The 53,961-nt window shown below is 66.1% G+C and carries 57 protein-coding genes, 2 tRNA genes and 1 pseudogene (1 of these 60 cut by a window edge); 29 read left to right on the top strand and 31 right to left on the bottom strand.

Annotated elements, in window-relative coordinates:
- The first annotated feature begins 26 nt into the window (after positions 1-26).
- From ASD34_RS23960 to ASD34_RS23935, 6 genes are all read left to right on the top strand, one after another.
- Positions 27-1,820 carry a PhoH family protein gene (locus ASD34_RS23960; protein WP_056583125.1) on the top strand — a complete coding sequence of 598 codons (1,794 nt, stop codon included), beginning with the start codon at positions 27-29 and terminating at the stop codon, positions 1,818-1,820.
- Between the two features lie 155 nt (positions 1,821-1,975).
- Complete coding sequence (locus ASD34_RS23955) at positions 1,976-2,350, top strand: VOC family protein (RefSeq protein ID WP_414929891.1); 375 nt, start codon at positions 1,976-1,978, stop codon at positions 2,348-2,350.
- 6 nt (positions 2,351-2,356) lie between these two features.
- On the top strand, positions 2,357-2,806 hold the full coding sequence (locus ASD34_RS23950) for an EVE domain-containing protein (protein WP_056583123.1): 450 nt from the start codon (positions 2,357-2,359) through the stop codon (positions 2,804-2,806).
- Between the two features lie 44 nt (positions 2,807-2,850).
- Complete coding sequence (locus ASD34_RS23945; RefSeq protein WP_056583122.1) at positions 2,851-3,300, top strand: GyrI-like domain-containing protein; 450 nt, start codon at positions 2,851-2,853, stop codon at positions 3,298-3,300.
- A complete protein-coding gene (locus tag ASD34_RS23940; RefSeq protein WP_056583119.1) occupies positions 3,297-3,491 on the top strand; it encodes a hypothetical protein in 195 nt (64 codons plus the stop codon). The genes ASD34_RS23945 and ASD34_RS23940 overlap by 4 nt, the downstream gene beginning before the upstream one ends.
- Entirely contained in the window at positions 3,491-4,240 is a 750-nt protein-coding gene (locus ASD34_RS23935) for a helix-turn-helix transcriptional regulator (protein WP_056583117.1), read from the top strand. The genes ASD34_RS23940 and ASD34_RS23935 overlap by 1 nt, the downstream gene beginning before the upstream one ends.
- An 18-nt stretch (positions 4,241-4,258) precedes the next feature.
- Here ASD34_RS23935 and dnaB read toward each other — a convergent pair whose 3' ends face one another.
- The 7 genes from dnaB to ppsA form a co-directional block, all read right to left on the bottom strand.
- Positions 4,259-5,665, bottom strand: a complete 1,407-nt coding sequence (gene dnaB, locus ASD34_RS23930) for a replicative DNA helicase (protein ID WP_056583115.1) — start codon at positions 5,663-5,665, stop codon at positions 4,259-4,261.
- 172 nt (positions 5,666-5,837) lie between these two features.
- Positions 5,838-6,290 (bottom strand): 50S ribosomal protein L9, encoded by a 453-nt coding sequence (rplI, locus tag ASD34_RS23925; RefSeq protein ID WP_056583114.1) that lies wholly within the window; start codon positions 6,288-6,290, stop codon positions 5,838-5,840.
- A gap of 15 nt (positions 6,291-6,305) precedes the next feature.
- Entirely contained in the window at positions 6,306-6,587 is a 282-nt protein-coding gene (gene rpsR / locus ASD34_RS23920) for a 30S ribosomal protein S18 (RefSeq protein WP_007830781.1), read from the bottom strand.
- Positions 6,588-6,608: 21 nt separating this feature from the next.
- Entirely contained in the window at positions 6,609-6,923 is a 315-nt protein-coding gene (gene priB, locus ASD34_RS23915) for a primosomal replication protein N (protein WP_056583112.1), read from the bottom strand.
- Positions 6,924-6,927: 4 nt separating this feature from the next.
- Entirely contained in the window at positions 6,928-7,302 is a 375-nt protein-coding gene (gene rpsF / locus ASD34_RS23910) for a 30S ribosomal protein S6 (protein ID WP_056583110.1), read from the bottom strand.
- Positions 7,303-7,418: 116 nt separating this feature from the next.
- The gene (locus ASD34_RS23905) at positions 7,419-7,874 is read right to left on the bottom strand and encodes a hypothetical protein (RefSeq protein ID WP_056583108.1); all 456 of its coding nucleotides are present in this window, start codon (positions 7,872-7,874) and stop codon (positions 7,419-7,421) included.
- A 214-nt stretch (positions 7,875-8,088) separates the two neighbouring features.
- Complete coding sequence (gene ppsA, locus ASD34_RS23900; RefSeq protein WP_056583106.1) at positions 8,089-10,485, bottom strand: phosphoenolpyruvate synthase; 2,397 nt, start codon at positions 10,483-10,485, stop codon at positions 8,089-8,091.
- 193 nt (positions 10,486-10,678) lie between these two features.
- Between ppsA and ASD34_RS23895 the strand changes: the two genes are divergently transcribed.
- Positions 10,679-11,500 (top strand): pyruvate, water dikinase regulatory protein, encoded by an 822-nt coding sequence (locus ASD34_RS23895; RefSeq protein ID WP_056583104.1) that lies wholly within the window; start codon positions 10,679-10,681, stop codon positions 11,498-11,500.
- Between the two features lie 79 nt (positions 11,501-11,579).
- On the opposite strand, the gene ahpF is transcribed toward ASD34_RS23895, so the two are convergent.
- Positions 11,580-13,148, bottom strand: a complete 1,569-nt coding sequence (ahpF, locus tag ASD34_RS23890) for an alkyl hydroperoxide reductase subunit F (RefSeq protein ID WP_056583102.1) — start codon at positions 13,146-13,148, stop codon at positions 11,580-11,582.
- 89 nt (positions 13,149-13,237) lie between these two features.
- Positions 13,238-13,801, bottom strand: a complete 564-nt coding sequence (ahpC, locus tag ASD34_RS23885) for an alkyl hydroperoxide reductase subunit C (RefSeq protein ID WP_056583100.1) — start codon at positions 13,799-13,801, stop codon at positions 13,238-13,240.
- A gap of 262 nt (positions 13,802-14,063) precedes the next feature.
- Here ahpC and bfr point away from each other — a divergent pair, with 262 nt between their 5' ends.
- The 13 genes from bfr to hemP all read left to right on the top strand — a co-directional run bounded on the left by bfr (position 14,064) and on the right by hemP (position 25,219).
- Positions 14,064-14,540, top strand: coding sequence for a bacterioferritin (gene bfr, locus ASD34_RS23880; protein ID WP_056583098.1), 477 nt, complete (start codon positions 14,064-14,066; stop codon positions 14,538-14,540).
- 133 nt (positions 14,541-14,673) lie between these two features.
- A complete protein-coding gene (locus tag ASD34_RS23875; RefSeq protein WP_056583096.1) occupies positions 14,674-15,321 on the top strand; it encodes a PepSY-associated TM helix domain-containing protein in 648 nt (215 codons plus the stop codon).
- A 65-nt stretch (positions 15,322-15,386) separates the two neighbouring features.
- Complete coding sequence (locus tag ASD34_RS23870) at positions 15,387-15,920, top strand: DUF2271 domain-containing protein (RefSeq protein ID WP_056583094.1); 534 nt, start codon at positions 15,387-15,389, stop codon at positions 15,918-15,920.
- 41 nt (positions 15,921-15,961) lie between these two features.
- On the top strand, positions 15,962-16,771 hold the full coding sequence (locus ASD34_RS23865) for a DUF4198 domain-containing protein (protein ID WP_056583093.1): 810 nt from the start codon (positions 15,962-15,964) through the stop codon (positions 16,769-16,771).
- Between the two features lie 14 nt (positions 16,772-16,785).
- Positions 16,786-17,796 (top strand): FAD:protein FMN transferase, encoded by a 1,011-nt coding sequence (locus tag ASD34_RS23860; protein ID WP_056583091.1) that lies wholly within the window; start codon positions 16,786-16,788, stop codon positions 17,794-17,796.
- Positions 17,793-19,157 (top strand): sulfite reductase subunit alpha, encoded by a 1,365-nt coding sequence (locus ASD34_RS23855; protein WP_056583089.1) that lies wholly within the window; start codon positions 17,793-17,795, stop codon positions 19,155-19,157. The genes ASD34_RS23860 and ASD34_RS23855 overlap by 4 nt, the downstream gene beginning before the upstream one ends.
- Before the next feature lie 238 nt (positions 19,158-19,395).
- Positions 19,396-21,777 carry a catecholate siderophore receptor Fiu gene (locus ASD34_RS23850; RefSeq protein WP_056583087.1) on the top strand — a complete coding sequence of 794 codons (2,382 nt, stop codon included), beginning with the start codon at positions 19,396-19,398 and terminating at the stop codon, positions 21,775-21,777.
- A 106-nt stretch (positions 21,778-21,883) separates the two neighbouring features.
- Positions 21,884-22,564: a Fe2+-dependent dioxygenase gene (locus ASD34_RS23845; RefSeq protein ID WP_056583467.1), complete on the top strand. Its 681-nt coding sequence runs from the start codon at positions 21,884-21,886 to the stop codon at positions 22,562-22,564.
- A gap of 111 nt (positions 22,565-22,675) precedes the next feature.
- Positions 22,676-22,948, top strand: coding sequence for a bacterioferritin-associated ferredoxin (locus ASD34_RS27290; protein WP_062473051.1), 273 nt, complete (start codon positions 22,676-22,678; stop codon positions 22,946-22,948).
- Positions 22,949-23,052: 104 nt separating this feature from the next.
- Positions 23,053-23,742 carry an energy transducer TonB gene (locus ASD34_RS23840; RefSeq protein ID WP_056583464.1) on the top strand — a complete coding sequence of 230 codons (690 nt, stop codon included), beginning with the start codon at positions 23,053-23,055 and terminating at the stop codon, positions 23,740-23,742.
- Positions 23,743-23,764: 22 nt separating this feature from the next.
- Positions 23,765-24,481 carry a MotA/TolQ/ExbB proton channel family protein gene (locus tag ASD34_RS23835; protein WP_056583085.1) on the top strand — a complete coding sequence of 239 codons (717 nt, stop codon included), beginning with the start codon at positions 23,765-23,767 and terminating at the stop codon, positions 24,479-24,481.
- 8 nt (positions 24,482-24,489) lie between these two features.
- Positions 24,490-24,903, top strand: coding sequence for an ExbD/TolR family protein (locus tag ASD34_RS23830; protein ID WP_056583083.1), 414 nt, complete (start codon positions 24,490-24,492; stop codon positions 24,901-24,903).
- Between the two features lie 103 nt (positions 24,904-25,006).
- Positions 25,007-25,219, top strand: a complete 213-nt coding sequence (gene hemP, locus ASD34_RS23825) for a hemin uptake protein HemP (RefSeq protein ID WP_056583081.1) — start codon at positions 25,007-25,009, stop codon at positions 25,217-25,219.
- Positions 25,220-25,403: 184 nt separating this feature from the next.
- Here hemP and ASD34_RS23820 read toward each other — a convergent pair whose 3' ends face one another.
- On the bottom strand, positions 25,404-25,811 hold the full coding sequence (locus ASD34_RS23820; RefSeq protein WP_056583078.1) for a GlcG/HbpS family heme-binding protein: 408 nt from the start codon (positions 25,809-25,811) through the stop codon (positions 25,404-25,406).
- Positions 25,812-25,982: 171 nt separating this feature from the next.
- On the opposite strand from ASD34_RS23820, the gene ASD34_RS23815 reads away from it, so the two are divergent.
- Positions 25,983-26,684, top strand: coding sequence for a Bax inhibitor-1/YccA family protein (locus ASD34_RS23815; RefSeq protein ID WP_056583076.1), 702 nt, complete (start codon positions 25,983-25,985; stop codon positions 26,682-26,684).
- A 48-nt stretch (positions 26,685-26,732) separates the two neighbouring features.
- Here ASD34_RS23815 and rlmD read toward each other — a convergent pair whose 3' ends face one another.
- From rlmD to surE, 5 genes are all read right to left on the bottom strand, one after another.
- Positions 26,733-28,169 (bottom strand): 23S rRNA (uracil(1939)-C(5))-methyltransferase RlmD, encoded by a 1,437-nt coding sequence (gene rlmD, locus ASD34_RS23810; RefSeq protein ID WP_056583074.1) that lies wholly within the window; start codon positions 28,167-28,169, stop codon positions 26,733-26,735.
- 67 nt (positions 28,170-28,236) lie between these two features.
- The gene (locus ASD34_RS23805; protein ID WP_082549048.1) at positions 28,237-29,313 is read right to left on the bottom strand and encodes a sigma-70 family RNA polymerase sigma factor; all 1,077 of its coding nucleotides are present in this window, start codon (positions 29,311-29,313) and stop codon (positions 28,237-28,239) included.
- A 4-nt stretch (positions 29,314-29,317) separates the two neighbouring features.
- A complete protein-coding gene (locus ASD34_RS23800) occupies positions 29,318-30,226 on the bottom strand; it encodes a peptidoglycan DD-metalloendopeptidase family protein (protein WP_056583072.1) in 909 nt (302 codons plus the stop codon).
- An 11-nt stretch (positions 30,227-30,237) separates the two neighbouring features.
- Positions 30,238-31,014, bottom strand: coding sequence for a protein-L-isoaspartate(D-aspartate) O-methyltransferase (locus tag ASD34_RS23795; RefSeq protein ID WP_056583071.1), 777 nt, complete (start codon positions 31,012-31,014; stop codon positions 30,238-30,240).
- A 4-nt stretch (positions 31,015-31,018) separates the two neighbouring features.
- Positions 31,019-31,777 carry a 5'/3'-nucleotidase SurE gene (surE, locus tag ASD34_RS23790; RefSeq protein WP_013540493.1) on the bottom strand — a complete coding sequence of 253 codons (759 nt, stop codon included), beginning with the start codon at positions 31,775-31,777 and terminating at the stop codon, positions 31,019-31,021.
- Between the two features lie 128 nt (positions 31,778-31,905).
- On the opposite strand from surE, the gene ASD34_RS23785 reads away from it, so the two are divergent.
- Entirely contained in the window at positions 31,906-32,892 is a 987-nt protein-coding gene (locus ASD34_RS23785) for an NADPH:quinone oxidoreductase family protein (RefSeq protein ID WP_056583069.1), read from the top strand.
- A 97-nt stretch (positions 32,893-32,989) separates the two neighbouring features.
- On the opposite strand, the gene ASD34_RS23780 is transcribed toward ASD34_RS23785, so the two are convergent.
- Both ASD34_RS23780 and ASD34_RS23775 read right to left on the bottom strand, forming a co-directional pair.
- Positions 32,990-33,337, bottom strand: a complete 348-nt coding sequence (locus tag ASD34_RS23780; RefSeq protein WP_056583066.1) for an H-NS family nucleoid-associated regulatory protein — start codon at positions 33,335-33,337, stop codon at positions 32,990-32,992.
- A gap of 285 nt (positions 33,338-33,622) precedes the next feature.
- A tRNA-His gene (locus ASD34_RS23775) sits at positions 33,623-33,698 on the bottom strand.
- A gap of 277 nt (positions 33,699-33,975) precedes the next feature.
- Between ASD34_RS23775 and ASD34_RS23770 the strand changes: the two genes are divergently transcribed.
- Positions 33,976-34,224: a GlsB/YeaQ/YmgE family stress response membrane protein gene (locus tag ASD34_RS23770; protein WP_056583065.1), complete on the top strand. Its 249-nt coding sequence runs from the start codon at positions 33,976-33,978 to the stop codon at positions 34,222-34,224.
- A 94-nt stretch (positions 34,225-34,318) separates the two neighbouring features.
- Positions 34,319-34,651, top strand: coding sequence for a hypothetical protein (locus ASD34_RS23765; protein ID WP_056583458.1), 333 nt, complete (start codon positions 34,319-34,321; stop codon positions 34,649-34,651).
- Between the two features lie 6 nt (positions 34,652-34,657).
- Here the strand turns inward: ASD34_RS23765 and ASD34_RS23760 are convergent, their stop codons facing one another.
- The 6 genes from ASD34_RS23760 to ASD34_RS23735 form a co-directional block, all read right to left on the bottom strand.
- Positions 34,658-35,332, bottom strand: a complete 675-nt coding sequence (locus ASD34_RS23760; RefSeq protein ID WP_056583063.1) for a histidine phosphatase family protein — start codon at positions 35,330-35,332, stop codon at positions 34,658-34,660.
- Between the two features lie 109 nt (positions 35,333-35,441).
- A complete protein-coding gene (locus ASD34_RS23755; RefSeq protein WP_056583061.1) occupies positions 35,442-37,361 on the bottom strand; it encodes a SurA N-terminal domain-containing protein in 1,920 nt (639 codons plus the stop codon).
- A gap of 75 nt (positions 37,362-37,436) precedes the next feature.
- Positions 37,437-37,512: transfer RNA gene (locus ASD34_RS23750), tRNA-Val, on the bottom strand.
- Positions 37,513-37,541: 29 nt separating this feature from the next.
- The gene (locus ASD34_RS23745; protein WP_007830705.1) at positions 37,542-37,814 is read right to left on the bottom strand and encodes an HU family DNA-binding protein; all 273 of its coding nucleotides are present in this window, start codon (positions 37,812-37,814) and stop codon (positions 37,542-37,544) included.
- Between the two features lie 212 nt (positions 37,815-38,026).
- The gene (locus tag ASD34_RS23740) at positions 38,027-39,112 is read right to left on the bottom strand and encodes a tartrate dehydrogenase (RefSeq protein WP_056583059.1); all 1,086 of its coding nucleotides are present in this window, start codon (positions 39,110-39,112) and stop codon (positions 38,027-38,029) included.
- Positions 39,109-40,020, bottom strand: coding sequence for an alpha/beta fold hydrolase (locus tag ASD34_RS23735; protein ID WP_056583057.1), 912 nt, complete (start codon positions 40,018-40,020; stop codon positions 39,109-39,111). The genes ASD34_RS23740 and ASD34_RS23735 overlap by 4 nt, the downstream gene beginning before the upstream one ends.
- Positions 40,021-40,090: 70 nt before the next feature.
- On the opposite strand from ASD34_RS23735, the gene ASD34_RS23730 reads away from it, so the two are divergent.
- On the top strand, positions 40,091-41,053 hold the full coding sequence (locus ASD34_RS23730) for a LysR substrate-binding domain-containing protein (protein WP_082549045.1): 963 nt from the start codon (positions 40,091-40,093) through the stop codon (positions 41,051-41,053).
- Positions 41,054-41,070: 17 nt separating this feature from the next.
- Here ASD34_RS23730 and ASD34_RS23725 read toward each other — a convergent pair whose 3' ends face one another.
- From ASD34_RS23725 to uvrC, 3 genes are read right to left on the bottom strand one after another with little or no spacing between them, the layout of a single operon-like run.
- On the bottom strand, positions 41,071-41,958 hold the full coding sequence (locus ASD34_RS23725; RefSeq protein ID WP_056583053.1) for a DMT family transporter: 888 nt from the start codon (positions 41,956-41,958) through the stop codon (positions 41,071-41,073).
- Positions 41,955-42,521 carry a CDP-diacylglycerol--glycerol-3-phosphate 3-phosphatidyltransferase gene (pgsA, locus tag ASD34_RS23720; RefSeq protein WP_056583051.1) on the bottom strand — a complete coding sequence of 189 codons (567 nt, stop codon included), beginning with the start codon at positions 42,519-42,521 and terminating at the stop codon, positions 41,955-41,957. Before pgsA ends, ASD34_RS23725 begins: the two co-directional genes overlap by 4 nt.
- A gap of 57 nt (positions 42,522-42,578) precedes the next feature.
- Positions 42,579-44,552 carry an excinuclease ABC subunit UvrC gene (gene uvrC / locus ASD34_RS23715; RefSeq protein WP_056583049.1) on the bottom strand — a complete coding sequence of 658 codons (1,974 nt, stop codon included), beginning with the start codon at positions 44,550-44,552 and terminating at the stop codon, positions 42,579-42,581.
- Between the two features lie 151 nt (positions 44,553-44,703).
- Between uvrC and ASD34_RS23710 the strand changes: the two genes are divergently transcribed.
- A complete protein-coding gene (locus tag ASD34_RS23710) occupies positions 44,704-46,755 on the top strand; it encodes a gamma-glutamyltransferase family protein (RefSeq protein ID WP_056583047.1) in 2,052 nt (683 codons plus the stop codon).
- Between the two features lie 62 nt (positions 46,756-46,817).
- On the opposite strand, the pseudogene ASD34_RS23705 reads toward ASD34_RS23710, so the two are convergent.
- Together ASD34_RS23705 and ASD34_RS28610 are read right to left on the bottom strand one after the other, a co-directional pair.
- Positions 46,818-48,149, bottom strand: a pseudogene (locus ASD34_RS23705) (M20/M25/M40 family metallo-hydrolase); the annotation flags it as partial.
- Positions 48,095-48,256: a hypothetical protein gene (locus ASD34_RS28610; protein WP_162248710.1), complete on the bottom strand. Its 162-nt coding sequence runs from the start codon at positions 48,254-48,256 to the stop codon at positions 48,095-48,097. The pseudogene ASD34_RS23705 and the gene ASD34_RS28610, both read right to left, overlap by 55 nt.
- A 103-nt stretch (positions 48,257-48,359) precedes the next feature.
- Here ASD34_RS28610 and earP point away from each other — a divergent pair, with 103 nt between their 5' ends.
- The 3 genes from earP to ASD34_RS23690 all read left to right on the top strand — a co-directional run bounded on the left by earP (position 48,360) and on the right by ASD34_RS23690 (position 51,159).
- Complete coding sequence (gene earP, locus ASD34_RS23700) at positions 48,360-49,460, top strand: elongation factor P maturation arginine rhamnosyltransferase EarP (protein ID WP_056583045.1); 1,101 nt, start codon at positions 48,360-48,362, stop codon at positions 49,458-49,460.
- Between the two features lie 153 nt (positions 49,461-49,613).
- A complete protein-coding gene (gene efp, locus ASD34_RS23695; RefSeq protein ID WP_056583043.1) occupies positions 49,614-50,168 on the top strand; it encodes an elongation factor P in 555 nt (184 codons plus the stop codon).
- Positions 50,169-50,295: 127 nt separating this feature from the next.
- Entirely contained in the window at positions 50,296-51,159 is an 864-nt protein-coding gene (locus ASD34_RS23690) for a TIGR00730 family Rossman fold protein (RefSeq protein WP_056583041.1), read from the top strand.
- A 189-nt stretch (positions 51,160-51,348) separates the two neighbouring features.
- Here the strand turns inward: ASD34_RS23690 and ASD34_RS23685 are convergent, their stop codons facing one another.
- The 3 genes in view from ASD34_RS23685 to ASD34_RS23675 are tightly spaced (at most 42 nt apart) and all read right to left on the bottom strand, a layout consistent with a single transcriptional unit that may run on beyond the window.
- Positions 51,349-52,512, bottom strand: coding sequence for an MFS transporter (locus ASD34_RS23685; protein WP_056583039.1), 1,164 nt, complete (start codon positions 52,510-52,512; stop codon positions 51,349-51,351).
- Positions 52,509-53,885, bottom strand: coding sequence for a DNA recombination protein RmuC (locus tag ASD34_RS23680; protein WP_056583456.1), 1,377 nt, complete (start codon positions 53,883-53,885; stop codon positions 52,509-52,511). The genes ASD34_RS23685 and ASD34_RS23680 overlap by 4 nt, the downstream gene beginning before the upstream one ends.
- A 42-nt stretch (positions 53,886-53,927) precedes the next feature.
- A protein-coding gene (locus ASD34_RS23675; protein ID WP_056583038.1) for a 2-hydroxyacid dehydrogenase crosses the window boundary here: on the bottom strand, positions 53,928-53,961 show its end. Its footprint extends 959 nt past the window's final position; 34 of the gene's 993 nt are visible here — the last part of the coding sequence; its start codon lies beyond the right edge, outside the window; its stop codon occupies positions 53,928-53,930.

Raw genomic sequence — 53,961 nt, 5'->3', positions numbered from 1 at the left:
TTTCTTCCTTGCGAGCGACCTGACCCATGCCATTGCCTCCCGCCCCCACGAAACGCGCCGCATTGCTCTCGCCGGACGCGATCGACGCACCCGCCCGCCCCTCGCACAGAAACTCGCGCCGTTCCGGCGATTCGCGCGACGATGCCCCCGCCAAGAGCGGACCGCAGCCGCTGGAGCTGTTCGACAACCTCGGCACGGAAGGCGGCGGCGACGCGCCGGCCGCGCGTCCGGCACGTCGCTCGAAAACCAAGGCCACGCCCCGCCCGACGCCCACGTCGGCACCGATGAGCGCGCCGCCGCAGCAACAACCCGCAATGGTGCAGGTTGAGACGCGCGTGCCCACGCCCGCCCCGGTCACGCCTGCCGCGGCACCCCAGCCTCCGGTGCGCCCGAAGCGCAAGTCCACCGGCCCGGCCAAGCTGTTCGTACTCGACACGAATGTCCTGCTGCACGACCCGATGTGCCTGTTTCGCTTCGAGGAGCACGACATCTTCCTGCCGATGATCGTGCTGGAAGAGCTCGACGGCCACAAAAAGGGCACGACCGAAGTCGCCCGCAATGGCCGCCAGACCAGCCGCACACTCGATGCCTTGGCTGCCGCACAGGATGCCGACATCGACAAGGGCCTGAAACTGGACACCACCGGCCACCGTGAAGCCGGCGGACGCCTCTTCTTCCAGACCGCCCCGCTCGACTACTCGCTGCCGATCAGCCTGCCCCAGGGCAAGGCCGACAACCAGATCCTTGGCGTCGTGCATGCGCTGCGCGACGAGTACGCCAAGGACCGTCCGGGCAAGCCGAAGCAGGAAGTGGTGCTGGTGTCCAAGGACATCAACATGCGCGTCAAGGCGCGCGCCCTGGGCCTGGCTGCCGATGACTACCAGAACGACAAGACGCTGGAAGACGGCGACCTGCTCTACGCCGGCTCGCTGGCGCTTCCGCCCGATTTCTGGACCCGCCAGAGCAAGACGGTCGAAAGCTGGCAGAGCGGCAGCAACACCTTCTACCGGATCAGCGGCCCGCTGGTGCCCAACCTGTACATCAACCAGTTCGTCTTCTTCGAGGCGCCCGGCGAGCCGAGCATGTATGCGCGCGTCACCGAGATCCGCGACAAGACCGCGGTGCTCAAGACGCTCAAGGACTACAGCTCGGGCAAGAACGCCGTGTGGGGCGTGAACACGCGCAACCGCGAGCAGAACTTCGCGATGAACCTGCTCATGGACCCGGAGATCGACTTCGTCACGCTCACCGGCACGGCCGGCACCGGCAAGACCCTGATGGCGCTGGCCTCGGGCCTCACGCAGGTGCTCGACGACCGCCGCTACACCGAGATCATCATGACCCGCGCCACGGTGAGCGTGGGTGAAGACATCGGCTTCCTGCCCGGTACCGAGGAAGAAAAGATGGGCCCCTGGATGGGTGCGCTCGACGACAACCTCGAGTTCCTGGCCAAGGGCGACGGCGGCGGTGCCGGCGAGTGGGGCCGCGCGGCCACCAACGAGCTGATCCGCAGCCGCATCAAGGTCAAGAGCATGAACTTCATGCGCGGTCGCACCTTCCTGAACAAGTACGTGATCATCGACGAGGCGCAGAACCTCACGCCCAAGCAGATGAAGACGCTGATCACCCGCGCCGGCCCCGGCACGAAGATCATCTGCATGGGCAACCTCGCGCAGATCGACACGCCCTACCTCACCGAAGGCTCGTCGGGCCTGACCTTCGCGGTCGACAAGTTCAAGGGCTGGCCGCATGGCGGGCACATCACGCTGGCGCGCGGCGAACGTTCGCGTCTGGCCGACTTCGCAAGCGACGTGCTCTAGATTCATCGGCACCGGCCGACACACGCCCGCGCATGCTCCCGGAGCATCGCGGGCTTTTTTTCGCCCGCCATGACGGACTACTGACAAGACGTTGTCAGGAGGCGGCTCGCACTATGCAGGCTCCCTCCAACGCAATGAACGAAAGAGAGCTCTTCATGATCACCCATGCCATCACCTGGTTCGAGATTCCGGTCGCCAACCTGGACCGCGCCCAGGCCTTCTACGAAACCGTGCTCGCGCGCAAGCTGCGCCGCGAAGACTTCGGGGGCAATCCCCTGGCCGTGTTTCCCTACGACGACCCCGCCACCGGCGGCGCACTGAAGCCCGGAGCCAACACCAGCGCGCAGGCGGGCAGCGGCATCCGCGTCTACCTCGACTGCATGCCGAGCATCGATGCCGTGCTCTCGCGCGTCGAAGCAGCAGGCGGACAGATCGTCGCCCCCAAGTCAGCACTGCCACCGGGCATGGGCTTCATCGCCCACCTGCGCGACACCGAAGGCAACGAAGTCGGCCTGCACGCACCGGCCTGAGACGCCATGGCACAACGCAACTGGATTGCGGTCGCCAGCGCCGAGCACGCCCGGCGCGGGCGGGACCATCGGCCGGTCGGGTTCATGCAACTGGGCCATGGCAAACTCGCGCCGCTCAAGCGCATGTCGGCGGGCGACCGCGTGGCCTGCTATTCGCCAGCCACGGTGTTCGGCGGCACGGACAAGCTGCAGAGCTTCGTGTCGCTGGGCATCGTGCAGCCGGGCGATCCGTACGAGTTCGACATGGGCAACGGCTTCGTCCCGTGGCGCCGCGACGTGGCCTACGCCGGCGCGCACGAGACGCCCATCGCCCCGCTGATCGAGCGCCTTGCCTTCATCGAAAGCCCCAAGCAATGGGGCTACAAATTCCGCTTTGGCCTGTTCGACATCACCGACTTCGACATGCAACTGATCGCCCAGGCAATGAAGGCCGAACCGAAAGCGCTCCTGTTTTGAGCACCCTCGCCTTCCCTCATCCGACATTTCAGAAACGGCCACCCATGGAACCCCTGCGCCAGCATCACGACGCCTTTCGCGTTTCGGGCCTCACGGTGCGTACCACCAACCGCGAAGAGAACGACCCCGCCACCGCACGCATCGGCGCACTGTGGAACCGCTTCTTCGGCGAGCAGACCTATGGAGTGACGCTGCACCGCACCAGCGACACGCGCATCTTCAGCGTCTACTCGGCCTACGAATCGGACGCGCACGGCGCCTTCGACGTGACGGCGGGCGTGGCCGTCTCGGAAGGCGCGGACAGCATCGCCATTGAAGCAGGCGATTACCTCGTATTCACCGGCCGCGGCGAGATGCCGCAGATGGTGATCGCCACGTGGCAGCGCATCTGGCAGTATTTCGAGGCGCATCCGGAAATCGTGCGCCGCTACCGCAGCGATTTCGAAGCCTACGCGGGACCGGACGCCGTGGCGATCCATATCGGAGTCTCATGAGCACACGCAAGGGCTGGCGCGACAGGCTGGCCGGCCACCCGAACCTGCCGAACGTGAAGGTCAATCCCCCGGCCATGCGCGGTCTCCAGGTCCAGATGTCGCGCCTCACGGCCGAAGGTCATACGGTGGTCCAGGGCGGCAGGCGCTACTTTGTCGAGGACTTCGCCAGAAAACTCGTCGGAACGCGTTGATGCGCCGCGCCGATCGCCTCTTCCAGCTCGTGCAGCTCATCCGCGGCCGCAGGCTCACCACGGCCGCGTTTCTGGCGCAGCGCCTGGAAGTGTCGGAGCGCACGGTGTACCGCGACGTCGCCGACCTGCAGCACCAGGGCGTACCGATCGAGGGCGAGGCCGGCGTCGGCTACCGACTCGGCGCGGGCTTCGAGTTGCCGCCGCTGATGTTCACGCAGGACGAGGCATCGGCGCTCGTGGCCGCTGCGCGCATGACCCAGAGCTGGGTCGATCCGGCGATGGCGCGCAACATCGAGACGGGCCTGGGAAAGATTCTTTCGGTGTTGCCGCCGGCAGCGCGCGTGTCGGCCGAGGCGCTGGCGCTGTATGCACCCGCACTGGGCCTCGACGACGCGTTGCGCGCCCGGCTGCAAACACTGCGCGAGGCCGTTCAGGCCCACCAGAAGCTGCGGCTGCACTACCGAGACGTCTCGGGCGACGCCAGCGAACGCACGGTGCGGCCGCTGGGCTGTTTCTATTGGGGCAAGGTCTGGACGCTCTCGACGTGGTGCGAGCTGCGCAACGATTTCCGCGGCTTCCGGGTCGACCGCATGGAGGCGGTAGAGGTGCTGCCGACGCGCTTCCAGGACGAACCCGGCAAGACGCTGGCCGACCTGCTGCGGCAGGTGAAGGCCGAGGCGTCGCAGCACAAGGTGTGGGAACAGAAGCCACCCGCCTCGGCGCCTGAGCCCGGCAGCGAGGCCGGCTGACGGCTTCCGCGCGACCCGTCAGTACTCGTCGTTGTTGCTGTAGCCGACGAGGTTCTCGAACTTGGTGATCGGCTTCAGGAAGGCCAGCTTCACCGTGCCGGTCGGGCCGTTCCGGTGCTTGCTGATGATCACCTCGGCCACGCCCGGCTCCTTCGACTCCTTGTTGTAGTAGTCGTCGCGGTAGATGAACATGATGATGTCCGCGTCCTGCTCGATGGCGCCGGATTCGCGCAAGTCGCTCATCATGGGACGCTTGTCGGTACGGGCTTCAACGCCGCGGCTGAGCTGCGACAGCGCGATCACCGGACACTTCAACTCCTTGGCCAGCATCTTCAGGCCGCGCGAGATTTCACCCACGGCCGTGGCGCGGTTCTCGTCGCCCGAGCTGCTGGTCGACATCAACTGCAGATAGTCGACCACGATCAGACCCAGGCGCCCATACTGGCGCGCCAGCCGTCGCGCATTGGCGCGCAGCTCGCTCGACGAAAGGCCCGGCGTCTCGTCGATGTGCAGCGACACCGTGCGCAGCTTCTCGATGGCCTCGGTCAGGCGCGGCCACTCTTCGTCGCTGAGCTTGCCGGTGCGCAGGTGGCCCTGGTCGATGCGGCCGATGGAGCCCACGATACGCACCGCCAGCTGGGCGGCGCCCATTTCCATCGAGAACACCGCGACGGGCAGCCCCTCCTCGAGCGCCACGTGCTCGGCGATGTTGATCGCGAGCGAGGTCTTGCCCATCGAAGGACGCGCGGCCAGCACGATCATGTCGCCCGGTTGCAGGCCCGAGGTCATCTTGTCGAAGTCGTTGAAGCCGGTGCGCACGCCCGTGATGTCGTTCGGGTTTTCGGCCATCTCGGTCACGCGGTCGAGCAGTTCGACCACCAGGGAATCCATGCTCTGGAAGCCCTGCTTCATCCGCGTGCCTTCTTCGCCGATGTTGAAGATCTTCTGCTCGGCTTCGTCCAGGATCTTGTCGACCGGCTTGCCCTGCGGATTGAAGGCGTTGGTCGCGATCTCGTCGGCGGCGGACACGAGTTTGCGCAGGATGGAGCGCTCGCGCACGATCTCGGCGTACCGCCGGATGTTGCTGGCGCTCGGCACGTACTGCGCGAGCGAGTTCAGGTAGACCAGCCCACCGATGTCGTCGGCCTTGCCGAGGTTCTGCAGCTGCTCGAAGACCGTGATCACGTCGGCCGGCTTGCTGGCATTGATCAGCCCGCCGATGGCCGCGTAGATCAGCTTGTGCTCATGGCGGTAGAAGTCGCCGTCGACCAGCAGGTCGCCCATGCGGTCCCAGGCGCCGTTGTCCAATAACAAGCCTCCCAGCACGCTGGACTCGGCCTCGATGGAGTGAGGCGGAATGCGCAATTGCGCGATCTGGCGGTCGGCCGACGAATCATTGTCGGCATAGGAGAAAACGGCGGACATGGACTTCCCTTGCAACCCTGCATGCTAAGCCGCGCAGGGCGCGGCGTGTGTGGACAAGGTTGTTAATAAACGGTGAATTTCCGGTGCGACGCGTTGGACAACTCGCGCGCAGAAAAGAAAAAGCCGCCCGAAGGCGGCTTTCTTGCGTCAGCGCACGGGGCGCTGCGAACGATCAGGCGGTTTCGCCGTAGACCGTGACGGTGATCTCGACGACCACGTCGGTGTGCAGCGAGACGCTCACGGTGTTGTCGCCAACAACCTTGATCGGGCCGTTGGGCAGACGCACTTGCGACTTGGCAACCTTGTAGCCTTGCTTGTTCAGCTCTTCGGCGATGTCGCCGTTGGTGACCGAACCGAACAGACGGCCGTCCACGCCAGCCTTTTGGGTCAGCTTGACGGTCGAGCCGGCGAGCTTCTCGCCCTGGGCTTGCGATTCGGCCAGCTTGGCGGCCGCAGCCTTTTCGAGTTCGACGCGCTTGGCTTCGAATTCGGCCTTGTTGGCAGCGGTGGCGCGACGGGCGCGGCCCGAGGGGATCAGGAAGTTGCGTGCGTAGCCGTCCTTGACCTTGACGATGTCGCCCAGGCCGCCGACGTTCAGAACCTTGTCCAGAAGAATGATTTGCATGGTGTGTGCTCCTTCTTAGACGCGGTGCTGGTCGCTGTACGGCACCATGGCCAGGAAGCGCGCGCGCTTGATGGCGGTGTTCAGCTGACGCTGGTAGATCGCGCGCGTGCCGGTCAGGCGTGCGGGGATGATCTTGCCGTTTTCGCTGATGAAGTCACGCAGCGTGTCGATGTCCTTGTAGTCGATTTCTTCGACGCCAGCGACGGTGAAACGGCAGAAGCGCTTGCGCTTGAACAGCAGCGACTGGGTGTTGCGCTTCGGGCGCTTGTCTTTGTTGAATTTCTTGAACGTGGCCATTGGGGGACCTCTTGTCGAAAATTAATCTTGCTGAAAATCCTGGATGTGCAGGACCGGATGCTTGCCGTTGCCCGGTGTCGCGAGAAACCCCTGGAATCGCCAGAGACTTCCCATCGACTGCCTTGCGAGCCGCTCGGCGATGGCGCCGAACGCAACGGCCTTGAGAGCCGTTTTTACCTGCCGGGGCTTCCCTGCCTCCTGGAGCGTCGACTCATGGTCGAGCTTCAGGTCGATGGCGGGAAGGCCGGCTGGCGTGTATCGCAGGGTTCCGAGTTCGGCGACAGAGGCGGTCAGCAGAAGCTGATTGACCCCGGTCGCCGCAGCGGCAGCCGTCACGCCATCAGTTGTTGTTGGCGGCGTATTCGGCCTGCTGGGCCTTGCGGGCCTCTTCGCGCTCGACCGTCTTCATCATCGACGAAGGACCGGTGTCGGCCTTCTTCTTCTGAACGGTCAGGTGACGCAGCACGGCATCGTTGAACTTGAACGCGTGTTCCAGTTCAGCCATCACGGCTTGCTCAGCTTCGATGTTGACGCACAGGTAGTGGGCCTTGTTGAGCTTGTTGATCTGGTATGCCAGCTGACGGCGGCCCCAGTCTTCAACGCGGTGGACGTTGCCGCCGCCGGCCGTGATCAGGCCCTTGTAGCGCTCCAGCATGGCCGGAACTTGTTCGCTCTGATCCGGATGGATGAGCAAGATGATTTCGTAGTGACGCATGGCACTCCTTGTGGATTCTTCCGTGGAAGAGGAAAAGCCATCCGCAGCGTCGGGCGCGGTATGGCAAGGCAAAGCCGGCGATTATAGCCCTGTCTCTCGCGATCCGGCAAGGCACTTCAGTCGTTCAGGGCCTTGTCGAGGGCGGCGGTCTTCTCGGGGCCCACGGCGGCGCGGATCTTGGGCGCCAGCGCCAGGAGGTCTTCGTAGCTGGTCGTGCCTTCGACCTGGAGGTTGAGCCGGAAACCCATCAGACCCAAGCTGCCGGTCAGCTGGGTGGCGATCGGGTAAGCGTCCTTGTAGCGCTGCTGCCGGCTGCGACCAGACGGTGCATGTCCCGCAGCTGCGGCCACGGCGGCAGGCGCGGCAGCCGGCTGGCCGGCCAGGGGCGCGAGAAGGCCAAGCGCGATCATCTGCTCGATCTCCTCGGACCCGATGCCCAGGCCCGAGCCCAGTACGTCATCGATCGAGCGTTTGCCGTCGAACTGGATGAACGCCGAGCGCTGGCGCGGCGTCAACGGCACCGAGCGGTCCTTGAGGACCTGCTGTCCGGCTTCCGTCTTGACAAGAATCATGGGGGTCTCCGGCGAAGTGCTGACACGGGGCCTGGGCGAGGCCCGTGCCACCTCAGGCAGGCGGCCGGGATACGGCGCCCGCGAATGTCACGAGTCTGACACCGGAAACGCACTTTGTTTCATTTGCAGCAGGCGGGTACGGGGGAATCCCCCATGGGGATTTCCGCCATTCGCCCGGCTGCATCACGTGGCGGCGCATGTCCGCCGCGCGGGCTCAACCCCGCTGGGCCAGCTGCTGCCAGGTGTCGATCACGCTGTCCGGGTTCAGCGAGATCGACTCGATGCCCTGCTCCGCCAGCCACAGCGCGAAGTCCGGATGGTCGCTGGGGCCCTGGCCGCAGATGCCGACGTACTTGCCCTCGGCCTTGCAGGCCTTGATGACGCGGCCCAGCAACGCCTTGACGGCCGGGTCGCGCTCGTCGAAGTCGGCGGCCAGCAACTCGAGGCCCGAGTCGCGGTCCAGGCCCAGCGTGAGCTGGGTCAGGTCGTTCGAGCCGATCGAGAAGCCGTCGAAGAACTTCAGGAACTCTTCCGGCAACACGGCATTGCTCGGCACCTCGCACATCATGATCAGCTTGAGCGCGTTCTCCCCGCGCTTGAGGCCGTGCTCGCCCAGCAGCGTGGTCACGCGCTCGGCCTGGCCCAGCGTGCGCACGAAGGGCACCATGATCTGTACGTTGGTCAGGCCCATGTCGTTGCGCACGCGCTTGAGCGCCTCGCATTCCATGGCAAAGGCCTCGCCGAAGTCGGCGCTCAGGTAGCGCGCGGCACCGCGGAAACCCAGCATCGGGTTTTCTTCTTCGGGCTCGTAGCGGCTGCCGCCGATCAGCTTGCGGTACTCGTTCGACTTGAAATCCGAGAGGCGCACGATGACGGGCTTGGGCCAGAACGCGGCGGCAATGGTCGCGACGCCCTCGGTCACCTTGTCGACGTAGAACGCACGCGGCGAGGCGTGGCCGCGGGCCACCGACTCGACGGCCTTCTTCAGGTCGTTGTCGACGTTCGGGTAGTCGAGGATCGCCTTCGGGTGCACGCCGATGTTGTTGTTGATGATGAATTCCAGGCGAGCCAGGCCCACGCCGTGGTTCGGCAACTGCGCGAAGTCGAAGGCAAGCTGGGGGTTGCCCACGTTCATCATGATCTTCAGGTCGATCTCGGGCATCACGCCGCGCTGCACCTCGGTCACTTCGGTCTCGAGCAGGCCGTCGTAGATGAAGCCGGTGTCGCCCTCGGCGCAGCTCACGGTGACGAGCGTGCCGTCCTTGAGCAGGTCGGTGGCGTCGCCGCAGCCGACCACGGCCGGAATGCCGAGTTCGCGCGCAATGATGGCCGCGTGGCAGGTGCGCCCGCCGCGGTTGGTGACGATGGCGGCGGCGCGCTTCATCACCGGCTCCCAGTTCGGGTCGGTCATGTCGGTGACGAGCACGTCGCCGGCCTGCACCTGGTCCATTTCGCTGATGTTGTGCACGATGCGCACGGCCCCCGTGCCGATCTTCTGGCCGATGGCACGGCCCTCGGCCAGCACGACGCCCTTGCCCAGCAGCTTGTAGCGCTGCTCGGCCTTGCCCTGCTGCTGGCTCTTCACGGTTTCGGGACGCGCCTGCAGGATGTACAGCTGGCCATCGGTGCCGTCCTTGCCCCACTCGATGTCCATCGGGCGGCCATAGTGTTCTTCGATCACCAGTGCATAGCGCGCCAGTTGCTCGACGTCGGCGTCGCTCAGCGAGTAGCGGTTGCGCTGCTCGGCCTTGACGTCGGTGGTCTTGACCAGCTTGCCGCTCCCCTTCTTTTCTTCGGGCGTGGCGAACTCCATCTGGATCAGCTTGGAGCCGAGGTTGCGGCGGATGACGGCCTTCTTGCCGGCCTTGAGGGTCGGCTTGTGCACATAGAACTCGTCGGGGTTCACCGAGCCTTGCACCACCGTCTCGCCCAGGCCGTAGCTCGAGGTGATGAACACCACCTGGTCGAAGCCCGATTCGGTGTCAATGGTGAACATCACGCCCGCGGCGCCGAGGTCGGAACGCACCATGCGCTGCACGCCGGCCGAGAGCGCGACCACGTCGTGCTCGAAGCCCTTGTGCACGCGGTAGCTGATGGCGCGGTCGTTGTAGAGGGAGGCGAACACCTCCTTCATCTTGTGCAGCACGTCATCGATGCCGACCACGTTCAGGAAGGTTTCCTGCTGGCCGGCGAACGAGGCGTCGGGCAGGTCTTCGGCGGTGGCCGAGGAACGCACGGCGAACGAGGCGGCGGGGTTGCCGGCGCTCAGCGTGGCGAAGGCCTCGCCGATGGCTTTCTGCAGGTCGGCCGGGAACGGCTGGGCCTCGACCATGGCGCGAATTTCAGCACCGGCCGCGGCCAGGGCGCGCACGTCTTCGGTGTCCAGCGCGGCCAGGCGCTTGCTGATCTTGTCGGCCAGGCCGTCATGCGCCAGGAACTGACGGAACGCGTGGGCCGTGGTCGCAAAGCCGGTCGGCACGCGCACGCCCTGTGGCAGTTGCGAGATCATTTCGCCGAGGCTGGCGTTCTTGCCGCCAACCGACTCGACGTCGGTCATCCTCAGGTTTTCAAATGGCACGACCAGTGCGGTCGCCTCGAAAAGTGCAGACATGGGGAAGCTCCAGAAGTTGAAACCGGCGCTGCATGCAGACGGCGCAGCACGATCGTTGTCGTTGCTTTGGGTGCGGTCGCGGTGTGCATGGAAAGAATTCGAGGGGGTTGGGAAAGCGGATTCCCGATAATGGCCCGGATTGTAGGCGTGGCAGGTCGCGCGCGCCGCAGGACTCCGCCGCAAAAGCAACACCATGCATACACGCACCGTTTTCTTCGTCTCCGACGGCACCGGCATCACCGCCGAGACCTTCGGCAACGCTGTTCTGGCCCAGTTCGAGATGAAGCCGCGCCACGTGCGGCTGCCGTTCACCGACACGGTCGACAAGGCGCACCAGGCGGTGCGGCAGATCAACCACACGGCCGAGATCGAGGGCGTGCGGCCCATCGTGTTCACCACGCTGGCCAACATGGACGTGCTGGGCGTGATCGAAACCGGCTGCAAGGGCATGCTGCTGGACATGTTCGGCACCTTCGTGCGGCCGCTCGAGATCGAGCTGGCCATGAAGTCGAACCACCGCATCGGCCGCTTCAGCGACGTCAGCAAGAGCAAGGCCTACAACGACCGCATCGCGGCCATCGACTTCAGCCTGCAGCACGATGACGGCCAGAGCAACCGCGACCTGGAAGGCGCCGACCTGATCCTGGTCGGCGTGAGCCGCAGCGGCAAGACGCCCACGTCGCTCTACCTGGCGATGCAGCACGGCCTGAAGGCGGCCAACTACCCGCTGATTCCCGAAGACTTCGACCGCCGCCAGCTCCCGCCGGCGCTGAGCCCGCACCGCAAGAAGATCTTCGGCCTGACGATCCAGCCCGAGCGGCTGAGCGAAATCCGCAACGAGCGCCGGCCCAACTCGCGCTACGCCAGCCTCGAGAACTGCCGCCACGAGGTGAGCGAGGCCGAAGCCATGATGCGGCGCGCCGGCATCCGCTGGCTCTCGACGACGACCAAGTCGATCGAGGAAATCGCCACCACGATCCTGCAGGAGCTGCGGCCGGAACGGCTGATCTACTGACCCGCCCCACCCGCTCGCACAAGAAAAAAGGGGTGCTATCTGTTCGATAGCACCCCGTTTTATTTCAGAGCCCCTGAACTCAGGCCGGCGCCGACGTGCGGATCAGGTGATCGAACGCGCCCAGCGCCGCCTTCGCGCCGTCGCCGGCCGCGATGATGATCTGCTTGAACGGCACCGTGGTGACGTCACCCGCCGCGAACACGCCGGGCACCGAGGTCTGGCCGCGCGCGTCGACGACGATTTCGCCGTGTTTCGTCAGCTCGACCGTGCCCTTGAGCCAGTCGGTGTTGGGCACGAGGCCGATCTGGATGAACACGCCTTCGAGCTCGACCTTCTTCAGCTCGCCCGATGCGCGGTCCTTGTAGACCAGGCCGTTGACCTTCTGGTCGCCGGTGATCTCGGTGGTCTGCGCATTGGTGAAGATGTCGACGTTCTTCAGGCTCTTGAGCTTGCGCTGCAGCACGGCATCGGCGCGCAGTTGCGTGTCGAACTCGATCAGCGTCACGTGGCCGACGATGCCGGCGAGGTCGATGGCAGCCTCGACACCCGAATTGCCGCCGCCGATGACGGCGACGCGCTTGCCTTTGAACAGCGGGCCGTCGCAGTGCGGGCAGTAGGCCACGCCCTTGTTCTTGAACTCGTGCTCGCCGGGCACGTTGATGTTGCGCCAGCGGGCCCCCGTCGAGATGATGACGCTCTTGCTCTTGAGCGAGGCGCCGCTCTCGAGTTGTACCTCGATGAGGTCGTTGCCCGGTCCTGCATTGGGCACAAGGGCCTTGGCGCGCTGCAGATTCATGATGTCGACGTCGTAGTCGCGCACGTGCTCTTCGAGGGCATGGGCGAACTTCGGTCCTTCGGTTTCCTTGATCGAGATGAAGTTCTCGATGCCCAGCGTGTCGAGCACCTGCCCGCCGAAGCGTTCCGAGGCAACGCCGGTGCGGATGCCCTTGCGCGCGGCGTACACGGCGGCTGCGGCACCGGCCGGGCCACCGCCGACGATCAGCACGTCGAACGCGTCCTTGGCGGCGATCTTGGCGGCTTCGCGCTCGACGCCGCTGGTGTCGATCTTGGCGAGGATTTCTTCCAGGCTCATGCGGCCCTGGCCGAACTCGGTGCCGTTCAGGAACACGGTCGGCACGGCCATGATCTGGCGTTCCTTGACTTCGTCCTGGAAGGTGCCGCCCTCGATCATCGTGGTGCGGATGCGCGGGTTCTGGATGGCCATCAGGTTCAGCGCCTGGACCACGTCGGGGCAGTTGTGGCAGGTGAGCGAGACGTAGATCTCGAACTCGAAATCGCCGTCGAGCGCCTTGATCTGGTCAAGCACGGCCTGCTCGACCTTGGGTGGGTAGCCGCCAATCTGCAGCAGTGCAAGGATCAGCGACGTGAATTCATGGCCCATCGGCAGGCCGGCAAAGCGCGGGCCGTGGTTTTCGCTCGGGCGGTTGACCGAGAACGAGGGCTTGCGGTGGCTGTCGTCGCGGCTTTCGGTCAGCGTGACCAGCGGAGACGATTCGGCCACGTCCTTCAGCAACGACAGCATCTCGCCCGAGGCCTTGCTGTCGTCGAGCGAGGCGACGATCTCGATCGGCTGCGTGGCGCGTTCGAGGTAACTCTTCAATTGGGCTTTGGTGCTGGCGTCAAGCATGGCGGACTCTCTTTCGATAACTGAAAACTATCAAACCGGGACAAAAAAGCCCGGGGCCTCGTGAGCGCCCGGGCTTTCGCGCGGGGCGCTTAGATCTTGCCGACGAGATCGAACGACGGAGCGATGGTCTTGTCGCCGTCATTCCACTTGGCGGGGCAGACTTCGTTCGGGTGCGCGGCGGTGTAGACCGCTGCCTTCAGCTTGCGCAGGGTTTCCTTGACGTCACGGGCGATTTCGTTGGAATGCACTTCGGCGGTCTTGATGATGCCTTCGGGGTTGATCACGAAGGTGCCGCGCAGTGCCAGGCCTTCTTCCGGAATGTGCACGCCGAACGCGTTGGTCAGCGTGTGGGTCGGGTCGCCCACCAGCGGGAACTTGGCCTTGCCGACCGCCGGCGAGGTGTCGTGCCAGACCTTGTGCGAGAAGTGCGTGTCGGTGGTCACGATGTAGACCTCGGCACCCAGCTTCTGGAACTCGGGGTAGTGGTCGGCCGCGTCTTCGACTTCGGTCGGGCAGTTGAAGGTGAAGGCTGCCGGCATGAAGATCAGCACAGACCACTTGCCCTTGAGCGTCTCGTCGGACACATCGATGAACTTGCCGTTGAGGTAGGCCTGGGTCTTGAAGGGTTGGACTGCGGTGTTGATCAGGGACATGGTGATTCCTTGGATGCTCGGTTGGACAAAAATAAGTGCGAGCCATGAGTATAACTACCAATATATAGTTTTCAATAGATATCAACTATTGAAAGTATTGGAACCCCCTATGTTTGCCATGGCCTCGCGCGTCGGCTTGCGTCAGATCAATACGAACGTGTATCACCATCACACGCATGCAGACCGGCCCAGCATGGGTTTGCTTGCAAGTGCCTGTTCTCCCCTCGGACAATCACCGCTTTCAGAATAAGGAAAAAGAACCATGAAGGGCGACCCCAAAGTCATCGAACACCTGCAGGCGCAACTCAAGAACGAGCTGACTGCCATCAACCAGTACTTTCTCCACTACCGCATGCTCAAGCACTGGGGCCTGGACAAGCTGGCAAAGAAGGAATACGAGGAATCCATCGGCGAGATGAAGCACGCCGACAAGCTCATGGACCGCATCTTCATGCTCGACGGCCTGCCCAACCTGCAGGACCTGGGCAAGCTGAACATCGGCGAAGACGTGCCCGAACTGCTGCGCTGCGACCTCGGCGCCGAAACCGGTGCGCAAGCGACCATCAAGGACGGCATCGCGCATTGCGAATCGGTGCGCGACTATGTCTCGCGCGACCTGCTGCAGGAGATCCTGGACGACACCGAGGAGCACATCGACTTCCTCGAGACGCAGATCGACCTGATCGACCGCGTCGGCCTGCAAAACTACCTGCAGTCGCAGATGGGCGAACTCGAGTAAGCCCAGCGCTAGCGCTTTCGCCACATTGCAAACAAAACGGGGCTTCGGCCCCGTTTTTTATTCCTCTTTACTTAACTTCATCTCCACTGAATAGCAGTCATTCTCATTTGCGCGTCTACAATTCGCGCTTTCGATGACTGCCCCCGCCCGTTCCGACAACCGCCGCCGCGCCTACTGGCTCAAGACCCTCCACGAGTGGCATTGGGTCAGTTCCGCCATCTGTCTCGTCGGGATGATCCTGTTCAGCGTCACGGGCTTCACGCTCAACCACGCGGGGCAGATCGAGGCCAAGCCGGTCGTCACCACGCACAACGGCACCGTCGACGACGCGCTGCGCGCCCGCCTCGAACAACAGCTGCCCGGCGCCAAGGCCCAGCAGGGCAAGGCCCCGCTGCCCGCCGAACTGCAAGCGTGGTTGCGCAAGCAATGGGACATCGACACCGCCGACCGCGAGGCCGAGTGGTCGGACGACGAAATCTACCTCTCTCTCCCCCGCCCAGGCGGCGACGCCTGGCTGCGCCTGAGTCTGCCCGAGGGCGAGGTCGAGTACGAGCGCACCGACCGCGGTTGGCTCTCCTACTTCAACGACCTGCACAAGGGCCGCAACACCGGCACGGCCTGGAGCTGGTTCATCGACATCTTCGCGGCCGCCACGCTGGTCTTCTCGGTCACCGGGCTGTTCATTCTCAAGATGCATGCAGGCAACCGCCCCTTCACCTGGCCCATGGTGGGCATGGGGCTGGTGGTGCCGGCGCTGCTCGCGTTGCTGTTCATTCACTGACCGGTCCGATCAACGGATCGGCCGGTGCGTTGCCTTTGCTGATTCAGGAAGAAAGAGGTTTTCCCGTGCACCTTCGCTACTCGCTCGCACCGATCGCCCTATCGGCGCTGTTCGGGGCCCCGGCCATCGCCGCCGGCCTGTCGGTCAACATCGAGATCCCCCGGCTCAATGTGTCGGAGTACCACCGCCCCTACGTGGCGACCTGGATCGAACGCGCCGACAACACGATGGCCGGCACGCTGGCCGTCTGGTACGACGTGCGCACCAAGACCAACAACCCCGAGGGTGAAGGCACCAAGTGGCTCAAGGACATGCGCCAGTGGTGGCGCCGTGGTGGCCGCGAACTGGCCGTGCCGGTCGATGGTGTGACCGGTGCCACCAAGCCCGCCGGCAAGCACCAGCTGAGCTTCACCGAAGGCACGGGCGCCATGCCCAAGCTCGCGCCCGGCGCCTACAAGCTGGTGGTGGAAGCCGCCCGTGAAGTCGGCGGCCGCGAGGTCGTGACCATCCCGTTCCAGTGGCCGCCCACCGCCGCCGCACAACCGGTCGCGGCCGGCAAGGAAGAGCTCGGCGAAATCAAGCTCGAACTCAAGCCCTGACTTCCGACCGATCCGCCCCCTCTCTCATTCCAAGGACCACCATGACCCGCTTCACCCTGCGCGCCGCCGGCCTCGCCCTCGCCCTTTCGGCCGTTGCTTCCGTGACCCAGGCGCACAACGCCTGGCTGCTGCCCTCGACCACCGTGCTGTCCAAGGCCGACACCGTGAGCGTCGACGCCGCCGTGTCGAACGACCTGTTCGTCGCCAACCACGCGCCGCTGCGCCTGGACGGCCTGCAGATCACCGCCCCCGACGGCAGCGCAGTGAAGCCTGAATCCGAAGCCAAGCTCAAGCTGCGCAACGTGTTCGACGTGAACGTCGCGCAGCCGGGCACCTACCGCATCGCGGTGGTCAACAACGGCGCGTTCGCCGCCTGGAAGGACAAGGCCACGGGCCAGAACAAGCGCGCCCGCGGCACGGCCGAGACCATCGCCAAGGAAATCCCGGCCGACGCGCAGGACGTGACCATCACCCAGTCGGCCGGCCGCATCGAGACCTTCGTGACCGTCGGCAAGCCCTCGGCGCTCAAGCCCATCGGCCAGGGCCTGGAGCTGATCGCCGCCGGCAGCCCGACCGACCTCGCCAAGGGCGAGAAAGCCACCTTCACGCTGCACCTGGACGGCAAGCCCGCCAAGGACCTCGAAGTGACCGTGACCGCCGGCAACACCCAGTACCGCGACAAGCTCGACGAACTCAAGCTCAAGACCGACGACAAGGGCCAGTTCAGCGTGACCTGGCCGAGCGCCGGCATGTACTGGCTCGACGCCAGCACCAAGGACGGCAAGACCACCGTGCCGCAGGCCAAGGAACGCCGCCTGAGCTACGCGGCCACCCTGGAAGTGATGCCCTGACCCTGCGTTCTTCCTTGGGCCTTTCCTTCAGCACCTGGCGCGCGGGCGGCTACGCCAACGCGGCCGTCCCCCGCCGCGCCGATCCCGCCAGCCTTCAGCAGCTCGGCGGGCAGACGATGGGCACGACCTGGTCGCTGCGCTTCGACAACCCGCAGATGCTGCCGCTCACGCAGGTGCGCGAGGCGGTCGAAGCGGCGCTCGCGCGCGTGATCGCGCAGATGAGCCATTGGGAGCCCGACTCCCTCATCAGCCGCTTCAACGCCGCGCCCGCCGGTTCGCGCCATGCGCTGCCGGCGGAGTTCGCGCAGGTGATGCAGTGCGCCCTCGCGTGGGCGCAGGCCAGCGGCGGTGCGATCGATCCGACAGTTGGCGCATTGGTGGCGCGCTGGGGCTTCGGCCCCGCGGCGGCGCAGGACAGCGCCCTGCCCTCGCCCGATGCGCTGGCCGCGATCCACTCGCACGTCGGCTGGCAACGACTGACATTCGATGAGGCCGATCACACGCTGCTGCAGCCCGGCGGCGTGCAGCTCGATCTCTCGGGTATCGCCAAGGGCTTCGCGGTGGACCACGGCGTCGACGCGCTGCGCGCGCTCGGCCTCACCGACCTGCTGTTCGAGATCGGCGGCGAGCTGCGCGGCATCGGCCGGCGGCCTGGCGGCGCGCCGTGGCAGGTGCAGGTCGACACCGAGATGCCGCCCCCGCAACGCATCGCCCTGGCCGACATGGCCGTGGCCACCTCGGGCGACCGTTGGCATCGGCGCGCGCTCGAAGGCCGCAGCTGGTCGCACACCATCGATCCGCGCGATGGCGAACCCGTGGCGCATGCGCTGGCCAGCGTCACCGTGCTGCATCCGCAGTGCATGCAGGCGGATGCGCTCGCCACCGTGCTGACCGTGCTCGGCCCCGACGAGGGCCTGGCCTTCGCGCAGCAGCGCGACATCGCGGCCCTGTTCATCTGCCGCGCAGACAACGGGTCGTTCACCGAGCAGGCCACGCGCGCGTGGCAGGCGCAGGTGAGCGCATGACCGAGACCCTGTGGCGTGCGCTGGGCGCCAGCGCGACGGTCGCGGCCTATGCCGCGCTGTGTCTGGGCATCTACGCACGCCAGCGGCGGCTGCACGCCACGGCCGCCCGCGAAGCCGCGGCGCTGTCGGCCGGTGACGGCGCACAGGCCTCGCCCACCCTCGTGCTGTTCGCCAGCCAGACCGGCCAGGCGGAAACCATCGCCTGGCAGACCGCGCGACGGCTGCGCGCGGCAGGCACGGCAGTGCGCGTGATGGCCCTCAACGCCCTCGACGGCGCCACGCTGGCCTCGGCCCGTCGCGCCGTCTTCGTGGCCAGCACCTACGGCGAGGGCGATGCGCCCGACGGCGCCAGCGTGTTCGCCGAGCGGGTGATGGGCGCGCCGCTGGCACTGCCTTCACTGCGCTACGCCGTGCTGGCGCTGGGCGACCGCCAGTACGCCCACTTCTGCGGCTTCGGCCGCGCGCTCGATGCGTGGCTTCACACAGCCGGCGCCGTGCGCGACTTCGACCCCATCGAGGTCGACAACAGCGACCCCGCCGCGCTCGCCGATTGGCACGCCCGCTGGGGTGACGCGCCAGACGACATCGAGGACGCTCCCGCGAACTTCGCGCCGTGGAAGCTCACGCGGCGTGAACTGCTCAACGCCGGCAGCACGGGCGGCCCGGTCTTCCACCTCGGCCTGACGCTGCAAGCCGGCGCCCTGCCGCATTGGACCTCTGGCGATCTGGTGCAGGTCGCCGTCGCGACGGATCCGGCGCGACCGCGCGACTACTCGATCGCTTCCCTGCCCGTCGACGGCGAACTGCAGCTGCTCGTGCGGCAGGAGCAGCATCCCGACGGCTCGATGGGCGCCGCGTCGGGCCTGCTCACCTCGACGCTCTCGGTCGGCGACTCCGTCGCGCTGCGCCTGCGGCCGCACCGCGGCTTCCGGCTCGAGGGCAACGAGAACCGTCCGCTGATCCTGATTGGCAACGGCACCGGACTGGCCGGCCTGCGCGCTCATCTGCGCGCACGCGCCGCCGCTGGCCACAAGGACAACTGGCTCGTGTTCGGCGAGCGCCAGTCCGCCCACGACTTCCTCTGCCGCCAGGAAATCGAAGCCTGGCAGGCCGACGGCACGCTCGCCCGGCTCGACATGGTGTTCTCGCGCGACCAGGCCGAACGCTTCTATGTGCAGCACCGCCTGCTGCAGGTGGGCGACGCGATGCAGGCCTGGCTGCGCGATGGCGCCGCCATCTATGTCTGCGGCAGCCTGCAGGGCATGGCGTCGGGCGTCGACGCGGCGCTGCGGCAGATCGCTGGCAACGATCTGTGGGCCGAGCTGTCGGCCAGCGGGCGCTACCGCCGCGACGTCTACTGAACGGCTCGGGCAGCTCCAGCAGTTGCGTCCCGGCAACGGATTGGCCACAACTTTCGGCTTAGGCCCACGCTTCTTAACACCCAGGTATTGAGAAGCAATATCATTTGCATCAATTTGCAAGAGCCCCTTCGCAAATCAGCTCACCCAGCCAGTCTTGCCGTTCTTTTCTCCCCGAGAGTGCGTCGCCCGGACCCAGCCAGTCGAGCTCTGCCCGCCCGCCCTTTCTGGAGAAAACAACATGGCCTATATCAAGAGCCGCAAACACGCCGTCGCACGCGCCGTTCCTCACCTGTCGGGGGCCGCCGCAGCCACGCTGCTGGCCATTGCAGCCCCCGCCGCCTTTGCCCAGACCGGGCGGGCTCTGCCTGAAGTCCGGGTGCAGGATTCGAACGCCGCCGACTACAAGGCCGACACCTCGGCCAACCCGAAGTTCACTGCCCCGCTGGTGAACACGCCGCAGACGATCCAGGTGATCAAGGAACAGATCATTCGCGAACAGGGCGCGACCACGCTCACCGAAGCGCTGCGCAACACCGCCGGCGTCGGCACCTTCTTCCTGGGCGAGAACGGCAACACGAACACCGGCGACGCCGTCTTCATGCGCGGCTTCGACAGCTCCAGCAGCATCTTCGTGGACGGCATCCGCGATCTGGGCTCGGTCTCGCGCGACATGTTCAACATCGAGCAGGTCGAGGTTGTGAAGGGCCCGTCGGGCACCGATGTGGGCCGCACCTCGCCCACCGGCTACATCAACCTCGTTACCAAGAAGCCGAAGCTCGAAGACAGCTTCCTCGGCTCGCTCGGTTTCGGCAGCGCCGACTACAAGCGCGGCAGCATCGACTGGAACAAGTCGCTCAGCGGCGCCAACGGCATTGGCGCCGCCTTCCGCCTGAATGCAGCGATGGAAGACGCGGGCGTGCCCGGCCGCGATTTCGTGAAGAACAAGCGCACCGCCATTGCACCGTCGCTCGCGCTCGGCCTGAACTCGCCCACGCGCTTCTACTTCGACTACCTGCACGTCGACCAGGACAACGTGCCCGATGGCGGCGTGCCGACCATCGGCCTGCCCAGTTATTCGAACCCCGATCCGGTCGCCCTCGGCGCACGTCGGCGCAGCTTCCTGAACTTTGCAGCACCGGTCGATCCGAAGAACTTCTACGGCACCGCGTACGACTTCAACAAGGTGACGGCCGACATGTTCACCGCGCGCGTGGAGCACGACTTCACGCCCGACATCACGCTGCGCAACACCACCCGCTACGGCAAGACGAAGCAGGACTACATGCTGACGGCGTTCATGCTCGGCGGCCTGGGCACCAACGGCAACCCGCCGCCCTCGGGCAACACCGCGTTCCTCAGCACGCCGATCCCGGGCCTGCCGTCGACGTGGACGACCACGCGCAACCTGCCCACCAACAAGAACCAGGAAAACACGATCTTCGTCAACCAGACGAACGTGACGGCCAAGTTCAACACCGGCAGCCTGAGCCACTCGCTCAGCGCGGGCCTCGAACTGATCCGTGAAGAACAGTCGAGCCTGGGCTATTTCAGCCCCGGCGCGACGTTCAACGGCAAGGTCGTGCAGAACGGCGCCTGGCCGGTGGCCAACCTGTACGCGCCAAACCCGTACGTGAACGGCTACAACCGCATGCTCAGCGGCGCCGACAGCAAGGGCGTGACCAACACGGTCGGCCTCTACGCCTTCGACACCATCAAGCTCAACGAGCAATGGCAGATCACCGGCGGCCTGCGCTTCGACCACTACAGCACCTCGTTCCAGAGCGCGGCGCTGTCGACCGCCGCGAACAACCCGGGCCTGGCGGTCGGCACGCTGGTGCCCTCGTCGCTCAAGCTGTCCGACAACCTGTTCACCGGCAAGATCGGCGTGGTCTACAAGCCCGCGAAGAACGGCAGCATCTACGCGGCCTACGGCACGTCGGCGCAACCTCCGGGCGGCGCGAACTTCTCGCTGTCGGCGGCCGGCACGGGCAACAGCGCGGCGCGCACCGACTTCCTGCCGCAGAAGGCCAAGACCTTCGAAGTCGGCACGAAGTGGGACGTGCTGAACGACAAGCTGTCGCTGACCGGCGCTGTCTACCGCACCGACGTGAGCAACGAAGTCGTGCAAGACCCGACCAACACCGCGCTGTACTACCAGAGCGGCAAGAAGCGTGTGCAGGGCATCGAGCTGGGCGTGGCGGGCACCATCACCGAACGCTGGGGCATGAGCGCCGGCTTCACGACGATGGACACCAAGGTGCAAAGCGGCCCCAACGTCACCGCCGACGGCACCAACGTGCTGACCTACACGCCGAAGAACTCGTTCACCGCCTGGACCACCTACCAGTTCCCCTTCGGCCTGACGGTCGGCGGCGGCGCGCGCTACAACGGCAAGCTGCACCGCGGCACCGACGGCGCCGTGGGCACGCCGGCGTACATCGACTCCTACTGGGTGTTCGATGCCATGGCGTCGTACCGCATCAACAAGAACATCGACATCCAGCTGAACATCGCCAACGTGTTCGACAAGCAGTACGCCGCGGCCATCAACAAGAGCGGCTACCGCTACACGCCGGGCATCCCGCGCTCGGCCAGGATCACCGCGAACTTCGCGTTCTGATCCCGACGACAGCTGCGTCGCCTCTGTGCCGGCCCCTGCGGCCGACGCAGTGCGACACTCGAGCCCTGGCCCGCGCCGGGGCTTTTTTCTTGTGGAGTTCACCGAAATGATGCTGCATGTGCCCGACGTGCTGAGCCCGGACCAGGTGCGCGAGATGCGCGCCGCGCTCGATGCCACGCAATGGGTCGACGGCCGCGAAACCGTGGGCGACCAGGGCGCGCAGGTGAAGCGCAACCGCCAGTTGCCGGAGTCTTCGCCCGTGTCGCGCGAACTCGGCGCGACCATCCTGGCGGCGCTCTCGCGCCACGCGTTGTTCTTTTCGGCGGCGCTGCCCGCGCGTTTCGTGCCACCGCTGTTCAACCGCTACGAGGGCGGCGAGCACTACGGCGTGCACGTCGACGGCTCGGTGCGCGCGGTGCCGGGCAGCAGTCAGCAGCTGCGCACCGACCTGTCGTGCACCCTCTTCCTGAGCGCTCCGGAAGATTACGACGGCGGCGAGCTGGAAGTGATCGACACCTACGGCTCGCACGAAGTGAAGTTGCCGGCCGGCGACCTGATCCTGTATCCGGCGAGCAGCCTGCACCGCGTGCACCCGGTCACGCGCGGGGCGCGGGTGTGCTCGTTCTTCTGGCTCCAGAGCATGGTGCGCAGCGACGCGCAGCGCGGGATGCTGTTCGAACTCGACCAGACGATCCAGAAACTGCGCGCCCGCCTGGGCGAATGCGAGGAAACCGTGGCGCTCACCGGCCACTACCACAACCTGCTGCGCCTCTGGGCCGAGGTGTAACACCGGCTTGCAAAATCCGGCGGCATGTCAGTCATAGTGATTGCAAATGCGATGGATTCTTATTTATAATGAGTCACATCCAACAGCCAGCCAACTGCCGCTTTCACCGCCATGATCGTTTGCGTCTGCCGCCGAGTCTCTGACCGTGAAATCGCACGTCATGTGCGCGCGGGCATGACTTTCGACGAAGTCCAGTTCGAACTCGGCGTGGCCACCCAGTGTGGCCAGTGTGAAGGTTGTGCCCGCGACATCGTGGCGCAGTGCAGCGTCTCTCATCCGGTGGCCGCACTCAACTGCGAATCGGCGCCGAGAGCGATCCAGCTTGCCAACTCCATCAAGGAAAGCAAAGCATGGAACTCGTCTCGGCTCTCGGCGGCAGCCTGATCCTCGTCGCCGGCTCTGCCTGGTGGATTTTTCGCAAGTAGCGTCTCTGTAGCGGTTTTGCTGCAATCGGGGCACGATTTGTAGTGCCCGCATTCGAATGGTTGATCGTGTCTGACCGCTTTGCCCCCCCTCCCTCCTTTCTTGGCCTGTCGCGCACTGTCGTCATTGCCGGCGGCGTGATCCTGTTTCACGGCGCCGCGCTGTGGGCGCTGCAAAGCGGCCTGCTGCGCCGGGCCGCCGAGGTGGTGATTCCCGTCGAGATCCTGAGCCAGTTCGTCGAACCGCCGCAACCCAAGGCCGATCCACCGCCCCCGCCACCTCCACCGCCGCAACCCAAGGTGAAAAAGGCGCCGCCGCCCCCACGACCGCAGGCCATTCGCGAGCCCAAGCCGACGCCTGCGCCGGCTGCGCCCGTCGGGACCACGGAGCCGCCGCCGCCGGCCGCGCCGCCAGCACCGCCCGCGCCTCCAGCCCCCCCCGCACCGCCGCCGGCACCTCCGGCGCCGCCCGCCGTGCAGATGCCGTCGAGCAACGCCGACTATTTGCAGAACCCCAAGGCGGTCTACCCCGCCATGAGCAAGCGGCTCGGCGAGCAGGGCAAGGTGATCGTGCGCGTGCTCGTGGGCGCTGACGGCCTGCCCAAGAGCGCCGAAGTCAAGAAATCCAGCGGCTTCGACCGCCTCGACGAGGCCGCCGTGGAATACATCATGAAATGCCGGTTCGTGCCCGGCAAGGTCAATGGCGTGGTGCAGGCCATGTCTTACGACGCCCCCGTCAACTACGTCCTGAACTAATTTTTCTCTGGAGCAACTTCGTATGGATTCCCAATTTGGCTTGATGAACGTCTGGAATCAGGGCGACTTCGTCACCAAGGCTGTCGCGGTTCTGTTGATCGGCATGTCCCTCGCATCGTGGATCGTCATCATCGTGAAGGCGCTCGACGTCATCAAATACAAGCGCCTGGCCAAGAACTCGCAGGACTTCTGGCACAGCGAGGACTTCGCCACCGCCCTGAACAAGCTGGGCACCGACGACAGCAACCCGTTCCGGGCCCTGGCGCTTGAAGGCCGCGAAGCCGCCGCCCACCACCGCAATACCAAGGCGCACCTGCATGACGCGCTCGACGTGAGCGACTGGATCACGCGCGCGCTGCGCAACGGCATCGACGCCTTCACGGCGCGCCTGCAGACCGGTCTCGCCATCCTGGCTTCGGTGGGTTCGACGGCACCGTTCATTGGCCTGTTCGGCACGGTCTGGGGCATCTACCACGCCCTGATGAGCATCGGCTCGGCCGGCCAGGCGACCATCGACAAGGTGGCCGGCCCCATCGGCGAAGCGCTCATCATGACGGCCCTGGGCCTGGCGGTCGCCATCCCCGCCGTGCTGGGCTACAACGCCCTGGTGCGCGGCAACAAGTTCGTGCTGACCAAGCTCAACAGCTTCGCCCACGACCTGCACGCCTACTTCGTGACTGGCGCCCGCGTGCAAAGCGGCGGCAATGACGCGATCGTGGTTCCCCTCAAGAAGGGCTGAGCAGCATCATGGCTTTCGGAACGCAAGACGAACCCGATGAGGTGATGAACGAGATCAACATGACGCCGCTGGTCGACGTCATGCTGGTGCTCCTGATCATCTTCATCATCACCGTGCCGGTCATGAAGCACGCGGTCAACATCGACCTGCCCCGCGCCAGCAGCGAGCCCGAGCAGCCCAAGCCGCAGAACATCCTGTTCAGCGTCACGGCCGACGGCTCTTATTACTGGAACGAAGAGAAGATCGACGACAGCCAACTGCCGAACCGACTGGCCGCCGAAGCCGCCAAGGAGCCGCAGCCCGAACTGCACATCCGCGGCGACAAGGCCGTGCGCTACGAGCGCGTGGCCAAGGCCATGGCCGAAGCGCGCGAAGCCGGCGTGCGCAAGATCGGCTTCATCACCGAGCCCGACACGAAGTGATCTGAACGGGTGAATGACGGATCGAAAAAAAGTTGATCGCGACGATTGACTTTATATTGAGAATCATTATCATTCACTCATCGCTTCCATGTAGGAACTCCAGATGCCAGCCACCCCGAATGCCTTTTCCGTCCTGAACCACCCTTCGCTCGATCAATCGGGTGGCGGTCATGTGTCGATCCAGGCTGCGCGTCCGGCGCCGATGGTCGAAAGCACGGAGCTCCTGAAGGGAAGCAAGACCGTGGGCATCATGCACAACGGCTCGCTCTACCGGCTCCAGGCCACCAAACTCGGCAAGCTGATCCTGACCAAGTAGGTCGTTCAGCCCGCCCCTCGCGCAAGTTTCATCGTGGGGCGACTCGAGGAGATTCATCTCCGAAGGGTCGTTTTTTGCTAGCCAACGGTTCGCCGACTAGCCAAGCTTTTTTTCACGCTGAAGCCCCGAAAAAGAAAACGCCGACCATCAGGTCGGCGTTTTGCTTTGGGCGGAGCGAAAAGGCTTACAGGCCGAGCGCGGCGATGCCGGCCTTGGCAATCTGCGCGTCTTCGTTCGACTTCACGCCGCTCACGCCCACGGCGCCGATGACGTGGCCGTCCTTGACGATCGGCACGCCGCCTTCGAGCAGGCCTTCCACCAGGGGCGCCGTCAGGAACGCGGTGCGGCCGCCGTTGATGATGTCTTCATAGACCTTGCTCTCGCGACGGCCCATGGCGGCGGTGTGCGCTTTGGCGGGAGCGATGTGCGAGGACAGCGCGGCGGCCCCGTCCAGGCGCTGCAGCCAGAGCAGGTTGCCGGCGTCGTCGGAGATGGCGATGGTCACGGCCCAGTTGTTCTTCAGGGCCTCGGCTTCCGCCGCAGCGGCAATGGCCTTGACGTCGGCGAGTTCGAGGAATGATTTGGTCTTCATGGATAAGCTCAGGTTGCGTCGAAACCCGACAGCATAACGGCGGGGCGCCGCAGCGTCCCGCGGGGGCTTAAGAACAACCGGCATACGGTCTTTGCAAGGCCCCCTCTTGCAGCCCCCTAGAATGCGCCCAACTGCGTGTCATTGCATGCACCAACCTCAGGAGCTTCGGCCATGAACGACCGTGTGACCACTCTCGACACCTCCACCGGCTACGGCCAGACGCTGCCGCAGGCCGAGCGCCAGCGTGTGCTGCGCAACACCTATTGGCTGCTGGCGCTGAGCCTGCTGCCCACCGTGCTGGGCGCCTGGATCGGCGTGAGCACCGGCATCACCCGCTCGCTCACCGGCGGACTCGGCCTGATGGTTTTCCTCGGCGGCGCCTTCGGCTTCATGTTCGCCATCGAAAAGACCAAGAACTCGGCCGCCGGCGTACCCGTGCTGCTGGGCTTCACTTTCTTCATGGGCCTGATGCTGTCGCGCCTGCTGGCGATGGTACTGGGCTTCAAGAACGGCCCCGAACTGATCATGACGGCCTTCGGCGGCACCGCCGGCGTGTTCTTCGTGATGGCCTCGCTGGCCACGGTCATCAAGCGCGACCTGTCGGGCATGGGCAAGTTCCTGTTCGTCGGCGCGCTGGTGCTGATGCTCGGCGCGGTCATCAACGTCTTCGTGGGCTCGAGCACCGGCATGCTGGTGATCTCGGTGGCCGCCATCGGCATCTTCTCGGCCTACATGCTCTATGACCTGAAGCAGATCATGGACGGCGGCGAAACCAATTACATCAGCGCCACGCTGGCCCTGTACCTGGACATGTTCAACGTGTTCCAGAGCTTGCTGGCCCTGCTGGGCATCTTCGGCGGCGAGCGCGACTGATCAGCGCGCTGTTGCCCTCCAAGAAAAAAGGCCCCGCGGGGCCTTTTTTCATTCCAGCTCGAAGACCGCGATCGACTCGACGTGCGCGGTGTGCGGGAACATGTTCACCACTCCCGCGAAGGTGCAGCGGTAGCCTGCCTGGTGCACCAGCAGGCCGGCGTCGCGCGCCAGCGTCGACGGATTGCAGCTCACGTAGACGATGCGCTTGGGCGGCGTCCAGCCACCGGTGCGCAGTTCGGGCTGCTGGTGCAGGTCGGCCATGGCCTTGGCCAGCGCGAAGGCGCCTTCGCGCGGCGGGTCGACCAGCCACTTGTCGGCGCTGCCGTCGGCCACCAGCATCTCGGGCGTCATGTCGAACAGGTTCCGTGCCACGAACTGGGTCTCCGACAGCGCACGTCGCGCGGACGTTGCCGGCTGGTTCTTCCTGAAGTTGTCTGTCGCCCGCTTCACCAGCGTGTCGCTGCCCTCGATGCCCAGCACCTCGCGCGCTTGGCTGGCCAGCGGCAGCGTGAAGTTGCCCAGGCCGCAGAACCAGTCGATCACGCGTTCCTCGGGCTGCACGTCGAGCAGGCGCAGCGCCTTGCCGACCAGCGCACGGTTGATGTGCGGATTGACCTGGGTGAAATCGGTGGGCTTGAACGGCATCGTCACGCCGAACTCGGGCAGGCGATAGGCCAGCGGCGTGCCGCCCTCTTCCAGCAGCTTCACCGTCTCCGGACCCTTGGACTGCAGCCACCACTGGACGCCTTCATTCTCGGCCGCGAACGCCTTGAGCCGCCCGATGTCGGCGTTCGACAGCGGCTCCAGGTGGCGCAGCACCAGGGCAATCGTGCCCAGCGCGGTCGAACCCGGCGCGTCGCCGCAGGCCAGCTCGATCTGCGGGCAGGTGTCGCGCGCATCCATGGAACCGATCAGCGCACGCAACGGCATCAGCATGGCACTGACCTGCCTGGGCAGCACGGGACAGACCTGCATGTCGGCCAGGTAGCGGCTCTTGCGCTCGTGGAAGCCGATCAGCACCGTGCCCTTTTTGACCACGTGGCGTACCGACAGGCGTGCCCGGTAGCGGTAGTGCCAGGCCGGGCCCTCGAGCGGGCGCAGCAGGTTCTCGGGCTTGACCTTGCCCAGGTGCCAGAGGTTGTCTTCCAGCGCCCGCTGCTTCACCGCCACCTGGGCGGCGGCATCGAGGTGCTGCATCTTGCAGCCGCCGCAGGCGCCTGTGTGCAGGCCGAAGTGCGGGCAACCCGGGCGCACGCGCTGCGAGGATTCGCGACGGATCTGCGTGACCGTGCCTTGCTCCCAGTTGTTCTTGCGGCGATGGACATTGAACTGCACTTCCTCGAAGGGCAACGCGCCTTCGATGAACACGACCATGCCGTCGGATTTGTGCGAAACGCCTTGCGCGTCCAGGTCGAGCGACTCGACCTGGAGCCATTCATCGGCGGGGCTCGCGGGGACTTTCTTTTCTTCGATGGATTCCGTCATCCCCCGATTGTCTCAGCGTGGCCGGCGCGGTCCGGCCGCAACGGGTTACCTTCTTTTCTTCACGCCGCTAGAACAGCGCGTCGCGGCCCACGCCAGAGCGCACCAACTGCTTGCGCATCTTGGCCAGCGCCTCGTTCTGGATCTGCCGCACGCGCTCGCGTGTCAGGCCGAGCCGCACGCTCAGGACCTCGAGCGTTTCGGGCTCCCGGTCGTGCAGGCCGTAACGGCCCTCGAGCACCTCGCGCTCCCGCGCGTTGAGGGCCTGCACCCACCGATCGAGCAGGCGCTCCACCTCGTGCGTGTGCGTCACGCCGGTCGGGCTGCCCTGCTCGTCGTCGGAGGCCACGGTGTCGGCCAGCGTGAAGCCTTCTTCGCCACGCGCGTCGCCGGCGTCGAGCGAACGCGGCGCCTCGGCCAGCGCCAGCAGGTCGGTCACCGCCTGCACGTCGCGACCGAGCAGCGCGGCCATGTCTTCGACGCGCACACCGTCGGGGCGCCTCGCCATGAAGTCGGCGTCGCCTTCGAGCACGCGCCGTGCCCTCAAGACTTGCTGCAGTTCCCGCACGACATGCACCGGCAGGCGGATCGCCCGCGCCTGCGTGATGGCGGCACGCTCGACCGATTGGCGAATCCACCAGGTCGCATAAGTAGAGAAGCGGAACCCGCGTTCGGGCTCGAACTTGGTGATGGCATGCATCAGCCCGAGGTTGCCTTCCTCGATGAGGTCGGACAGCGGCATGCCGCGCCCCAGGTAGTTCTTGGCGATGTTGACCACGAGCCGCAGGTTGTGCTCGATCATCGATTGCCGCGCCGCGAAGTCGCCGGCGCGCGCGGCGCAGGCGGTGGCGTATTCCTCGGCGGGAGTGAAGAGTTCGGTGCGCCGGACCTGGCGCAGGTAGATGGTCAGGGCGTCGGCGCCCTCGCCGCCCATGACTTCGGCGGTGGCACCGTGAAGCGGCGCAGCGGCTGCGGAGGCGATCGACGGATCTGCGGCGGAGTCGTCGGGAAGGGCGTCTGCGCTCAGCGGCGCGTCGCCGCCGTCCTGATGGCCATTGCGGCCACCGTTGCCGGGAGGTGAAGGGCTGCTGCCCTGCCCCGCCAGCCCACGCACGGGCAATGTGCGGCGAGGGCGGGAGGCAGCCATGGCATCACCGGTTGGGCAGGTAACGCGACGGGTCGACGGGCTTGCCCTGGCGGCGGATCTCGAAATGCAGCTTCACGCGATCGGCGTCGCTGTTGCCCATTTCGGCGATCTTCTGGCCCTTCTGAACCGACTGGTCTTCCTTCACGAGCAGCGTCTGGTTGTGCGCATATGCCGTGAGGTAGGTGTTGTTGTGCTTCAGGATGATCAGGTTGCCGTAGCCACGCAGGCCGGCACCGGCGTAGACGACGCGGCCATCGGCCGCAGCCAGCACGGGGTCGCCGGCCTTGCCGCTGATGTCGTAGCCCTTGTTCTTGGCTTCGTCGAAGCCGGCAATCAGCGAACCGCTGGCCGGCCAGATCCAGCCCAGATCGTCGTCGCCCGAACTGCTCGGGCCCGCGGGCGAGGCCGTGACCGGCGGCTTGGTGACACCACTCGCGCCGCTGGCCGGCACGGTGGGCGTGACGGACGCTTGCGGAGGCACCGGCTTGGTGGTCGCTTCCGTGCCAGCTGGAGAAGCGCTGGACGGTGCCGTGGCAACCGCCGTGCTCCCGCCAGTCGGGGGGATCACGCGCAGCACCTGGCCGACTTCGATCAGGTCGGGGTTGTCGAGGTTGTTCCAGCGCACGATGTCTTGCCAGCGCTGGCCCGTTTCGCTCCCGATGCGGCGGATGGAGTCGCCGGGACGCACGGCGTAATAGCCAGGTTTGCCGTAATTCTCGATGCCGGGGAGCGGTTTGCCAGACGCATCGGTCGTGATGGGGGGACCACCGGGCGTCGTTGCCCCGGGTGCGCGCGTCATGGTGCCCCGGTCTTCGACCGGTGCGGGACCGCGCGGTGCGGAGCAGCCCGCGATCACGAGCACAACAGCCAACGTGATGCCTGCGAACAAACTCCGATTGCCAAAACCCTGCATTTGTTATTCCTTCAAGCGATGCCCGATTTTAGGGGGACAAAGTGAACCGCCTCAAGAATGCGCCGCTCGAGCCCACGGGGGGTCTTGTCGATGACGACAAGGGCTTGCCCACCGGTAGCGGATTGGGTCGGCGCGACGATGCGCCCGCCTACTGCGAGTTGTGCGATCCAGGCTTCCGGCACGGACTCGCCGCCCGCGGCCGCGATGATGCCCGCGTACGGCGCGCCCTTGGCGTAGCCGATCATGCCGTCGCCCAGCATCAGGTGGACGGTGGCCAGCCGGAAATGCCGCAGATTGGTGCGCGCGCGTTCGTGCAGGCCGCGCAGGCGCTCGATGCTGTAGACCTCGGTAGCCACTTCGTTCAGCACCGCGGCCTGGTAGCCGCAGCCGGTGCCGATCTCGAGCACGCGGCCCAGCCGGTCCTGCGGCTTGCCGGCCAGCGCCGGCGCGCCCAGCAGCAACTCGATCATGCGTGCCACCACATTGGGCTTGGAAATGGTCTGCCCCAACCCGATCGGCAGGCTGGTGTCTTCGTAGGCCTGGTTGACCAGCGCGCTGTCGACGAACCGGTGCCGCTCGACCGCGCCCATGGCGCGCAGCACGCGCACATCGCTGATGCCTTGGGCCGCAAGCCTCTGCACCATGCGCGCACGCACGGCGTCGGAGGCCATGGAGGGCGTGGACGGCACCATCGGCCGGACGGGCACGGCGGGCATGCGCCCGCGGGTGGCGGCCGAGGCAGTGGGGGTCAGTCGAACCGGGAAACTGGGCCGTGGAGGTGTCGCCATGTCGTCAATTGCCGAGACGGGCGACCGTCTCGCGCCATTGGCCCAGGTTGGCGTGGTCGGTCAGGTCGATCTGCAAAGGCGTCAGCGCGATGTGACCGGCCGCGGTCGCGTGGAAGTCGGTGCCCTCCCCGCTGTCCTTGGCGCTGCCTGCACCGGCGATCCAGTACATGGTTTCGCCGCGCGGGCTGTCCTGCGTGATGACCTTTTCGGCGGCGTGGCGGCGACCGAGGCGGCACACCTTGACTGGCTTCAGTTCGTCGAACGGGCGGTTCGGCACGTTGACGTTGAGCAGGAAAGCGGGGCCGCCGATCATCTTTTCGCGCTCGATCTGCTGCACGAGCCGGCGCGCCACCTGGGCCGCCGCATCGACGTGCGCCCAACCCTTTTCGATCTGCGAGAAGGCGATGGCCGGAATGCCGAACAGGTAGGCCTCCATCGCCGCGCCCACGGTGCCTGAATAGATGGTGTCGTCGCCCATGTTGGCGCCGTTGTTGATGCCCGAGACCACCAGGTCGGGGCGGTAGTCGAGCAAGCCCTTGAGCGCGATATGCACGCAATCGGCCGGCGTGCCCGTCACATAGCGGAAACCGTTGTGCGCCTTGTGCACGTACAGCGGCGCGGCCAGCGTGAGTGCGTTCGACTTGGCGCTGTTGTTGTGCTCGGGTGCCACCACCTCGACGTCGGCGATGTCCTTCAGCGCGTCATGCAACGCGACGATGCCCGGCGCCTGAAAGCCATCGTCATTGGAAATAAGTATCTTCATGGTGCTTCTGGGTGCAGCGGATTGTAGGTGCGGGGTGCGTCGCAGCAGGGACAACGCCACACTACAGCGGCGCCTATCATCGCCCCGAATTCATTGCCCACACGACTCATTCGAAGGAGACCCCGAGCATGCACGCATGGCTTTGCGAAAACCCCACCGGCGTCGACGCGCTGACCTGGAAAGAACTGCCCACCCCCACGCCGGGCCCGGGCCAGGTGCTGATCGAGATCAAGGCCGCCAGCCTGAATTTCCCCGACCTGCTGATCGTGCAGAACAAATACCAGATGAAGCCGCCGCTGCCCTTCGTTCCTGGATCGGAATATGCGGGCGTGGTCCAGGCGGTGGGCGAAGGCGTCACGCACCTCAAGGTGGGCCAGAACGTGGCGTGCCTGTCGGGCACGGGCGGCTTCGGCACCCACACGCTGGCACCCGCCGCGCTGTGCATGCCGCTGCCCGAAGGTTTCGGCCATGTCGACGCGGCCGCCTTCATCATGATCTACGCCACCTCGTGGCACGCACTGATGGACCGCGCGCAGCTCAAGGCCGGCGAAACCGTGCTGGTGCTGGGCGCGGCCGGCGGCGTGGGCACCGCAGCCATCCAGATCGCCAAGGCGGCGGGCGCCAAGGTGATCGCCGCGGCATCGACCGACGAGAAGTGCGAACTCTGCCGCTCGATCGGCGCCGACGCGACGATCAATTACACGACGCACGCGCTGCCCAATGGGTTCCGCGACGCCATCAAGGCCGCGACCGATGGCAAAGGCCCGGATGTGATTTACGACCCTGTAGGGGGCGATTTCGCAGAACCGGCATTCCGCTCGATTGGCTGGCGTGGCCGGTATTTGGTGGTCGGTTTTGCATCGGGCCCGATCCCGTCACTGCCTTTGAATCTGATGCTGCTCAAAGGTGCATCGCTTGTCGGTGTGTTCTGGGGCGATTTCGCCAAACGCGAACCCAAGGCCAATGCACAGATGATGGCCGAATTGGCCCAGTGGTACGGCCAGGGAAAAATCAAGCCCGTGATCGACAGCACGATGCCGATGGCCGAATTGAAGGCCGCCTATGCGCACATGGGATCGCGCGGCGTCAAGGGAAAACTGGTGATGGTGAACTGATCGGACAAGCGAGCCTCCGCCTGCGCGCCGCCCAATAAAAAAGCCCGCCGAAGCGGGCTTTTTTATTGGGCGGATGTCCAACTGATTCTGCTGGCAATCACTTGATCTCGTAATCGGACAGCGACTTGCCGGCTGCCAGGGCTTCCGTGACCCAGCGCGGCTTGCGGCCACGACCACCGGACCAGGTTTCGCCCGTCGGGCCTCGGTATTTGGCGGCGGCCTTGGCGGCTGCAGGACCTGCGCTGCGCTTGGTTGCAGCAGCACGGCCACCACCGAGCTTCAGATCGGAAGCGGTCAAACCGTATTCCGCAATCTTCCTGCGCACTTCTTCGATCACGCCGGCCCGTTCCTGGTTACGCAGGTCTTCGGCCTGCTTGCGCAATTGCGCAATCTGCTCGTCGTGCTTCTGGATCTGGGAATTGATATCGGCGAGTGACGAAGCCATTGTTGGACTCCTGTTGTGAATTGAAAACGGCTGAATTCTAATTCAAACCACTTTTGCCACAAGCGCCTTTCCAGCAGAAAAATGCAGGCGCATTGGCGGAATGCAACAACCCGCAACACACGCGCACCATTTTGGTTACTTTCAAAATCGAGGGTAGCGGGGAAAGAATGCGGTGCGCAACCTGATGCTTGAAGCGACGGCGAAGCCAGAAATGACAACGCCGGGCAAGCCCGGCGTTGGAATCCCTTGGGTGCTATTGAAAAATAGCGCAGGGATGAAATTCTTTGGGGTGGCTGATGGGACTCGAACCCACGACGACCAGAATCACAATCTGGGACTCTACCAACTGAGCTACAGCCACCGTAGAGCCTCTGATTGTAGCGTTAAAAATCGCGGCTTTCGCTCCCGCGATCACCAAAGACGCCGAAATGCCACATCGATGAGCGACCCGGCTCCTTCAGGGGCCGCCTGCGATGACCTGCCACCACGTCGGCGCCCTGCCCCGTGGGCATAACTTCGCGGTCGCCCGTCCGATGTACTTGTCCGACGTCGACGCGCGAATGGCTCCGCTATCATGAATACGAGCGGCCTAGCCGGCTCCGGCTTTCGCGACTTCACTTCATCAAAGGAACTTCTTCATGAGCATCATCTGGACCATCCTGATCGGGTTCGTCGTGGGTCTCGTGGCGCGGGCGGTCAAGCCGGGCAACGACTCCGCCGGCTTCATCGTGACCACGCTGATCGGCATTGCAGGTTCGCTGGGGGTGACCTACCTCGGCCAGGCGATGGGTTGGTACACCGCCGGCCAGGGCGCCGGCTTCATCGCTTCCGTGCTGGGCGCGATCGTGCTGCTGGTTCTCTACGGTCTCATCAAGCGCAAGAGCTGATGCCCCTCACGCCGTGCCGCGCAACGCGGCCGGCGGTTCCGGCTGCCTGAACCCCACACCTTTCTTCAGCCAGCCTCGCGAGGCCTTCACGCCGATGCCCCGCAAACCACGCGCCCGTCACCACGTCTATGTGGTCGAACTCGACGACCGCGTCTGGAACAACGGCCGCTTCCGACGCGCCAACCCCGACTACCAACTCGGCAAGCCCTTCGTCTATGTCGGCATGACCGGCCTGGACCCCGACATCCGCTTCGACAAGCACAAGGCCGGCATCCAGGCCAACCGCTTCGTGCAGGAATTCGGCCTGCGGCTGCTGCCTGCGCTCTACGAACACCACAACCCGATGCCGTATGACGATGCGCGGCTGATGGAGGTCGACCTGGGCATCGCCCTGCGCCGCGCCGGCTATGGCGTCTGGCAGGCCTGACGCGGTTCAGGAATAAGTGACCCAGTCCTCGTACGCGGGGCCATCGAGGTGCGGCAGGGTGTTGTAGGTCACGAGCATGTGCCGCTTGGGCGTGAAAGCGAACTCGGTCACCGAGCTGTTGCGGATGCGCAGGTTGAGTTCGATGGTCGTCTCGGCGCTGGTGCCCAGCACATGGCCCACCGCGGTGCTGATCGGCCCACCGCTCGACACCACCAGCACCTTCGCGCCGTGGTGCCGCTCGCGCACATGGTCGAGCGCCGTGGTCACGCCGGCCAGGAAGTCGACGTAGCTCGGCATGCCGACAGGCGCCGTGCGCCCCTGCATCCACGCGCCCAGCCCATCGCGCAGCAGACGGAAGTGATGGCGGTACATCTGGGGCGAATCGGGCTTCTCGAGCTTGCCCTGGTGCACCGTCGCGATGACGGCTTCGCTGTCGTATTCGTTGAGGCCCGGCCACGGCAATACGTCGTCGCGCGACAGCCCGAGCCCCTGCGCGATGCCCTCCCAGGTCTGCTTGTGGCGCTTCAGCGTGCCGGTGATGACGGCATCGAAACGCATGCCGCGCTCGCGCCAGTACTCACCCAGGCGCACAGCCTGCTGATGACCGAGCTCGCTCAGGTTGTCATAGTCGGCAGCGCCGAAGCTGGCCTGCCCGTGGCGCACGAGATAAAGGGTTCCCATGCACCGGATTCTGGCAAGAAGCACGGGCGCTGCTTGTCCCTCGTGCGACCAAAAAAAAGCCCGGGTCGTCAGACCCGGGCTTGGTGCGAGCGGCGGCTGCTCGCCTGTATCAGCGCGCTGCTGCAGCGGTCGGCAGCGTGTCCGCCGGCTTCGGCACGAGGATCTCCACCTTGAAGCGTTGCTTCAGCAACTCGTAGTAGGCAGCGGCTTCGGCAGCGGTCACCGACTGGGCGATCTGCATGCTTTCCTGCTGTGCCTGTTCAGCCGGGGGCGGCGTGCGCGGCACGACCTTGGTCACGCGGACCACGGCGTAGCCTTGCGCGCCCAGGTCCACGCCGAGCAGCGCAGGCAGCTTGGCGCCGTCGGCGCGCAATGCGGCATCGATCACCGGCGCAGGCTGCGACTGAGCCTCGATGCGCGACACCGTGACAGGCGCGCCGAAGTTGGCGCCGTCGGCCTTCACCTTCCAGGCGGCGAGCTTGGCTTCGCCTTCGGTCTTGGCCAGGGCAGCGGCACGCTCGGTGATGATCTGTGCGCGGATCTTGTCCTTCACCTCGGCCAGCGGAATCGGATGCGCGGCCGTGTACTGCGTCACACGGCCCGATGCGAGCTGATTCGGACCGACTTCGATGGCTTCGGTGTTCTGCTTGCGTTCGAGCGAGTCGGCGGCATACAGCGCCTGCAGGAAGTTGCGGCTCGCGAGCGGGCCGGTCGCGCCCGGTGCGGGCGTGCGCGGCACGTTGGTCGCAGTCTGGATCGTGAGCTTCAGCTTCTCGGCCGCCGGCTTGAGGCTCTCGGGCTGCTGATACACGGTGTCCGTGAAAATTTCCGCAGCCTTCGCGAATTCCTGCGTGGCCTGTTGGGCGCGCACCTCGTTCTCGATGGTCGCGCGCACCTTCTCGAAAGGCGGCACCACGGCTGGCTTGATGTCGGTCAGGTGGATGATGTGATAGCCGAACTCGGTCTCGACGAGATCGCTGACGTCACCCTTCTTGAGCGCGAACATCGCGTCTTCGAACGGCTTGACCATCGCACCGCGCGTGACGAAGTCGAGGTCGCCGCCCTTCTCGGCCGAGCCGGGGTCTTGCGAGTTCTTGCGCGCCACATCGGCAAAGGTGGCCGGCGCCTTCTTCACGTCGGCCAGCAACTGCTCGGCCTTGGCCTTCGCCTTGGCGCGGTCGCCGCTGGACATGCTGGCCGGCGCCGTGATCAGGATGTGGCTCGCACGGCGCTCTTCCTTGGTGCCGAAGCGCGCGGTGTTCTGCTCGTAGTAGGTCTTGAGGTCGGCTTCGTTGGCGACGATGTTCTTCTTCGCGGCTTCGAGGTCGAGCACGAGGTATTCGATGCTGGCCTGCTCCGGTGCCTGGAACTGCGCCGTGTGATCCTTGTAGTAGGTCTCGATGTCGGCATCGCTGACCGTCACCTTCGACGCGAAGCTCTCAGGGGCGAAGCGCGCCACCTGGATTTCACGGCGGTCATAGAACGCATTCACGGTGGCCGCGGTCAGTGCCGGGGGCGCGAAGCTCGTGCCGGTCACGCCGAGCAGCACCTGCTGCGAGGCCATGTCGGCGCGCACCGAGGCTTCGTACTGCTCGGGCGTACGGCCGGTGGCGCGAAGGAAGGCTTCGCGGTCGAACTTGCCATCGGGCGTGCGGAACGCGGCCAGGCCGGCGTCCTGCGCGAACATGCGCGAGAGGCGGTCTTCAGACACCGACACGTTGGCCTTGGCTGCTGCGGTGGCCAGCACGCGATCGCGCACCATGCGCTCCAGCGTGGCATAGCGCAGCGCGTCGGAGTCGAGCAGCGTCGGATCGACGTTGGGCGACTGCTGGCGGATGCGGTCGGTCTCGACGCGGTGCTGCTGGTCCCACTCAGGCTTGGTGATGTCATGGCCCTCGATGCGGGCCACCTTCTCGTCGCCGCCGAGTCCCTGATAGCGCTCGACGCCGAAGAAGACGAACGAGGGAATGATCAGCAAGAACAAGAAAATCATCACGATCTTGTTGTACTTGCGGAAGGTATCAAACATGCTTGAACACTCTTTTGGACGGGCGCCGGAAGGCAATAAAAAAGGCGAACCGGTGTTCGCCTTTGCATCGGGTGGTGGTGGGTGCTGAGGGGCTCGAACCCCCGACCTACGCCTTGTAAGGGCGCCGCTCTACCAACTGAGCTAAGCACCCCACCTGAAATACCCTGCGAGTCTACATCCTCAGTTCAGCGCGTCTTTGAGCGCCTTGCCGGGACGGAACTTCGGGATCTTGGCTGCCTTGATTTTAATCGCGTCGCCAGTGCGGGGATTCCGGCCGGTGCGGGCTGCGCGTTTACCTACTGCGAAAGTGCCGAAACCGACGAGCGACACGGAGCCGCCCTTCTTGAGCGTGGTACGAATGGCGCCAATGGTGGATTCGAGCGCACGGGTCGCTGCGGCTTTGGAAATATCGGCGTTCTTTGCGATGTGCTCAATCAGTTCGGTCTTGTTCACAAGGGCCCCTTGTCGAAGAAATAAAGTTGGTCGGCTTTCGTCAGCTGCGACCTGGCCGCGACGGGTGCGACTCAAGAACATGGCAGGCCTGACGCCTCGGCAGCGCACTGCCAGCGAGGATTACAACCACTGGTCTGCGGGGTGTCAATAAGACACGCCGCTGCGCAGCCCAGCGGAGCGCGCGATTTTAGGGGCGTTTCGCGACGTACTTTTCAAAGGGCCTCGGCAATTGCCTTTCCGAGGTCGCTGGTGCTCGCCCGACCGCCGATGTCGGGGGTGCGAGGTGCGCCGCTTTGGGGCGCGAGCACCTTCTCGATGGTCGACAGGATCGCGTCGTGCGCGTCCTTGTGGCCAAGGAACTCCAGCATCATCGCGCCGCACCAGATCTGGCCGATCGGGTTGGCGATGCCCTGGCCGGCGATGTCAGGTGCCGAACCGTGCACCGGTTCGAACAGCGAGGGCGTGGTGCGCTCGGGGTTGAGGTTGGCGCTGGGCGCGATGCCGATGGTGCCGGTGCAGGCCGGGCCCAGGTCGGAGAGGATGTCGCCAAACAGGTTGCTCGCCACCACCACGTCGAAGAAGTCGGGCCGCTGCACGAAGTGCGCCGTGAGGATGTCGATGTGGAACTTGTCCAGCGTGATGCCCGGGTAGCCCTTGGCCATTTCCACCACGCGCTCGTCCCAGTACGGCATGGTGATCGAGATGCCGTTCGACTTGGTGGCGCTCGTCAGGTGCTTCTTCGGCCGCGATTGCGCGAGCTCGAAGGCGAACTTCAGCACGCGATCGACGCCCACGCGCGACATCACGGTTTCCTGCACCACGATCTCGCGCGGCGTGCCCTGGTACATGCGCCCGCCGATGCTCGAGTATTCACCCTCGGTGTTCTCGCGCACGATGTACATGTCGATCTCGCCGGGCGCGCGCGGCGAGCCGTCGCGGCGCACCACGGGCGCGACGATGCCGGGCATCAGGCGCGCGGGACGCAGGTTGATGTACTGGTCGAACTCGCGGCGGAACATGAGCAGCGAGCCCCACAACGACACGTGGTCGGGAATCTTCTCGGGCCAGCCGACCGCGCCGAAGAAGATGGCGTCATGGCCGCCGATCTGGTCCTTCCAGTTGTCGGGCAGCATCTGGCCGTGCTTCTCGCAGTAGTCCCAGCTCGAGAAGTCGAAGTGGTCGAACTTCAGGTCGATGCCGAACTTGCGCGCCGCAGCATCGAGCACGCGCAGCCCCTCGGGCATGACTTCCTTGCCGATGCCGTCGCCGGCGATGACTGCGATTCTGTGGGTGCTCATGAAGTGGCTCCTGGGTGTTCAGGGGAAACGAAAAAATTCAGCGCCTCGGCCAGCAAGGCGTCGGGGGCTTCTTCGGGGATGTAGTGGCCGCAGGGCAACGCGCGGCCCGACACGTCGTCGGCGCGCTCGCGCCACAGCGAAAGTACGTCGAACGCGCGCCCCACCGCCCCGTGTTCGCCCCACAGCACGCGCAGCGGCTGCGCGAGGCGGCAGCCGGCGGCGATGTCGGCGCGGTCGTGCGCGAGGTCGATGGTGGCGGAAGCGCGGTAGTCCTCGCAAATGGCCTCGGCGGTGCCCGGGATGGCGATACAGCGCTCGTATTCAGCCAGCACCTCGGGTGCGAACGGCGCGAGCCCCGCGTGCCGTCCGCCCATCACGCTGCGCACGTAGCGCACCGGGTCGGAGGCGATCAGCGCCTCGGGCAGCGGCGGCGGCTGGATCAGGAAGAACCAGTGCCAGTAGGCCTTGGCAAACGCCTCCGAGGTGTGTTCGTACATCGCCAGCGTCGGCGCGATGTCGAGCAGCAGCATGCGTTCGACCGCGCCGGGATGGTCGGCCGCGAGCCGGTGCGCCACGCGCGCGCCGCGGTCGTGCGCGAGCACGGCGAAGCGTTCGAAGCCATGGAGATGCATCGCGGCCAGCGCGTCGCGCGCCATCTCGCGCTTGCTGTAGACCACATGCTCGGCGTCGGCCGCCGGGCGGCCCGAGTCGCCATAGCCGCGCAGGTCCACGGCGATCACCGTGAAGCGCTCGGCCAGCGCGGGTGCCACGCGGTGCCAGATCGCATGTGTCTGCGGATGGCCGTGCAACAGCAGCAACGGGGCGCCCCGCCCGCCGATGCGACCATGGATGCGCGCGCCATCACGGGCGATGTCGAAGCGGGGGAAGTCAAGGAAAGAGGCCGTCACGCCACGATTGTGCGTTGCGCCCTGGCGAGCATCAAGCAACAATCAGCCAATTCATACTTTCCGATCTGGCATGAATCCCCACGCGATGGAACGCGGCGATCTCGAACTGGTGCTGGCCATCCGCGACCAGGGCAGCCTGGCCGGGGCAGCCGCCACACTCGACGTGGTGCCCTCGGTTGTCACCAAGCGGCTCGGCGCGCTGGAGGTCCGGCTGGGGCAACGGCTGTTCGATCGCACGACGCGGCGGCTCAGCGTCACGGCCGAAGGCGAGGCCGTGTGCCTGCATGCGCGCACGCTGCTCGAAGGCTTTGCGGCGCTCGAAAGCGAGCTCGGCGAGCGGCAGAACGCGCTCATCGGCACGGTCCGCCTCGCGGCCACCTTCGGCTTCGGCCGCCGCTGGCTCGGTCCGGCGCTCGCCGACTTCCAGGCGCAGCACCCCGGCCTGCAGGTCGAGCTGCTGCTGACCGAGCAGCTGCCCGACCTCGGTGCCGAGGGCTACGACGGCGCGGTCTGGCTGTGGGCGGTGCAGCAGCACCGTGCCGCCGACTGGACCACGCGCCGCATCGCGCGCAACCAGCGCGTGCTGGCCGCCTCGCCCGGCTACCTCGCGCGTCGCGGCACGCCCGCGACGGTGGAAGCGCTGGCCACGCACGACTGCCTGATCGCGCGCGAGAACGGCGACGCGGCGCAGTCGCGCCAGTTCGCACTCTGGACGCTGCGCCACGCGCGCGACGGCAGCACGGCACGCGTGCGCGTACAAGGCCCGCTCACGAGCAATTCGGGAGAGATGGTGCGCGACTGGTGCCTCGCCGGCCACGGCGTCATGCTGCGCAGCCTCTGGGACATCGCGCCGCAACTCGCGAGCGGCGAACTGGTGCGCCTGCTGCCGCAGTACGGCATGCCCGACGCCGACATCCACTGGGTCGCGCCTTGGCGGCCGAAGACGCCGCGTCGCGTGCGCCTGCTGGTCGATCACCTCGTCGAACAGTTCCGCTCCGAACCCTGGAAGCCGGTCAAGCCAAGCGGTCGCTGAAAGAAACGAAAACGCGGTCAGCGCTCGGCGCGCACCACGAGGCTCACGCCAATGGCCGTGAGGCCGATGCCCAGCACCGTGGTCCAGGTGATCGGCTCGGCGAACAGCAGCCAGGCCATCAGCGCCGTGCACGGCGGCACGAGGTACAGCAGGCTGGTGACGGCAGTGGCCGTGCCGCGCTGGATCAACATATAGAGCAGCGAGCTGCCGCCCAGCGACAGCGCCAGCACCGACCACGCCATCGCGCCGATCGAATGCGTGTTCCATTCGATGGCCTGCGCCTCGAGCGCGGCAAAAGGCAGGGTCACGAGCAGCGCGGCGGCCATCTGCACCGCGCTGGCGCTGCGCACGTCGCAGGGTGCAACGAAGCGCTTCTGGTACAGCGTGCCCGCCGTGATCGACAGCAGCGCCATCACGGCCAGCCCCATCGTCAGCGCGTTGACCTCGGTGCCCTGCCCCAGCTTGCGCGACACCACGAGCACCAGCCCGGCGAAACCCAAAGCGAGCCCAGTCCACTGTCGCCCGGAAATGCGCCCGCCGTTGAAAGACAGCCAGACCGCCGTGAGCACCGGCTGGATGCCGACCAGCAGCGCGACGAGCCCCGCGCCCATGCCGGCATGCACCGCAGCCCAGACACCACCGAGGTAGCCGGCCTGCATCAGCACGCCCGTGACCGCCAGATGCCCCCATTGCGCGCGCTTCGATGGCCACGCCACGCGTGCGAGCATGACCCACACGCCGAAGCAGGCGAGCGACAGCGCATAGCGCACGGCAAGGAACTTGAGGGGCGGCGCGAAGGGCATGCCATAGCGCGCGACGATGAAACCCGTGCTCCAGATCAGCACGAAGACCGCCGGCATCGCCCGCAGCCAGCCTGCGTTGCGGGCCGAAGCGACCGCCGTCATTTGGAGTGTGCCCGGATCTCGGGAATGGCCTTCTGCAGGTAATAGACCATCGACCAGACGGTGAGCACTGCCGAGATCCAGATCAGCCACTGGCCCCAGAGGCCCGTGTCAATCACCTTGAAGAGATGCCCGTCATAGAGCAGGAAAGGAATCGCGACCATCTGCACGGTCGTCTTGACCTTGCCGATCATGTGGACCGCCACGCTTTTGCCGGCGCCGATGCGCGCCATCCATTCGCGCAATGCCGAGATGGCGATCTCGCGGCCGATGATGATGAGCGCCACGAAAACGTCGGCGCGCTGCAGATGCACCAGCACCAGCAACGCGGCGCACACCAGGAACTTGTCGGCCACCGGATCGAGAAAAGCGCCGAAGGACGAGGTCTGGTTGAGCTTGCGCGCCAGGTAGCCGTCGAGCCAGTCGGTGGCGGCGAACACGATGAACATGACCGTGGCGATCAGGTTGCGCATCGGCTCGCTGATCGGCAGGTAGAAAACGCCGACGATCAACGGTATCGCGACGATGCGCGTCCAGGTCATGATGGTCGGTAGGGTCCAGAACATGCGGGCGATTGTGTCATGCACGCGTGAAGCGCCGGAAGGTCGGGGGCAATCCCGCTTTCAATGCAGTGCGCGATAGATTTCCTCGGCCAGTTCGGTGGCGATGCCTTCGACCGACGCAATGTCCTCTACGCTCGCCGCCGCCACGCCGCGGATGCCGCCGAAACGCTGCAGCAGGCGCGCCCGGCGCTTCGGGCCGATGCCCGGGATGTCTTCGAGCTGGCTGCCGCCCACCCGCACCCTGGCGCGCTTGGCGCGCATGCCGGTGATGGCGAAACGGTGCGCCTCGTCGCGGATCTGGGCCACGAGCATCAGGGCCGCCGAATCCTTGCCGAGGTAGACCTTCTCGCGGCCGTCGGCGAACACCAGTTCCTCAAGCCCGACCTTGCGGCCCTCGCCCTTCTCGACGCCGACGATCAGCGACAGCGGCAGGCCCAGCTCGCTGAACACCTCGCGCGCCATCGACACCTGGCCCTTGCCGCCGTCGACCAGCACCAGGTCGGGCATGCGCGCGGCCGGCGTCCTGGGCTGCGGCGCCTCGACGCCCTCGGCCCCTTCACTTTCGGCGTCGCCAGGCGCCAGTGCGTCGGTCTCGGCCGCCATCGCCTCGGCCAGCTTGCCGTAGCGGCGGTGCAGCACCTGGCGCATGGCAGCGTAGTCGTCACCAGGCGTGATGCCCTCGATGTTGTAGCGGCGGTACTCGCGGTTCTGCATCGTGTGGTGCGCGAACACCACGCACGACGCCTGCGTGGCCTCGCCCGCCGTGTGCGAGATGTCGAAGCATTCGACGCGGAAGTTGTCCAGGTCGTCCGACGCCAGCTCGAGCGCATCGGCCAGGGCGCGGGTGCGCGCCTGCTGCGAGCCCTCTTCGGCCAGCAGTCGCGCCAGCTGCAGGCCGGCATTCGTCTCGGCCATCTCAAGCCAGTGTCGGCGTTGTTCGTGCGGCTGGAACACGGCCGTCACGCGCGCGCCGGCCTGCTGCGAAATCGCCTCGATGAGCGCACGGCTCACCTGCCGGCCCAGCACCAGCGTGGCGGGCACCGGCACGTCGATGTAATGCTGCGCGATGAAGGCCTCGAGCACCTGCACCTCGATCGGGTCGGCGGCCACCGGGGCGGCGCCCTCTTCGGCGTCGAGTTCGCCGTGGTGGATCTGCGCCGCGTCGTCCACGTGCACCGGAAAGTACGCGCGGTCGCCCAGGTGGCGTCCGCCGCGCACCATGGCAAGGTTGACGCAGGCCTTGCCGCCCTGCACCTTGATCGCGAGGATGTCCACATCCTTGTCGGACACCACCTCGATCGATTGCTGATGCAGCACGCGCGAGATCGCCGACATCTGGTTGCGCAGCTCGGCCGCCTGCTCGAACTCGAGCTTCTCGGCATGCGCCGTCATGCGCTGTTCGAGCTTCGAGAGCACGAGTTGCGTGTCACCCATGAGGAAGGCTTCGGCGCTGGCCACGTCCTGCGCGTAGGCCTCCGGGGAAATCAGGGCCACACAAGGGCCGCTGCAGCGCTTGATCTGGTACAGCAGGCAGGGCCGCGTGCGGTTGGCGTACACCGTGTCCTCGCAGGTGCGCAGGCGGAACACCTTCTGCAGCAGCTGGATCGATTCCTTCACTGCCCACGCGCTCGGGTACGGCCCGAAGTAGCGGTGCTTCTTGTCGACCGCGCCGCGGTAGTAGGCCAGCCGCGGAAACGCGTGCGACGCGATCTTCAGGTAGGGGTAGCTCTTGTCGTCGCGAAACAGGATGTTGTAGCGCGGCTTGAGCGTCTTGATGAGGTTGTTCTCGAGCAGCAGCGCCTCGGCCTCGGAGCGCACCACGGTGGTCTCCATGCGCACGATCTTCGAGATCATGTGGCCGATGCGGGTGCCCCCGTGGCTCTTCTGGAAGTAGTTGGCGACCCGCTTCTTCAGGTTGCGCGCCTTGCCCACATACAACACGGCGCCGGCCGCGTCGAAGTAGCGGTAGACGCCCGGCAACTGCGGCAGGGCCGCGACTTCGCTGAGCAATTGATCGGAATGCACGTCGGACATGGTGGCTATTGTGGCGCGCGGCGCGGGGCCCGGCCGCGCCCCCGGCGAAACCCCGACACGGGGTGGAACGAAATGTGCTGATGATCGGAGCGGGCGCGAGGAGCGCCCTTTGTCTTTCTTGTCTTTCGAATAACAGCAAAGGGAAATATTCATGAAGAAAAACTCCGTGCGCGCGTGGCGGGCCCTGACGCCCCTCGCGCTCTCCCTGGCCGTGGCCGGCTGCGGCGGCAACAGCAACAACAACGCGCAGAACAACGCCGCGCTGGTCGCGGCCATCGCCGCGATCAACGCGTCCAATCCACCCACGCCCACGGCCCCGCCCGCCGCCGACAGCGGCTGCCAGATTCCGAACAGCGGCAGCTCCGTGGTTGTCGGCTCGGGCGACCCGGGCGATCCGGCCGCGCCGGAACCGGCGTCGGGTTATGTGCCCGGCCACAAGCTGGTGTACGCCAAGAACTACATGGTGGCGGCGAACCATCCGCTGGCCACGCGCGCCGGCTGCGACGTGCTGAAAGCGGGCGGCAGCGCGGTCGATGCGGCGGTGGCGGTGCAGGCGGTGCTCGGCCTGGTCGAACCGCAATCGAGCGGGCTGGGTGGCGGTGCCTTCATGCTCCACTACGACGCAGCGACGAAGAAAGTGCAGGCCTATGACGGGCGCGAGACGGCGCCCGCAGCGGCCACCGAGAACTACCTGCGCTGGATCGACGACACGAACGACCAGACCGCGCCCAAGCCCGGCGGTGCCCGAGCGAGCGGCCGCTCCATCGGCACGCCCGGCGCCGTGCGCATGCTCGACATCGCTTATCAAGACCACGGCAAGCTGCCCTGGAAAGATCTGTTCGGCTACGGCATCACGCTGGCGTCCGACGGCTTCCTGATCGGCGGACGCATGGCGACCGCCATCGCGGGTTCCGCGTCGAGCCTGAAGCGCGACGCCGACGCCACGGCCTATTTCTTCAACGCCGACGGCACGCCCAAGGCGCTGGGCACCAGGCTCACGAACCCGGCCTACGCCAGGACGCTCACCACCATCGCCACGCAAGGCGCCAACGCCTTCTACACGGGTGACATCGCCAAGGGCATCGTCGACAAGATCGGCGTCAGCGCCGCCGTCGATGGCTCGGCCATCACGCCCGGCAAGACCACGCTGGCCGACCTGGCCAACTACAAGGCCAAGCGCCGCGACCCGGTCTGCGGCACCTACCGCGATTACTACGTGTGCGGCATGTCGCCGCCGTCTTCGGGCGGCATTGCGGTGATGCAGACGCTCGGCATTCTCGAGACCTTCAATCTCGGCCTGCACAAGCCGACTGCCATCGACCTCGAAGGCGGCAAGCCGAGCGTGATGGGTGTGCACCTGGTGAGCGAAGCCGAGCGCCTGGCCTATGCCGACCGCGAAAAGTACGTGGCTGATACAGACTTCGTCCCACTGCCGCATGGCTCGGTCGACTCGCTGATCAACAAGCCCTATCTGCAGGGCCGAGCCAGCCTCATCAGTCTGGCGAAGAGCATGGGCACCGCCACGCCCGGCGATCTTGGCGACGTTCCGCTTGGCATCGACAAGACTGAAGAGCACGGCACCACGCACTTCACCATTGTCGACAAGCAGGGCAACGTGGTCGTGATGACCACCACGGTGGAAGGCGGCATGGGGTCGTTCCACATGACGCAGGGCTTCCTGCTGAACAACCAGTTGACCGATTTCTCGGACGAGCCGTACGGCAAGCCCGCGCAGACCTACAAGGTTGCCAACCGCGTCGCTCCGGGCAAGCGTCCGCGCAGCTCGATGGCGCCTACGCTGGTGTTCAAGAAGAACGCCGACGGCAGCATGGGCGAGTTCGTGATGGGCACCGGCTCGCCCGGGGGCAGCAACATCATCCAGTACGTGGTGAAGACGCTCGTCGGTGCGCTCGACTGGGGACTGGATTCGCAACAGGCCACGTCGCTGGTCGACTTCGGGGCGCCCAACTCCGTGACCACCAACGTGGGCGGCGAGCACCCGGCCATCGACACCTCGAACTCAGGCAACAACGATCCGCTGATCGCCGGCCTGCGCGCGCTCGGCCACACGGTGAATTTCGGGGCGCAGTCCAGCGGCGTGAGCACCATCATCCGCACGAACGTCGGCGGCAAGCCCGTGCTGACCGGCGGCGCCGACCCGCGGCGCGAAGGCATCGTGCTGGGCGACACCTTCGCGCCCTGAACGACAAGGGGGCTGGCGCCGCCTTCGCCGCGCCAGCCCCCTTGCCTGATCACCTATTTGATTTACTTCGCGACTTCCGACACCAGCCGGTACAGGAACTCGCGCCCGTCGTACAGCCGCTGGATCTCGATGCGTTCATCGAGCCCGTGCGCGCGCGCATCGGCCGGCTCCAGGAACATGCCGGTCACGCCGTACATCGGGATGCCGGCGTTGCGCAGGAAACGGCTGTCGGTGGCGCCGGTGCTCATGGCGGGTACCACGGGCACGCCGGGCCACATCTGCTGCGTGAGGGCCTCGACCGTCTTCACGAGGTCGCCGTTCAGCGGCGACGCCGGGCTGCGCAGCGGCTTGCCCATGTTGCGCACCACGATCTTGTCGTTGCCGACCGCCTGGGTCAGCAGGCGCTCGACTTCTTCAGGATCGTCGTGCGGCAGGATGCGGCAGTTGACCGTGGCCTTGGCCGATTGCGGCAGCGCGTTCTCGGCATGGCCGGCCTGCACCATCGTCGCCACGCAGGTGGTGCGCAGCTGCGCGTTGTAGGCCGGGTTGGCCGTCATGCGGTCGAGCACGCCGGCGTCGGGGTTGCCGTTGCCGACGGCGCGCATGTCGTCGGCCAGCTGGCCGGTGGCAAACGGTGCGCTGCGCGCGAAGTAGGTCCTGGTGACGTCCGCGAGCTTGATCGGGAACGCATAGTTGCCCAGGCGCTCCAGGCCGGCCGAGAGCGCGTAGATGGGGTTGGTCCTGGTCGGCATCGAGCTGTGGCCGCCGACGTCGCGCATCTCGAGCATGTAGGTCGTGTACATCTTCTCGGCCACCTGCATGCGGTGCAGGTTCGGCTTGCCACCGCGCAGCTCGCCGCCGCCGCCTTCGTTGATGCCGAACTCGGCTTGCAGCAGCTCGGGCTTGTTGTTGATGAGCCAGAAGGCGCCGTTGCTCAGCGCGTCGCCGCGCTCCTCGTCGGCCGTGAGCGCCAGGATGATGTCGCGCCTGGGCCTGAAGCCTTCCTGCTTGAGCTGCCCCAGCACGGAGACCAGTGCCGCGGCCATGGCCTTGTCGTCGATGGCGCCGCGCGCCGTGAAGTAGCCGCCGGTTTCCTGCAGCTTGAAGGGGTCGGTCTTCCAGTCTTCGCGGCGGGCCTCGACCACGTCGATGTGCGCCAGCAACAGCAGCGGCTTCTTGCTGCCGTCGCCCTTGAAGCGCAGTACCAGGTTCCCCTTCTTCGGGAACGGCTCGAAGATCTGGATGTCGCCCGGCGCAAAGCCCGCGTCGACCAGCCGCTTTTCCATGGCCTTCGCCGCGACGGTGTTGTCGCCCACCGAATGGGTGGTGTTGATCTCGATCAGCTCCTTGTAGATCTCGCGAAAGCGCTGCTGCTGCGCGGTGAGCGGCCGTGGGCGCCAGCCATGCCGGCCAGGGTCAGCGAGAGCACGAGCAAGCCGCGCTTGGCGGTGCTCAAGGGCGAAGAAGAAAACGGCGAACGGCGACGGGTCTGCATCCTCATGGTCTGGCTCTCTCCGATGGTTGTTGTGGCGAGGCCAGCATAGCAACGGCGCCGCGTTTTCGCCTGCGCCTGAGCGACCGCGAAGACAGGCACACTCGCGGCCATGGGCACGCGCATGCAATGGGACATCTTCTGCAAGGTCATCGACAACCACGGCGACCTGGGCGTCTGCTGGCGCCTGGCCTGCCAGCTGGCGGCGGCGGGCGAGCGCGCGCGGCTGTGGGTCGACGACCCGACGGCGCTGAGCTGGATGGCGCCGGCCGGCTGCGACGGCGTGCAGGTGATCGACTGGTCCGACGCACAAGCCGTGCGCCGCGCCGTCGCCGACCCGGCGCCTGAGGTACTGGTCGAGGCCTTCGGCTGCGACCCGGAGCCGGAACTCATCGCGCGTTTCGCGCAAGCCCCGCGCAATGTGCAGGCCTGGATCAATCTCGAGTACCTGTCGGCCGAGCCTTACGTCGAGAAGCTGCACCGCCTGCCATCGCCGGTGTTCAGGGGCCCGGGCGCCGGACTGACGAAACGTTTCTTCTACCCGGGCTTCACGCCCGCCACCGGCGGCCTGCTGCGCGAGCCCGACCTGATGGCGCGCCGCGCACATTTCGACCGGGGGCGCTGGCTGCAGGCCCAGGAGATTCCCTGGCGGGAAGGCGAGCGTCTCGTGTCGCTCTTCTGTTACGAGCCGCCCGCGCTGGCCGCCCTGCTCGCCCAACTGGCCGCCGATCCGGTGCCCACGCGTTTGCTGGTCACCGCGGGGCGCGCCACGCGCGCGGTGCAGGCATGCGTGGCGAGCCTCGACACGCCCGAGCGCCCGCTGGACAGCCGAAGTTCGCTATCAATTTCATACCTGCCACTGCTCAGCCAGACGGATTTCGACCACCTGCTGTGGGCCTGCGACCTCAACTTCGTGCGCGGCGAAGACTCGCTCGTGCGCGCCCTCTGGGCCGGCGCGCCGCTCGTGTGGCAGATCTACCCGCAGGACGACGACGCGCACCACGTCAAGCTCAACGCCTGGCTCGACTGGCTCGGCGCCCCGCCCGAGCTGCGGCTTTTTCACCACGCCTGGAACGGCTTCGGCGACACCCCCCTGCCCCCGCCGGGCCCGCTGGACACATGGCGCGAAACCGCCCGTGCGGCGCGCGACAGGCTGCTTGCGCAGGACGATCTGCTCGCCCAATTGCGGCAGCTGGTCGCCGGAAAAAGCTAAAATAGCGGGCTTTGCGGAATTCAGCCCTGACCGCCGTGGTCCGGGACGCCTTTCGCCAAACCTGCCGCGGGACATGTACGGCGGGGCCAGATACGACGGCACACAGCGCCGAGGGCCCCGCGCACCGAGCGGCCAACATCCAGAGAACCTGATATGAAAATCGCTCAAGAAATCCGCGCCGGCAACGTCATCATGCACGGCAAGGACCCGATGGTCGTCCTCAAGACCGAGTACAGCCGCGGTGGCCGCAACAGCGCCACCGTGCGCATGAAGATGAAGAGCCTGATCGCCAACTTCAACACCGAAGTGGTCTTCAAGGCCGACGACAAGATCGACCAGATCGTGCTCGACAAGAAGGAGTGCACCTACTCCTACTTCGCCGACCCGATGTACGTCTGCATGGACGCCGAGTACAACCAGTACGAAGTCGAAGCCGAGAACATGGGCGACGCCCTGAACTACCTCGAAGACGGCATGGCCGTCGAAGTGGTGTTCTACGACGGCAAGGCCATCTCGGTCGAACTGCCGACCAGCGTCGAGCGCGAAATCACCTGGACCGAGCCGGCCGTCAAGGGCGACACCTCGGGCAAGGTCATGAAGCCTGCCAAGATCGCCACCGGCTTCGAAATCGGCGTGCCGCTGTTCGTGTCGCAAGGCGACAAGATCGAAATCGACACCCGCACCGGCGAATACCGCAAGCGCGTCTGAGCGCGTTCGCACCCGGCTGACCACCACCACGACGAAGGCTCCGCAAGGAGCCTTTTTCGTTGGCGGGCACACGGGTTGCATCGGCGCACAATGCCAAGCCGATTCCGTTCGACGACAGTCCAGCTCCATGAACAACACGCACAACATTCACGACAAGCGCCTGGCCGATGCCTGGGCCACGCTGCAGTCTCACGCCGACCAGGGCCTGCCCCTGGACCTCGATCCCTCGCGCCTGGCCTTTGCCGACCCCGAGTTCCTGCTGCGCCGCGAAACGCGCGGCATCCGCATGCAGCTCGAGCTGATGAAGCCCGACCTCGAGCAGCGCGCCCATGGCATCGAGAACACGGTGGTGGTCTTCGGCAGCGCGCGTTTCCGCAGCGAAGACGAGGCCGCCGCGCTGGTCGCGCAGGCCGAGGCGGCCGGCGACACGGCCCTGGCCGAACGCTGGCGCCGGCTCTCGCGCAACTCGCACTACTACGAGAAGGCGCGCAGCTTCGGCAAGCTGGTCGCGCAGTACAGCGAGAAGAAAGAACCGCAGGACAAGCTCTTCGTGTGCACCGGCGGCGGCCCCGGCATCATGCAGGCGGCCAACCGCGGCGCGCACGAAGCCGGCGGCCTCTCGGTCGGCCTGGCGATCGCGCTGCCGATGGAAGAAGAAGCCAACCCCTACGTCACGCCGGCGCTGAGCTTCAAGTTCCACTACTTCGCGATCCGCAAGATGCATTTCATGATGCGCGCGAAGGCGCTGGTGGCGTTCCCGGGCGGCTTCGGCACGCTCGACGAACTGTTCGAGGTGATCACGCTGGTGCAGACCAGGAAGTCCAAGCCGGTGCCGATCGTGCTGTTCGGCTCGGCCTACTGGAAGAAGATGATCGACTTCGATTTCCTGGTCGACGAAGGCGTGATCTCGCCGGGCGACCTGAAGCTCTTCGAATACGTCGACGCACCCGAAGACGCGTGGGACGCGATCAAGCGTTTCTACAAGCTCTGATCAGCGCCAACCCGACAGGTCGTCGGCGGCGCCCGACGGGGATTGGGAGTCCATGGACGCCTTCGGGTCAGGAACGAAGAAGGCGCCGCTACTGACTTTGGGCCGGTATCTTGCCAATCAAATGAGCATTGCTGTTATTTGCAAGGCGAAATTCAGACGGGCCCCAGACACTCTCCCTGCGCACCGACCTCAGAGCTTCAATCCCCAGGTCGCCTTGGCGCCCAGAGCGAGCACGCCGCCCACCACCCAGAACACGCCGGCAATGCCGATCAGCGCACCGAGCGAGCCGAACAGCATCGGCATCGCGACGCTCGATGCGTTGATGGTCATCAGCCGCAGCCCCAGCGCCTCGCCGTGCCGGGCATGCGGCGTGATCTGGTGCAGCATGCTCATCACCATCGGCTGCACCGCGCCGAGTGCAAAGCCCAGGATCACGGAGCAGATGCCCATGGTCCACGGCGAATCCAGCAGCGGATAGATGGCGAACACGGCCGCCGTGACGACGGTCGAGCTCAGGATCACGCTGCGCTCCGACGCGCGCGACGCCACCAGCGGCAGTACCACGCGGATGACCGCCGCGGCGATCGCGAAGGCGCCGAGGATGGAGCCGATCACCGAAGCGCTGATGCCCCGGTCGTGGCCCAGCACGGGCAGCACGAAAGCGTGCACGTCCCAGCTCGACGACTGCAGCCAGTTCACGAACAGCAGGCGGCGAAACATCGGCTCGCGCAGCAGGTCCCACGCCCGCGTCGGCGCGGCGCCCGGCGCTGGCGCCACCCGCGCCGGCTCGTGCGCACCACGCGCCAGCAGCCAGCACAGCAGCGGCAGGAAGGCCATCACGCCGAAGCAGATGCGAAAGGCCAGCAGGTCGGCCGGCGCGCGGCCGGCGTGGTCGATCAGCATGCCGGCCAGGAAGGGCCCGACGAAGTTCGCCGCGGCCGGCGCGATGGCCAGCCAGCTGAACACGCGCTTGAGCTGCGTCGGGTCGGTGGCCGAGCGGCCCACGTGCCGCTGCAGCGCGATGACGGTCGCGCCGGTGGCGCCGCCGGTCAGCAGCGCGGCGATGCACATGACGGGGAAGACCGGGAAGACCAGCGCCAATCCTGCACCGCCAGACGCCGCGATCACCGACAGCCACAGCGGACGCTTGAGTCCGTGCCGGTCGGCAAAGCGCCCCGCGGGCAGCGCGAGAAACACCTGGGTCAGCGCGAACAGCGCGATCAGCAGGCCGACGGCCGCTGCACTGTAGCCTTGCTGCAGCGCGAGCAGCGGTGTGGCGAGCCGCATGCCGGCCATCGTCGCGTGCAAGCAGACCTGCGCCACGATGACGCGCAGCAGTTCAGAACCTTTCACGGGGTGTCGTCGCCCTCGCTGTCAGTGTCGGTACCGGCGATGGGCGGCAGCAGCCCCTCGGACTGCGCCTCGGGCAAGGCCTCGACCTTGCGCAGCGCGAGCCGCATCTGCTTGGCGCGGGTGTCGGCCTTGTCGATGGTGTCGGAGGCCTTGGCCACCTGCTCCTTGATGCGCGCCACCCATTCGCCATAGCGTTCGAACTCGGTCTTGACCGCGCCGAGCACCTTCCAGACTTCGGAGGCCTGGCGCTCGAGTGCCAGCGTGCGAAAGCCCATGTGCAGGCTGTTGAGCATGGCGAGCAAGGTGGTCGGGCCGGCCAGCGTCACGCGGTGCTGGCGTTGAATGGCGTCCATCAGGCCGGGGCGGCGCAGCACCTCGGCGTAGAGGCTCTCGACCGGCAGGAACAGGATCGCGAAGTCGGTGGTGTGCGGCGCCGCAAGGTAGTTGTCGGCGATGGACTTCGCCTCGACGCGGATGCGCGTCTCGAGCGCCTTGGCCGCGGCCTCGGCGCCGGGCGCATCGGCGCGCTCGTGGGCGTCGATGAGGCGTTCGTAGTCGTCGCGCGGGAACTTGGCGTCGATGGGCAGCCACACCGGCGCGCCGTCGTCGCCGCGTCCCGGAAAGCGGATCGCGAAGTCGACGCGCTGGCCGCTGCGCGGCTTGGTCTCGACCTGGCGCGCGTACTGCTCGGACGTGAGCACCTGCTCAAGCAGCGCTTCGAGCTGCACTTCGCCGAACACACCGCGCGTCTTCACGTTGGTCAGCACACGCTGCAGGCTGCCGACGCCCACGGCCAGCGTCTGCATCTCGCCCAGGCCCTTGTGCACCTGTTCGAGCCGGTCGGCCACCTGCTTGAAGCTCTCGCCCAGGCGCGCCTCGAGCGTGCTCTGCAGCTTCTCGTCGACGGTCTTGCGCATCTCGTCGAGCTTGGCGGCATTGCTCTGCTGCAGCTGGGCCAGCTGGGTTTCCATGGTCGTGCGCACCTCGGCGAGGCGGCGCGCGTTCGATTCGCTCAGACCCTGCAGCTGGGTGTTCAGCGTGTCGGCCAGGGTTTTCTGCAGCGACGCGAGCTGCAGCGCGAAGGCGTCGAGCTGCGCGTTCTGCGTGCGCGTGGCCTCCGCGCCCTGCTGCACCAGCGAATGCTGGAAGGTGGCGAAGGCCTGCGCCGTTTCCTGGCGTGCACCGCGCGAGCTTTCGCCGATCTCATGCCGCAACTCGCGCTCGGTGCGCTCGTGGGCCCGGCCCATGGCGGCAAGCGCGCCAAGGATTTCGCTGTGATCAGGGGGGGGTTGCCGGCGGGCCAGCAGCCAGATGACCAGCACCAGCTGCACCACGGCGAGCGCGGCCAGTGCGAGAAGAATCAAATCCGTCAGTTCCAAGGTGGGGCGCGTCTGGCTCTCTGGTTCGATTTCCGACTACTTCGTGGCCGATGGCACCGGCGTGACCGGC

This window comes from Variovorax sp. Root473 (assembly GCF_001426505.1).
In the GTDB taxonomy this organism is placed as follows: Bacteria; Pseudomonadota; Gammaproteobacteria; order Burkholderiales; family Burkholderiaceae_C; genus Variovorax.
This window is presented reverse-complemented; position numbering and strand designations above follow the sequence as displayed.

Excerpts from the sequence above, each read along its gene's own strand:
- ASD34_RS23845 (WP_056583467.1), top strand. The coding sequence starts at position 21,884 with ATGATGCTGCATGTGCCCGACGTGCTGAGCCCGGACCAGGTGCGCGAG.
- ASD34_RS23940 (WP_056583119.1), top strand. The coding sequence starts at position 3,297 with ATGAGCACACGCAAGGGCTGGCGCGACAGGCTGGCCGGCCACCCGAAC.
- ASD34_RS23895 (WP_056583104.1), top strand. The coding sequence starts at position 10,679 with ATGCATACACGCACCGTTTTCTTCGTCTCCGACGGCACCGGCATCACC.
- efp (WP_056583043.1), top strand. The coding sequence starts at position 49,614 with ATGAAAATCGCTCAAGAAATCCGCGCCGGCAACGTCATCATGCACGGC.
- ASD34_RS23800 (WP_056583072.1), bottom strand. The coding sequence starts at position 30,226 with ATGCAGGGTTTTGGCAATCGGAGTTTGTTCGCAGGCATCACGTTGGCT.
- uvrC (WP_056583049.1), bottom strand. The coding sequence starts at position 44,552 with ATGTCCGACGTGCATTCCGATCAATTGCTCAGCGAAGTCGCGGCCCTG.
- earP (WP_056583045.1), top strand. The coding sequence starts at position 48,360 with ATGGGCACGCGCATGCAATGGGACATCTTCTGCAAGGTCATCGACAAC.
- ASD34_RS23730 (WP_082549045.1), top strand. The coding sequence starts at position 40,091 with ATGAATCCCCACGCGATGGAACGCGGCGATCTCGAACTGGTGCTGGCC.
- ASD34_RS23755 (WP_056583061.1), bottom strand. The coding sequence starts at position 37,361 with ATGTTTGATACCTTCCGCAAGTACAACAAGATCGTGATGATTTTCTTG.
- rplI (WP_056583114.1), bottom strand. The coding sequence starts at position 6,290 with ATGCAAATCATTCTTCTGGACAAGGTTCTGAACGTCGGCGGCCTGGGC.
- surE (WP_013540493.1), bottom strand. The coding sequence starts at position 31,777 with ATGAAGATACTTATTTCCAATGACGATGGCTTTCAGGCGCCGGGCATC.
- bfr (WP_056583098.1), top strand. The coding sequence starts at position 14,064 with ATGAAGGGCGACCCCAAAGTCATCGAACACCTGCAGGCGCAACTCAAG.
- ASD34_RS23725 (WP_056583053.1), bottom strand. The coding sequence starts at position 41,958 with ATGACGGCGGTCGCTTCGGCCCGCAACGCAGGCTGGCTGCGGGCGATG.
- pgsA (WP_056583051.1), bottom strand. The coding sequence starts at position 42,521 with ATGTTCTGGACCCTACCGACCATCATGACCTGGACGCGCATCGTCGCG.
- ASD34_RS23710 (WP_056583047.1), top strand. The coding sequence starts at position 44,704 with ATGAAGAAAAACTCCGTGCGCGCGTGGCGGGCCCTGACGCCCCTCGCG.
- ASD34_RS23820 (WP_056583078.1), bottom strand. The coding sequence starts at position 25,811 with ATGAAGACCAAATCATTCCTCGAACTCGCCGACGTCAAGGCCATTGCC.
- ASD34_RS23740 (WP_056583059.1), bottom strand. The coding sequence starts at position 39,112 with ATGAGCACCCACAGAATCGCAGTCATCGCCGGCGACGGCATCGGCAAG.
- rpsF (WP_056583110.1), bottom strand. The coding sequence starts at position 7,302 with ATGCGTCACTACGAAATCATCTTGCTCATCCATCCGGATCAGAGCGAA.
- ASD34_RS23865 (WP_056583093.1), top strand. The coding sequence starts at position 15,962 with ATGACCCGCTTCACCCTGCGCGCCGCCGGCCTCGCCCTCGCCCTTTCG.
- ASD34_RS23945 (WP_056583122.1), top strand. The coding sequence starts at position 2,851 with ATGGAACCCCTGCGCCAGCATCACGACGCCTTTCGCGTTTCGGGCCTC.
- rpsR (WP_007830781.1), bottom strand. The coding sequence starts at position 6,587 with ATGGCCACGTTCAAGAAATTCAACAAAGACAAGCGCCCGAAGCGCAAC.
- ASD34_RS23905 (WP_056583108.1), bottom strand. The coding sequence starts at position 7,874 with ATGATTCTTGTCAAGACGGAAGCCGGACAGCAGGTCCTCAAGGACCGC.
- ASD34_RS23760 (WP_056583063.1), bottom strand. The coding sequence starts at position 35,332 with ATGGGAACCCTTTATCTCGTGCGCCACGGGCAGGCCAGCTTCGGCGCT.
- dnaB (WP_056583115.1), bottom strand. The coding sequence starts at position 5,665 with ATGTCCGCCGTTTTCTCCTATGCCGACAATGATTCGTCGGCCGACCGC.
- ASD34_RS23830 (WP_056583083.1), top strand. The coding sequence starts at position 24,490 with ATGGCTTTCGGAACGCAAGACGAACCCGATGAGGTGATGAACGAGATC.
- ppsA (WP_056583106.1), bottom strand. The coding sequence starts at position 10,485 with ATGTCTGCACTTTTCGAGGCGACCGCACTGGTCGTGCCATTTGAAAAC.
- hemP (WP_056583081.1), top strand. The coding sequence starts at position 25,007 with ATGCCAGCCACCCCGAATGCCTTTTCCGTCCTGAACCACCCTTCGCTC.
- ASD34_RS23875 (WP_056583096.1), top strand. The coding sequence starts at position 14,674 with ATGACTGCCCCCGCCCGTTCCGACAACCGCCGCCGCGCCTACTGGCTC.
- ASD34_RS23850 (WP_056583087.1), top strand. The coding sequence starts at position 19,396 with ATGGCCTATATCAAGAGCCGCAAACACGCCGTCGCACGCGCCGTTCCT.
- ASD34_RS27290 (WP_062473051.1), top strand. The coding sequence starts at position 22,676 with ATGATCGTTTGCGTCTGCCGCCGAGTCTCTGACCGTGAAATCGCACGT.
- ASD34_RS23780 (WP_056583066.1), bottom strand. The coding sequence starts at position 33,337 with ATGGCTTCGTCACTCGCCGATATCAATTCCCAGATCCAGAAGCACGAC.
- ahpC (WP_056583100.1), bottom strand. The coding sequence starts at position 13,801 with ATGTCCCTGATCAACACCGCAGTCCAACCCTTCAAGACCCAGGCCTAC.
- ASD34_RS23835 (WP_056583085.1), top strand. The coding sequence starts at position 23,765 with ATGGATTCCCAATTTGGCTTGATGAACGTCTGGAATCAGGGCGACTTC.
- ASD34_RS23960 (WP_056583125.1), top strand. The coding sequence starts at position 27 with ATGCCATTGCCTCCCGCCCCCACGAAACGCGCCGCATTGCTCTCGCCG.
- ASD34_RS23955 (WP_414929891.1), top strand. The coding sequence starts at position 1,976 with ATGATCACCCATGCCATCACCTGGTTCGAGATTCCGGTCGCCAACCTG.
- ASD34_RS28610 (WP_162248710.1), bottom strand. The coding sequence starts at position 48,256 with ATGAGGATGCAGACCCGTCGCCGTTCGCCGTTTTCTTCTTCGCCCTTG.
- ASD34_RS23815 (WP_056583076.1), top strand. The coding sequence starts at position 25,983 with ATGAACGACCGTGTGACCACTCTCGACACCTCCACCGGCTACGGCCAG.
- ahpF (WP_056583102.1), bottom strand. The coding sequence starts at position 13,148 with ATGCTTGACGCCAGCACCAAAGCCCAATTGAAGAGTTACCTCGAACGC.
- ASD34_RS23795 (WP_056583071.1), bottom strand. The coding sequence starts at position 31,014 with ATGGCGACACCTCCACGGCCCAGTTTCCCGGTTCGACTGACCCCCACT.
- ASD34_RS23690 (WP_056583041.1), top strand. The coding sequence starts at position 50,296 with ATGAACAACACGCACAACATTCACGACAAGCGCCTGGCCGATGCCTGG.
- ASD34_RS23935 (WP_056583117.1), top strand. The coding sequence starts at position 3,491 with ATGCGCCGCGCCGATCGCCTCTTCCAGCTCGTGCAGCTCATCCGCGGC.
- ASD34_RS23770 (WP_056583065.1), top strand. The coding sequence starts at position 33,976 with ATGAGCATCATCTGGACCATCCTGATCGGGTTCGTCGTGGGTCTCGTG.
- ASD34_RS23950 (WP_056583123.1), top strand. The coding sequence starts at position 2,357 with ATGGCACAACGCAACTGGATTGCGGTCGCCAGCGCCGAGCACGCCCGG.
- ASD34_RS23785 (WP_056583069.1), top strand. The coding sequence starts at position 31,906 with ATGCACGCATGGCTTTGCGAAAACCCCACCGGCGTCGACGCGCTGACC.
- rlmD (WP_056583074.1), bottom strand. The coding sequence starts at position 28,169 with ATGACGGAATCCATCGAAGAAAAGAAAGTCCCCGCGAGCCCCGCCGAT.
- ASD34_RS23855 (WP_056583089.1), top strand. The coding sequence starts at position 17,793 with ATGACCGAGACCCTGTGGCGTGCGCTGGGCGCCAGCGCGACGGTCGCG.
- ASD34_RS23805 (WP_082549048.1), bottom strand. The coding sequence starts at position 29,313 with ATGGCTGCCTCCCGCCCTCGCCGCACATTGCCCGTGCGTGGGCTGGCG.
- ASD34_RS23765 (WP_056583458.1), top strand. The coding sequence starts at position 34,319 with ATGCCCCGCAAACCACGCGCCCGTCACCACGTCTATGTGGTCGAACTC.